This is a genomic window from Mucilaginibacter lappiensis (assembly GCF_900155965.1).
Lineage (GTDB): Bacteria > Bacteroidota > Bacteroidia > Sphingobacteriales > Sphingobacteriaceae > Mucilaginibacter > Mucilaginibacter lappiensis.
The window spans coordinates 173014-230684 of the sequence record NZ_FTMG01000010.1; the positions used below are offsets into that span (position 1 = coordinate 173014).

Consider the following 57671-nt stretch of genomic DNA (forward strand, 5'->3'; position numbering starts at 1 on the left):
GCAACCGATAGCTGCTGGATGTTTAAGGCGATATCAGGAAATATAAATGCTTACACTGCTTTTAGTGAAGACGGACTCGGACTTACTCCTCCGCCGTTAATGGCTATTCAGAAGGGTGATGGCCCTATCATCAAACTAACCGCCAGCAATTTAAAACCCATGGTAGAGCAGGACGCAGGAGCCTTGAAAAACATCCAAAAGAAAAACTACTACAGGGCTATTGAAAAATACAATCATGATGCAGAAAAGTCTGCAAAAAAATAGATTCCCCAAAACAGGGGCTCGGCCTTTCTCTTTGTCATGCTGAACATAGTGAAGCATCTTCTTCAGCAGGCATGTCGAAGAAGATCCTTCGTTCCTCAGGATGGCAAATGGATTTTTCCAGTCAGACTTAGTTTTCAAAACTTTGTAAGTCTCCAGCGCGATAAGTTAATGTTTGCATCGTGTCAAGAAAAATCCCCGTTTCCGGGGATCTATTTTTTATAATTTGTTAATGGCGTCTTGCTCTTTAAGCGCCTGGATGTTGTTCTTGTCGCTGAAAGTATCTGTTTGTTTAGCAAAATCTTCCAGAATGCTGGCGATATTGTCCAGATTGTCGGCTACGCGCTGGTGCATATCCGGAAGGTCTTTTTCCAATCTTTTGTCGCCCAGTTCTATATTATCTACTTCAATTTTAGCCAGCTTGGTAATAATAGCCTGTTGACTATTCTTCAGGTCTTCCAATTCATGGACAATTTTCTCCATCAGTCCAAACTTCTTTAACTTATCCATACAGTTGTGTTTTTTTAATTTAAGGTATACCTCATTAACTCTAAAAAATAAAAATTGTTTAGAATTTGGATTATTGATCAATAACTAATACTTTAGTTTAAAACTAAAACATTAGTTATATGAAAAGTCTTGCACTATCAGTTTTGCTTGTTTTTTATTTGTCGGTATCGGTAAAGGCACAGCAACAACCGGCTGTAAATGACTCTTTGCTGCTTGATTATTACCAGAATCAGCGCTTTGCCGAGGCCGCTGATTATCTCAAAAAAACATACCCCGAACCGGTAAGCAATATCCGTGTGCTGGGCAAATTGGCGTATACCTCACAAATGGCTGGTCGGCTGCCTGACGCAGAAGGGTACTATCAGCGTATATACAATGCCGACTCTACCAATACTGTGGCCTTGTTTAGCTTGGGCGCTATTAACCTGCGCAGGGGTAATAATGTAAAAGCCGAAACTTATTACGAAATGATAGCTCAAAAGGATAGCACCAATTTCCTGGTGTACAAGCAGCTGGGTAAAATTGCCAGCGATAAAGCCGATTTTGGCAGTATGATCTACTATTTACAGAAAGCCAATAAACTGAATCCGGCCGAACCCGATGTGGCCTCCGATTTGAGCGATCAGTATGTAAACCTGAAGCAATACCCCGTGGCCGAAAGGGTGCTGAACGGTGCCATTGCTAAGGATCCCGAAAATATGATCTTACTGCAAAGTTTGCTCAAGCTGGTTTCATCTCAGGATAAATTCGAAGAAACTAAAAACACCTGTTTAAAACTAATAGACCTGGGTAACCGTTCGGGGTATGTGTTAACCAAGCTGGGGGTGGCTTATTATAATCTTAAAAACTATGCTTGCAGCGTGGAAACCTTTGCCGATCTCAGCATGATGGAACAGACAGAAACCAGTTTTTATGTAGCTGCACTGGCTTACAAAGCGCTTAAAGATCAGCCTAAGGCTATACAGAGTTTGGATAATGCCATTAAAGAGGGGATATCCTCCAATGTTGGGGATTATTATGCGGAAATGGCCGATAGCTACGAGGTGCGCAAGAAATATCAGAAGGCGGTTTGGGCCTATCAAAAAGCCATTCAGTTTTCTGAAAAACCAATACTGTATTATATGCTGGCATCAGTTTATGATACCGACCTGAAAAACAAGCAACTTGCTTTAAAGTACTATAAGAAATATACCAACAGCAAACCGCCCGAAAAGCAACAGAAATATGTAGTCTATTCCAAATCGAGATTAGACGAACTGGCCCGTTAACACTGCATCAACCGGGCTACGTATTTACCAATGATATCAAACTCCAGGTTCACTATCGAGCCTTCACGGACGTTATGCAGGTTGGTATGCTCAAAGGTGTAGGGAATAATAGCTACCGAAAAGCTGTTGGCTTTGGAATTAACCACAGTTAAACTGATGCCGTTAACACAGATAGATCCTTTTTCGACAGTGACATTGCCGATGGAAGCATCATATTCAAAAGTATACTCCCAGCTGCCGTCGAGCTCCTTAAAGGCCATGCAAACGGCGGTTTGGTCAACATGCCCCTGAACGATATGGCCATCGAGGCGGGCGTTCATTTGCATGCAGCGTTCCAGATTTACAGGTTCGCCCACTTTCAGATGACTTAGACTGCTTTTGTTTAGCGTTTCTTCAATGGCGGTAACCACATGCAGGCCATCGGCCAGCGCTACCACTGTTAAACAAACCCCGTTATGCGCTACCGACTGATCGATCTTTAATTCATGCGAAATAGCCGATTCAATAGTGATATGTAAATTACCCTGCTCTTGCTGCAGATCGGTCACTTTACCCAAAGTTTCTATAATTCCTGTAAACATATGGCCTCCAATCCCCGCCAGCAGGCGTAGGAGTTTTTTTGATGAACGTCAAAGCTAAAGAATATTATAGATGTTTTTTGTCAGAGAAAAATGAAAAAACGATAAGCCTCTTAGTTTATCATTCTGAGGAACGAAGGACCTATTAATAGACTACGCATATTGAATAATAGATGCTTCACTCCGTTCAGCATGACAAATTAAAAAGAAATAATCCTGTCAATCCTCTTAATTAAGGTTCATACAAATTATTTAAAACTGGTAGATACATCCACCCTTTTATTCCGAAGATCTTTCCCACCCTCAATTACCGATTTTAGGTTGGTGAGGTAAAAAGTCCAGCCAAGCTGGCATTGCACATATAGGTTTTTTGCCGGATCATCCTCCATGGGGATGTTTTCCTGGGTAAGCTCAATAAGGGTGAGGCCATATTTGTTCTGGATATCGATGGTGACAATACTGCCGCCGGTAAAGGTGAATTTGAGCAGGTCGGAGCCGTTGTTTTCCAATACCTGGCCATTCTCAACAGCATTGTCGTCAAAGCCATGCCAGTACCAGGAGTAGGTATCTTCCTTGCTGATGAATTCGTCTTTTTCGCGCTGGCGGCCAACTATGGTAAAAAAATCAGCCTGGCGTAAAAACCAGCTTTCGAGCCCGGCAGGAGTGGCCCATGCCTCATAAATATTACGAACGTTGGTATTAAAATCGGCGGTCAGTTTAAAGTTTGTCCAGCGGTTATCAGTCATATATATAATAACATTGTTTGATATAAAAATAATCATAATACCTTACCCTTTTATTAACTTGCTTTTAAATATTAACCATGGCTAAACAAAGCGCCGGAATACTATTATATCGAAAAACTGAAGGTAAATTACAGGTTTTCCTGGTGCATCCAGGTGGCCCGTTCTTTAAAAATAAAGATGAGGGCAACTGGTCGATCCCTAAAGGTGAATTTTTAGATGAGGAGGATCCGCTGGAAGCTGCAAAACGCGAATTTAAGGAAGAAACCGGGCAGGCCATCGCGGGTAAATTCATCCTTTTAAACCCGATCACGCAAAAGAGCGGTAAAAAAGTACATGCCTGGGCTGTAGAAGGTGATATGGATCATTTGAGCATCAAAAGTAATCAGTTTGAAATGGAATGGCCGCCACGTTCGGGCAAACAGCAATCATTCCCTGAAGTGGATAGGGCAGAATGGTTCGATATGGACATAGCGAAAGTAAAGATCAACCCGGCGCAGGCAGGATTTATTGAGGAGTTGGTTGAGACTATAGGACTATAGGATGATAGGACTTTGGGACTATGTGATTCTTGGATGAAGAACTGTTGATGATCGGGCTTGTCTCAAAGTCCCACAATCTCAAAGTCCCCAAGTTCCATCATCTCAAAATCCCTTTGTAAAACTAATTTCACCTTTTGCCGTTCTGCTTTTACCTTTATGGGCAATTATATAACTTAGTAAAATGAAGTTTTTTAAATATCTACCTATAGCTTTTTTATTGATCGCGATTGCATCGTGCAAACCCAAACCTAAATCTGTCAGTATTCCTGTGGTGGGTTTTGTAGATGCTTTTGAGGATGCAACCATATCTCAGGCGCGCACCGGTTTTACCGATGCTTTGAAAAAAGAGGGCTTTAGCGAAGCTAAAAAAACAGTGCAGATAGAATACAGCAACGCACAAGGCAATATTCCTACACTAACCCAGATCGTTAATCATTTTGTTTCCGAAAATGTTGATCTGCTGGCTACCTGTACAACCTTATCTACCGTTACCGCCATACAAAAAACTAAAACCATACCTATTTTTGCCATGGTATCGCCTGTGCCAGAGCGAATGCATGTGCTTGATGCCAGCGGTAAAGCCCCGGCTAATCTTTTTGGTGCATTAGAAGATCTGAACTATATTGATACTTCATTTGCCATTATCCCTAAATTGCTGAAACCCAAAGGTGCAAAGCTGGTGATCGGGATGATCTATAATCAATCAGAGCCACAATCTACAGACGCGCTAAACCGCATCAAATCACTGGCCGAAAAGCAAAATATAACCATTGTGGCTTTACCGCTAAATTCTTCGGCCGATGCGCAACTGGTTACCCAATCGCTGCTGAATAAAAATATCGACGCCTTTTTTGCTAACCCGGATAATACCGTTTTTGCATCATTTGAGACCATTTTGAAAAGCTGCAACCAAAAAAATGTACCCATATTTACCAGCGAGGCTGGCCTGGTACAACGCGGTGCCGTAGCTGCTTTTGGCGCCGATATTTACCAATGGGGTTACCAGGCGGGTGAGCAGGCCGCTTACTTCCTGAAAAACCATAAAACCGATGGCCTGGCGCCTCAGATGGTGAAGATCAGGAAACGGGTGTATAACCCAGCCGCTGCCAAAAAATATAACATTACGGTGCCTTCAAATTTTGAGGCTGTTAAATAAATGGATTTTTATCTTACTACGGTAACATTGGGGCTTTGCTATTCGGCTTTGGCGCTGGGTATTTATATCTCCATGAAGATCTTTAATATCCCGGATATCACCACCGATGGCAGTTATACGCTGGGTGGCGCGGTTACGGCAATGATGCTGACGCACCATCAGTCGCCCTATATTATTTTACCTGCGGTGATTGTAGCCGGTGGTATAGCTGGCGCCTTAACCGGGTTGATCCATACCAAGCTTAAAATAAACGCTTTACTGGCTGGTATCCTGGTCATGACGGCCCTGTTTTCGGTAAACCTCACCATCATGGGGCGTTCCAATATACCGCTGAGTAATCTGCCATCGTTGTTCTCGTTGGTACAGGTGGTGGCCGACCCTAACCAGAATACGTTTTGGATATTATTGGTATTTGTTATCCTGATCACTTTTTTGATCGGGTACCTGCTCAAAACAGATTTTGGGATAGCCATGCGGGCAACAGGCAACAGCGAATCTATGATTAGGGCGCTAGGGGTTAATACCGATAGAATGAAGATCAGCGGTTTGGCATTGGCCAATGCCTTGACAGCTTTGAGCGGCTACTTTTTTGTACAATCGCAGGATTTTGCCGATATTAACATGGGCATAGGCATCGTAATTGTAGGTCTGGGTTCGGTGATTATTGCCGAGTCACTGATCAACTGGCTGCGTATCACCAGCGTTTGGCTCAGTTTGGTTCTGGTGCTGGGTGGAGCTATAGTATTTCAACTGGTATTGGCGGTTACGCTGGCTATAGGTGTAGACCCGAATATGCTTAAAATAGTTACCGCCGTTTTTGTATTGCTGATCGTTAGTTTACCCCGTTTATCATTACTCCGGTCATCATGATAGCTATAAACGACATACACAAGACCTTTAACAAGGGTAAGGCTAATCAGGTTAATGCGGTTAATGGCATCAGCCTGCATATTGCGGAAGAGGAGTTCCTGGTGATTGTGGGTTCCAATGGGTCGGGTAAAACCACTTTGCTTAACCTGGTAGCCGGAAGTGTGTTCCCAGATACGGGTAGTATCAGCATAGACGAAAATAACGTGAGTAAACTGCCCGATTACCACCGCAGCCAATGGATAGCCCGGGTGTTTCAAAACCCGGTGAGCGGTACAGCATCTGACCTGAGTATTCTGGATAACTTCAGACTGGCAGCTATCCGCACTAAGGCCAAAGGCTTATCCATCGGTATCAATGATAAATTCAAACAGCAGGTTAAGGAAAAAATAGCCACGCTGGGCATGGGCTTGGAAAACAAGGTAGAGCAATCTATGGGGACGCTCTCGGGCGGACAGCGTCAGGCTTTAACGCTGCTGATGAGTGTGATGGATAGCTGTAAAGTATTGTTGCTGGATGAACCTACCGCAGCGCTCGATCCGCGCTCGGCAGAGGTAGTAATGCGTACGGCTGATAAACTGATCACTGATTTTAAGTTGACTGCCATCCTGATCACCCATAACCTCAAGGATGCCTATAATTATGGTACACGGATTATGCAAATGAGTGAAGGGCTGGTATTGCGCGATCTGAACAACAAACAAAAGTCAGATTTAAAGCAAAATGATCTTTTTGATTGGTTTGGTTAAAAAATGGCAAAGTAATTGTATAGTGTTGTGCACTATGAAGATTAATAATTTTGAACCCATACTCGATGCTTACCAGTTGGTAAGAGGAGCCAAGATAAAAGGAAAAAAACAAGACGAAATATTTGAGCTAGGCATATACGATGCGTTGAAAAGAGGGTACACCCTGTATCCTTTAGAGCATGGCGTAAAATATGATGATTTCAGCGTGATCATATCGGAAAAAGAATTAAAGAATAACTTTTTGATCGAAGGTGCTAAAGCTGCAATAGCTGCTTAAGATGTTTGAATTTGGGGGAGACACATGTGATGTGTCTCTACGTTTTTATTTTTTTCATGTAGAGACGCATCGCATGCGTCTAATATATCGCATTTACCTCCTATTTTGCAATTTCAATCAATAAGTGTAATTTTGTAAAAAAATAAATGATGCTGTTTAATAATTCATTCTGCTTAAAAAATATGATGTGGCCCATGGTGGCCCGGCAGAAGGGTTGTGCATCAATGATACTCTTCTCCAGTCCGTTTTAGAAAATACTATTGCCACGGACAGAATTTATTACATCATTATTTATTCAATTTATGCTTGCTGCAAGTAAGCTTTTGCAATTTTAAATTTATGAACACTTATTATACTATCGAAGAGAAGTATCTACAGGCCATCGATAAAATATCATACGGGAAAACACCCAAAGCGCTTAAATTACTGAACGAAATCATCAGCAACGATCCATTATATGCACGTGCCCATCACCAGTTGGGGATGATATACTATTACGAGATTAAGGATTACCAAACCGCGGGTTACCATTTCAAAACCTGTATGGAGCTGGAGCCAGCCTTCCCGGATAACTATAGCCATTATCTTGATCTGCTTGTTTTTTTGAACATGGAGAAACTGGTGCATGCCATATCAACCAAAGCTTTAAACACACAAGGTGTTGACGCTGCTGGTATATATGATCTGCTCGGGCTGTTCTATGAAAAGAGCAAGCAGTGGACAAAAGCCCTGGAAGCTTATCAGAAAGCCTTCATGGAGGTAACCGAAAATAACGAAAAGGTGGATATTGAACTGAGTCTGAAACGGGTAAAGTCAAAGATGAAGCAAACTTTGGCTTATACTTACCAGATAACGGAATAAAAGCCATCCCGACCAAATCCACGCGTCATTGCGAGGTACGAAGCAATCCCTAACTATACAGAGCCGATCTGCAAATCGGGGATTACTTTGTACCTCGCAATGACGCGTTTTATTAAAACAACAAAAGCGGGGTATAACCGCTTTTGTTGTTTTAGTGTTTAGCTCTTTTTATTAGTCGCTCTTACGGCTTTTACCTGGGCCGCTGTAATGGCCGTGGCTTTGTTACCGAAACTGTTACGTACAAAGGTGAGCACATCGGCAATTTCCTGGTCTTTCAAAAAATCGTGTGAAGCCATACTATTAGAGTAGGTTTCGCCATTAATTTCCACGTCTTCGTTAAAACCGTTCAGTAAAATTTTGATGAGCTTGGTTTTATCGCCTAAAACATAGGTTGTTTTAACCAACGGTGGATTCATGTGTGGTACACCCAAAGCATCGGCCTGGTGGCATGATACACAATATTGCGTAAATACCTTCTGACCGGCTGCGATGGAGGCTTTTAAGCCTACGGGAGTATGTTTTACAGGAGTTTTGGCCCTATGTTTTGTTTGAGCCTGAAGGCCGGTTACTGTAAATAATACAGATACAAATATGATGAGCGGGGCTTTTTTAAAGTCCATTATTTTTTATAGGTTATTTTGTAAATAGTTCCCTGGTTATCGTCGGTTATATAAAGTGAGCCATCCGGACCTTGTGCTAATCCGCATGGGCGGTGCTCTGCACGACCTGATGCTGTTTGTGCCGCGGTACCTGCAAAACCATCGGCAAATACTTCCCATTCGCCGCTTGGCTTGCCATCTTTAAATGGTTGAAACACCACGAAATAGCCAGCCTGTGGTTCAGGGGCACGGTTCCAGGAACCATGGAATGCAATAAAAGCGCCGTTCTTGTATTTTTCGGGGAATTGATTACCAGTATAAAACAACAGGCCATTAGGGGCAAGGTGACCTGGGAAAGCAACAACTGGGTCGATAGCACCTTGGCCGCCTTCTTTTTTGCCATCTCCGCCATATTCGGGCATTAATATTTTTTTGTGCTGTTCCTGGTCGTAGTACATATAAGGCCAACCGGCGTTATCCCCTTTTTTAATGGCATACATACATTCGGCCGGCAAAATGGCCGATTGTTTGGTGGTATACATATCAGGGAAAAGATCATGTAACTGATCGCGGCCATGTTGCATCACATATAGCTGGTTGTTTTGTTGGTTCCAATCGAAGCCAACCACGTTGCGAAGCCCTGTAGCATAACGAACACCATCGCCATAGTGTTGGTTCAGCTTGTCGGCTTTGAATTGCCAGATACCGCCCGCAGAATCTAAAATAGGGCAGCCTTTTTGACCTGGTGAACCTTTTTTGCGGTCCTGTTCCTGGCATGAGTTGGAGTAAGCGCCAATGTTTACGTACAGGTTGCCATCGTTATCCAGGGTAATGGCCTTAGCTTCATGCTCGCGACGACTTAGCAAACCGGTAACAATTTTTTCAGGTTGATCTGGATTGATCACTTCGTTTTGAGCGTTCAGTTTATAACGGAAAACTTCCTCGTCAGATGAAGCATACAGATAACCGTTTTTAACGTATACACCTGTACCGCCAAAGGTTCCAAAACCTGTTTTTACCGTAGCTTGATCACCCTCCTGGTGCAGGAACAAAATGCCCTTGCCATTTTTGGCGCGATTCAATTTAACATAGATATCGCCTTGTGGGGTTACCGCTATTTCACGGGTACCACCTAATTTATCGGCAATAACTGCGGCGTTAAACCCTGCTGGTAGCTTTAGCCCGGCTCCGCCATCAGTAGTTGGAGTGATTGTAGCAGCGACTGAATCTTTATCGTTATTGGTTGATTCGCCGCTTTTACAGGCATTAAATAATATGAACCCGGCTATTGCAGCAACAGGCAGCAATGCTGAAAATAATTTTCTGTTCTTCATGGCAATTGATTAATGGTTATCAAATTAAATAAATATACGGGGAATACCAAAATCTGTTTTGTTTAATGCTATGACAGAAGCTGCTTTATTTCAGCAATATCCGCTATCAAGCGTGCTATATTTTACCTGCTGTTATGGGTATGCTTGTGTTTCTGAAATTAAATTCCGTCAAATATTTATAAATAAAAATTAAATTCTGATTTATAGCTGTTTGATTATGGGTATGAAATATCGGTTAAACCATTGTCATTGGTTATCGTCCTAACTACATAAAATTTAACAACCATGAAGAAGTTAATCATATTATCAGCCATAGCAGCAAGCGGGTTATTTTATACCAAAACCGCCAATGCACAAATATCTATCCACCTGGGTTTTAATATACCAGTACGCCAGCCAGAACCAGTTGTTGTGCAAGAGACACCGGTTTATGATGATGATAATGTACCAGCCGACTACAACGATGATTACTACTATCTACCCGAAGTTGAGGCTTACTATTGTGTGCCAAGGCATTGCTATTATTATAACGACGGTAGCTCATGGGTAAGCGCAGCTTATTTGCCAGGCGCGTATCGTAACTATAACTGGCGTACTGCTGTAAGATATGAAGTACGTGCTCCAAGACCATATATGCGTAATGATTTTTACAGGTCAAGGTGGGGTGGTTATGCTGGTGACCGGGCCAACTGGGGCCATCGTTTTGACAACAGGTATACTGGTGGTTACGCCTACTCCAACCGTGATAACCACGGATGGGGCAGAGGTGATTATGGTCGCGGTAACTGGGGCGGCAGATCAAATCAGTACGATAACCGTGGATGGAACAGAGATAACCATGATCGCGGTAACTGGGGCGGTAATCAAAACCAGAATGACAACCGTGGATGGAACAGGGATAACCACGATCGTGGCAACTGGGGCGGTAATCAAAACCAGAATGACAACCGTGGATGGAACAGGGATAACCACGATCGTGGCAACTGGGGTGGTCAACGTTCAGATAACCGTAACAATGATAACCGTGGAGGTAACAATGGCCAACGCTTTGCCGAAAACAGAGGTTATGCCACACGTCAATAAAATGATAGGCTTACAAATATGAATATTTAATTCTCAATATATTTTAAATAAAAGAATCGCCTGTAAGGGGCGATTCTTTTTGTTTTAGACCTGACCGGATAAAAGAACTACCTAAAATAACTCGATTTAGCATTTATTTATGCCTATAGCTAACTTATCATACTAAAGGCTCTTTTGTGTTATTATTTATGTTATATATTTGGATAAACAACACTAAAAAACTTGAAGAAGAAATTATCTATCGTTGATATTGCCAACAGCCTGAACATATCTAAAACCACTGTATCCTTTATTCTGAATGGACGGGCGCGCGAAAAACGGATAAGTGAAGAGTTGGTTGAACGTGTTTTAAAATATGTAAAAGAAGTTGGCTATAAGCCAAACTCACTGGCAAAAAGCCTGCGCACAGGTAAATCAAACATTATAGGTTTATTGGTGCAGGATATCTCCAATAACTTTTTTGCTACCATAGCCCGTCAAATTGAGGATAGAGCATACAAAAACGGTTATAAAATTATTTATAGCAGTACCGATAACGATACCCAAAAAACCCAGGAGCTGATAGCCATGTTTCGCGACAGGCATGTTGACGGATATATCATCGTTCCGCCGGAAGGAATTGAGGAAGACATCAGCAGCCTGATCAAAGATGGATTACCCGTGGTATTGTTTGACAGGTATTTACCGGGAGTAGAGACCGATTACGTGGTGGTTGATAATTTGTTCAGTACTTATAATGCAACCCGGTACCTTATTGATAAGGGTTATAAAAATATTGCCTTCATCAGTTTTAATAACCAGCAAACACAGATGGCCGATAGGCTTAGCGGCTATAATAAAGCCATGACCCAGAGTAAACTTACAACCAGTATTAAGGAGGTTGATTTTTACCAGGATGAAAAACTGATGACCGAGCCGATTATGGCTTTTCTGAATGAACATCCCGAAACAGATGCAATCTTGTTTGGTAATAATCATTTAGGAACCTGCGGACTTAAAGTGCTTAAAAAACTGGATAAAAAAGTACCGGAAGATATTGCCCTGATCTGTTTTGATGATTACGAGGTTTTTGAACTCTGCAACCCACCACTAACAGCAATAGCACAACCTATTGACGCCATTGCAGATAAGGTGATCACCCTATTGCTTAACAGGCTCAATACTTCTGTAGAGAATGGTGTAAAGCAGCAAGTGATATTAACCACCGATCTGCGAATCAGAAAATCAACCAAATAAAACACTGCATCAATGATATAGGGGTAAGGTGTTATTTAATTATCGATGATGAAAAAGATCTTACTGCTTTTATTATTTGTTAGTACTGGTTTTGGCACCTGGGCACAAGGCGTTACCTTACAGGTTGGCAACCCGGCATCAGAAAAGTTTTCTGTTGAAAGATTACAGCGAATTGATCATCTGATAGAATCTAATATCGATTCAGGATACATCAACGGAGCGGTTGGCTTCATAGCCAGGAATGGTAAAATTGTGTACCACAAATCATTCGGCATTGCCGATGTGGAGCAAAAAAAGCTGATGGATAATGATAACATATTCCGCATAGCTTCACAAACTAAGGCTATTACCAGCGTTGCGGTTATGATGTTATTTGAGGAAGGGAAATTTTTACTGGACGAGCCTATTTCTAAATATATTCCAGCATTTGCCCACCCTAAAGTGATTGATCTGTATAATGAAAAAGATACCACTTACACTACGGTGCCCGCCAAACGCGAAATAACCATCCGTGACCTGCTTACTCATACCTCCGGTATCGAGTATGCGCAGATCGGTTCGCCCAGGATGAATGCCATTTATGCCAAATCGAAAATACCCGGCGGCTTTGTGGCCGACAAGATACGTTTGGCCGATGCGATGGACAGATTGGGTAAATTACCCTTAACCCATCAACCCGGTGAAAAATGGACCTATGGTTTAAACATAGATGTGCTGGGCTACCTGGTTGAAAAAGTATCGGGGAAAACGTTAGATCAGTTTTTTAAAGAGCGCATCTTTGATCCGCTGGGGATGAAAGATACTTATTTTTATATACCGGCCGCTAAGCAGAACAGGTTGGTAGCGGTATATACCCCCGATAAACAAGGCCACCTGGTAAAATGGAGTGCATCCACACTTCCCGGAATAGATTTTGATTACCCGAAAGCTACAGGCACTTATTTTTCTGGAGGAGCAGGTTTAAGCTCTACCATTAAGGATTACGCCACCTTTTTGCAAATGATGCTGAACGGAGGAATCTACAACGGACAACGACTATTGGCCCGGCACACGGTTGAAATGATGACCGAAAACCAGATAGGCGATCTGTATATTAACGCTGATAAGGATAAATTTGGTTTGGGCTTTGGCATCACTACTCCGGCAAGCTCAGCTAAATTGGGTATAAGTCCCGGTTCATTTGCCTGGGGCGGCTTTTATGGAACCTTGTATTGGGTTGATCCCAAAGAACACTTGGTTTGCTTGCTTTTTATACAGAACTGGCCTTTGCCGCATTATGCTATACAGGATAAGTTCCGTGCACTGGTTTACCAGGCTTTGGCAGATTAATCAGCTTATAGAACGCCTTTTAAAACACCCCAAACATTATTGGCCACTATTTTGGCTCCTTGTGCTGTAGGATGAATGCCATCTGCTTGATTTAGTGCAGGTATGCCGCCTACACCCTGTAAAAGGAAAGGTACCAGTTGCGTATGATTTTTGGCTGCCAGGTCAGGAAAAATAGCTTTGAATTTATTGACATAGTCGGCACCCATATTGGGTGGAACCTGCATGCCCAACAGTACAATTTTTACCTCCGGATATTTAGCCTTTACCTTGTCAATAATGCTCTGTAGGTTTTTGTTGGTTTCATTCACCGGGATACCACGTAAACCGTCATTAGCGCCAAGCTCCAGTATAAAAACATCAACCTTTTGTTTCAGCAACCAGTCTAGGCGCGCATTACCGCCGGCAGTAGTCTCGCCGCTTAAACCCGCGTTAATCACTTTGTAAGGCAATTTCAGAGAATCTATCTTATCCTTAATCACACCCGGGAAAGCCTCGGACGGGTCATCCAGACCATAACCCGCGGTCAAACTATCGCCAAAAAACAAAACGGTTTTTGATGATGTACTGTCCGGTTGTGCTGCTATGATGCTTTTAGCCTCTTCATCAGTTGCTGGCTTTTTATTTTGATTACATGCTGCGAAAATAAGCGTGGCGAGTAACAGGAACGTTAATTTGAATTTGTACATGGCATTAAGCGTTATTACGTAATATTTCAAGCGGCGGTTTATTTAAAACGCCCCGGCTATTTAACAAACCAATAATAACGGTTAGTATGGATATAATGAAAAATAATATCAGCGCTGGCAGGTAATTAACGGTATATGGTATCTCAAAACTGTATTTGGCGAGTAGCCAGCTACCACCGAAAGCAATTACGATACCGGTGAGGGCCGATAAAGAGCCCAGGAACCAGTATTCCAACGCGGTAATGGCAAAAATCTGTTTGCGGCTGGCTCCTAACGTGCGCAGTAGCACACTTTCCTGTATGCGCTGGTATTTGCTGATGCGTACCGAGGCCACCAATACCACTACGCCTGTTATGATACTGAACGCGCTCATAAAACGGATCACATAACTTATTTTGCTCAATAGTTCATCCAATACGCTTAAAACCAAGCCCAGATCGATAATAGATATATTAGGGAAACTATGTACAATGGCCCGCTGAAAAGTGGCCGACACTTTATCCGACGGCACGTGGGTAAGCAATACCTGGAACTGTGGTGCATCTTCCAGAACACCTGCCGGGAAAACCACCTGGAAATTGGTTTGTACCTTGCCCCAGTTTACCTTACGCACGCTGGCTACGTATGCGGGCATTTCTACACCCTGAACATTAAAAACTATTTTGTCGCCAATTTTAAGGTTGGCACGATGGGCCAGGTTTTCTTCCACGGAAACAGGAATATCTTTACCAGGTGTTGCTTTGCCTATCCAGGTTCCATCTGTCAGTTTTTCTGATCCCGAAAGGGAGTCGCGGAAAGTAACCCGGTACTCATAAGCAAATACACCGTGCGGAATTTTGATGGTTGAATCTTTTTGCAGATCGGCAGCGGTTTTGCCATTGATCTGTTCTATCCGCAGGGTAACAATGGGAACCTGCTGTAATACCGGTAAACCTTGCTGGCGGGTTAAACGGGCAACAGAATCTTTCTGACTGTTTTGTATATCAAACAAGATCATATTGGACTGGTTGCCGCTGCTCGACAGGTTTACCTGACCAATGAGCAAGTTCTGAATCAGGAACAATATGCAAATAAACATCGTACTTAAACCTATGGATACCATAAGGATAAGTGTTTGATTATTGGGCCGGTATAAATTAGCAAAGCCTTGTCGCCACAAATAACTCCATGAACCGTTGATCAGCAATTTGGTTAAACGCATCAACAACCACGCTACCGCTGATAGTATCATAAAGGCAGCCAATATGCCCAGCGTAAAGAATAAGCTCCCTAACCAGCTATCTAACTGTAAATAAGTGAAAGTGATGATAAACAGTATAATTAACAGGTACACCAGCCAACGCAAGGGATCACGGGACAATACCGCATCATCAAAAGATAATCTGAGCGTGTTTAATGGCGATACATTACGAACTGATATCAGCGGCAGTAAAGCAAAAAGCAGCGAAATGATCACCCCTAATAAAATACCCTGTCCAATAGCCATCCAGGAGATCTGGACGGATATGGTGAACGGTATAAAATCTTTAAATATCACTGGTAGCAAATGTTGTATCGCCGTACCCAAAGCAGCTCCAACAACAGAGCCAATGAGCCCGATACCCACAATCTGAATCAGGTATATCAAGAAAGCTTCCGAAGCCTTTACTCCCAGACAGCGCATAATAGCAATAGATGCAATTTTTTCACGCACATATATATGAACCGCGCTGGCTACACCAACACAACCCAATAGCAAGGCAACAAAACCCACTAAGGATAAAAAGCGACTCAGATCGCCAAAATTACGACCTGTGTTTTCTTTCCGGCTTTCAATGGTTTCGTACCGCATACCTGCTTTATCCAGCATAGGGTCGAGCTTTTTGGTAAGCTTATCGAGGTTTATGGGTTTGGTGAATTTATAGTAAAAGCTGTAGTTTACCCGGCTGCCTATTTTTACCAGCCCGGTTTGCTCCAGGTATTGCATGGGGATATAAACCACTGGTGCTATTCCCGCTACAGCTCCCGCCTGCCCGGGAGCACGGTTCAAAATACCCGTAATTAAAAACTGGCTGTTCCCGATCTTGATGGAATCGCCCACGTGCGCGTTAAATTGCAGCATCAGGGTTTTATCAACCACCGCCATCTGGCCTTTTCTAAAGGATGTTCCTGCTTGTTCGGGTGTGGTTTCAATGGCGCCGTAGTAGGGGAAATTACCCTGTAACGCCCGTACCTGTACCAACCGTGTACCCTGGCTTTTTGGGAAATAAGCCATCGAAGCAAAGCTGCGCTCCTGTGAGCGATCATCACCCAATGAATCCAATAAGTTTTTCAGATGTACATCTGCCGGTTTATTACCCGATACAGCAAGATCGGCACCGATGAGGGTGGCTGCCTGTCCATTGATGTCATTTTGAACATTGTATTTGAATGCGTAGATAGCTACCAGCGCGGCAATACCAAATACAATGGCCGATATGAACAGGAATAACCTTGATCGGTTTTTGCGACTATCGCGCCAGGCCATATTAAACAGCCAGGGGATATTCATTTTTCGTTGATAATTAACGGGATTGGTTTCCATAAAGCCTACCCTTTAATTGTTTTTTCATCAGCTATCAGCTGTCCTCCTTTTATCCGGATAATGCGCTGCGTTTTGGCGGCCAGTTCCAGATCGTGGGTTACCAGGATAAGTGTAGTGCCGGCCTCTTTATTCAGATCAAAAAGAAGCTTAACCACTTTTTCGCTGGTTTCGGCATCCAGGTTGCCGGTGGGTTCATCGGCAAATAATATCTTAGGTGAGTTGGAAAAGGCGCGGGCCAGCGAAACACGTTGCTGCTCACCCCCTGATAATTGAGAAGGGTAGTGGTGACCGCGATCGGCCAAACCTACTTTCTCCAGCAGGTCTAATGCCCTTGCACGTATATTTTTTTCGTTACGAAGCTCTAAAGGAACCATTACATTCTCCAGGGCAGTCAGCGTAGGCAGTAATTGGAAATTTTGAAATATAAAACCTACATATTGGTTACGTACCTGGGCCCGTTGATCTTCGGTTAAATTACCCAGATTAATGCCGTTTAGTTCCACTGCGCCTGCACTGGAACGATCAAGCCCAGCGCATAAGCCCAATAAAGTAGTTTTACCGCTGCCCGAAGGGCCCACAATGGCATTAGTAGAGCCTGCAGAAATGCTGAAATTAATATGTTGAAGCACGGTGAGTGTACGCCCCGCACTTTGGTAGGTTTTGCCCAGATCTGAAATGTTGAGTATAGTTTCCAAACGGTGTCTTTTTTATGATATAGATGCACCCGGTTATCATTTGTTACCTGGTCAATTCGCATAAATACCCATGAATTATGCCGTTTGTGGTTTAAACGCTGTTGGGTTTTTATTAAATGACTTTAAAAATACAATTACAGCTTAGCTATCAGCTTTTCTTTAACCTCCTGTTGCCATTCATGTTGTAAAATGCTCAGGAGAATAGAATCGCGCCGGCTTCCATCAGGAAGGAGCAGGTGACTACGGATAATACCCTCTACCGTACAACCTATACTTTTCATGGCGGCAATACTGCGCTCATTCCGGGCATCGGCACGGAAACCAACCCGTTTCATATCCAATTCTTCAAAAGCCAGTTGCAGTAATAGAAATTTACAATGTTTGTTAAGCCCGGTTCCCCTGAATTTTTCGCCATACCAGGTATAGCCTATTTCCAGCGCCTGGTTAACCGGTTGTATATCATAAAAACGGGTACTGCCAGCATATTCCCCAGTTTTTTTATCGTATATAATAAAAGGATATTCCTTGCCCTCGAGTTTGGCTTTAAGAGCTATATCCATATAATTGCGCAAGCCATCGGCACCCTGGGCACCTACAGGTGAGTATTTCCAGGTATTGGGTTCATATAGGGCAAAAGGCAACAGGTTCTTATAATCGTCGGTAGTTAAGGGTCTGATCAGTACCCAATCGTCTTCTAAAATATAATCAGCTTCAGGCGAAAATTTTGAATTCATAGCAATTTTTGTTGAACCTAAAGTATCAAATATACAGAAGATAAGAGTTTGGAGCTCTATTGTTCCATAACCCGCTCGTACATCTGGGGGAATGGTTTGTTTTTTAATTCAACAGCTAAAGATAAGTTACGTTGTGCACAATGTTCAAGCATCTCGTTGCAATCAACTAAAATCTCATCACTTAGGTCTTTAAACATCATTTCTACCGCTTTGGTGGATATTTTATAGTACTCATGAAGTATAACTGTGCCTTTTTCGGTTATTTTGATCAGTTTGGCGCGCTTATCGTCCGGAGAGGTGCGTTCTGTTATCTTTTTCTCCCGGATGAGCTTGTTAATGATCTCCATACCGGTGGTAGTTTCGGCAAACATATCATTAATCAAATCACTTTTTTTTACTTCACCTAACTGACTCAGACTGTGCAGATAGTAAAACCCTTCGGAGGGTGGCATATCATTATAGTGAACAGCCGACCGGAAGTAGACGGAGTAGGCTTTCAAAATGCGACCAATGGTTTTAAGCAGGGTAACACCATTCATAATATGTTCATTTGTATGTTTGGGTTTGGGGCGTTGTTTTTGAAGGTAATACCGGCAAAAAGCTTCCACAGAATGTTCGCTATTGGCATCCTCAAAAGCGGTCCATTCTTCTATTAATTGCACAACTGGTTTCATATTGGTCCTATTTAGTTGTAAAATTAAAAAAATATTTCTAAAATGTTTTAATTATTCCATAATAGGAATATATTTGCATTGATGCTCCTGTATTGTAGTATTATGAAGGGGCGTAAATTATTTGCAGCATTACAAAATGTTTTACTTTCATAATCGTCATCATTTATAATGGCGTACTTTTACTAAGCCTTAAACTTTAAAACATCTTTTAATAGATGGATATCTGAAGAAAATGAAAACCGATACTCAAAAACCTGATAAAAAACCACCTGGTGTTTTTAGCTTGCTGAAACCTTACATGGGGATGGTTTCTTTGCTTTTGTTATTTGCATTGCTCAGCAATGGTGTGAATCTTTGGTTGCCCAAGATCATAGCCAGTGGGATAGATGATTATGCTAAGCAACATTTTGTGTTTATTGACATCATTAAAAAATTCTCGTTAGCGGTACTGTTCATTTTTGTATTCAGTTATCTGCAAACCATTATTCAAACCTATGCTTCGGAGCGTGTAGCGCGCGATCTGCGGCAAAAGCTGGCCGACAAGATATCGAGGCAAAGTCATGCTTTTATTGAAAAAGCCAACCCGTCCAAACTGCTTACCAATTTGACTGCTGATGTTGATTCTATTAAGCTGTTTGTTTCGCAGGCCTTGGTATCTATCGTATCGTCATTGTTCATTATTATTGGCGCAAGCATACTGCTATTTACAATCAATTGGAAACTCGCTCTCGCGGTGATCACCATTATTCCGATCATAGGAGGTACGTTTTTCTACGTGTTAAAAAACGTACGTGCGCTGTTTATAAAAAGCAGGGGAGTGATTGACCAACTGAATAAGGTAATTAACGAAAGCATTTTGGGTGCAGCCCTTATTCGTGTTATCAATTCGCAACAGTTAGAATATAATAAGTTTTTGGAAGCCAATACCGAAGCTAAACAATACGGCTTAAAAATATTAGGCTTTTTTGCCGGATTGATACCTATTGTAACTTTTACCGCCAACATGGCAGCCTTAACCATACTGATGATGGGCGGTCATTTTGTAATCAAAGGCAGTATGACCCTGGGAAGCTTTGCCGCCTTTAACAGTTACTTATCATTGCTTATATTCCCGATATTTATATTAGGTTTTATGAGCAACCTGATTGCGCAGGCCTCTGCTTCATTTACCCGTATTAGTGTGGTGCTTGATGCGCCGGATATGGTTGATGGTGGAACTTTAAAGGAAACACTGCGTGGTGATGTGGAATTTGGTGATGTAACATTAGTTTATGGCCAAAAACCAGCCCTTAAAAATGTATCATTCTTAGTAACAGCGGGGTCAAAGATTGCTATCATCGGGCCTACAGCTGCCGGTAAAACACAGTTGCTTTATTTGCTCACCAATCTCATCAACCCAACATCCGGATATGTGCATTATGATGGGCGCAGTATTAACGACTATAACAGCGAATCGTTTCATAGCCAGGTGGGGTTTGTTTTTCAGGATAGCATCATTTTTAATATGAGCATTCGCGAAAACATCGCTTTTAGCGATACGGTTACCGATGAATCATTGGAGAAAGCGATTGAAACAGCGGAATTGAGAGATTTTATCGCCAGCCTGCCTGATAAGTTGAATACTATTGTTTCCGAACGCGGATCAAGTCTGTCTGGCGGACAAAAGCAAAGGATCATGCTGGCCAGGGCTTTAGCGGTTAATCCCAAGGTTTTGTTACTGGATGATTTTACAGCCCGGGTTGATACCAATACCGAGAAAAAGATATTGGGAAATATCCAGAAAAACTATCCCGGTTTAACGCTGATATCGGTTACCCAGAAAATAGCATCGGTTGAGCATTATGATCAGATCCTGCTGCTTACCCAAGGCGAAATTGTTGCCCGTGGGGTGCATGATGAACTGATGCTAACCAGTCCCGACTACGTACAGATATTTAACTCGCAGCAAAGTACCAGTAATTACGAACATGGTATTGCGCATTGAAAATAGATGTGCGGATTTCAGATTTGCGGATGTGCAAATGAAGTTTTATGGACACGCACACACAGAAAGAAATCACTAATTCAATAATTCACTAATTCAATAATTGTTCCCGGATGAATTACGATCTGAATAAGCTTAGCCAGGCGCAGCAAAAGACCTCGACCCTTGCAGGACTTAAAAAGCTGCTACAGCTAATTGCGCACGAAAAAAAGATACTTTTACTGGCCCTGTTGGCCATATTAACCAACTCCTCGCTCAACTTGTTGGGTCCCCTTGTTATCGGGCACACCATTGATAAGTATGTGCAACATAAGGATTATAGCGGGGTTATTCATAACGCCATTATATTGTTATGCATGTATTTGCTGGCTTTGTTTACCAGCTTTAGTCAAACCAAGTTGATGGGTAGTGTAAGCCAGCGTATGTTGTTTACGCTGCGTAACTCCATATTCAATAAGTTACAGCAACTGCCCGTTGGCTTTTTTAACCAGAATAAGGCAGGCGATTTGATATCGAGGGTAAACAATGATACCGACAAGCTGAACCAGTTTTTTTCGCAATCATTGATGCAATTTATCGGGAACATCTCTATCATGGTAGGCGCGGGTGTATTTTTGTTATTGATCAAGTTTGAGTTGGGTGCGGCTACATTGGCACCGGCTGTGCTTATTTTGATATTGACTTTGGCTTTGTCGCCCTGGATAAAACGGAAAAATGCCCTGAACCTGAAAAGTGTAGGAGGGATGAGCTCGGAGATACAGGAAAGCTTGCATAATTTTAAGGTGATCATCGCTTTTAACCGCCGTGATTATTTCAGGAAACGTTTTGAAACTGCCAATCGCGCTAATTACAAAACTGCTATCAGTTCAGGATTGGCAAACAACGTTTTTATACCTGTTTACGGTTTGTTTGCCAGTATTGCGCAATTGATCGTGCTTGCCTTTGGTATTTATTTGATCACTATAGGGCAATTTAGCATTGGTTTGCTGGTAAGTTATTTATCATACTCTACCAACTTTTATAATCCTTTGAGGCAATTGGCCGCGTTATGGACAAACTTTCAACTGGCAATGGCAGGTTGGGACAGGATATCACAAATATTATCCCTTGAAACAGATTTGCCTGTTATGGAAAATGGAATAACTGAACCAAATGCCGCATTGTTGGAATTCAGGAATGTGCACTTTGGTTATACCGACGATCAGGAAATATTACACAATATCAGCTTTAAGCTGGAGCAGGGTAAAACCTACGCGTTGGTTGGCCCAACTGGCGGCGGCAAAACCACTACCGCATCATTAATTGCCCGGCTATATGATCCTTCGAAAGGATTGGTGATGTTAGACGGGCGTGACATCAGAACCTACAGCCTGGAAGAGCGTACCCAAAAAATAGGGTTTATATTACAGGAGCCATTTTTATTTACCGGTACGGTTAAAGACAATATTTTATATGGTAACGATCTGTATAAGGATCACACCAATGAGCAGCTGGAAAAAGTGATCATTGATGCCAACCTGGGTAGCCTGCTGGCTATTTTTGAAAGTGGATTAGAAACTCAGGTGCTGTCTTCTGGTGATAGTATCAGTCTTGGTCAAAAACAACTGATCGCTTTTATGCGGGCAGTATTGCGAAACCCTCAGATACTGATACTGGATGAAGCGACAGCTAATATTGATACCATAACCGAACAGTTATTAAGCGATATATTGAACAAATTACCGGATACCACCACCAGGGTGATCATAGCGCACCGCCTGAATACCATTGAAAATGCCGATGAGATATTTTTTGTTAACTCAGGCGAAGTATCGCGTGCGGGCTCGTTGAATGATGCTATGGACATGTTGCTGCAGGGTAAGCGGGTTAGTTAAGAAAACGAGGCAAAAGACCCTACCTCCCCGTCCCGATAGCTATTGGGACGGGAGGGCTTTTAAGAAGCTTAAAGCTAAAGTCTTTTGTCCACTCAGGGTCTCTCGCAGATTTAAGTTAACCCATAAAATCTAAATGTGAACTAAACAGCACTCGGAAAGCAAGTTCACGATTAGGAGACTCCGCAGGAGTCCGGTATTTCTTTAGATTTTATCTATAAACAGGTGGCCTCTCTGAGGCCGAATGGTATTCCAGGTATGCTGGTTATAGTATAAAGCATTGCCGGCCCCAGCGGGGCCACCTGTTTATAGCTCTAAAAAAGCACGTTCTTTGGCTCCGTAGGTGCCTCCCGTTGAAATTTCAAGTTGATCAATTTTATGGGTTAACTTAAACTCGCAGAGGACCCTGAGTTATAAAGATTGGCCTTATGTAATCTCCGGGGCCCTTTCAGGAGGAATGCCCTATGATTATTAGACATTTGCCAAGAAAGGGTGTCATGCTGAGCTCCGTCGAAGCATGGTGGGCAGGCCTCTGCGCTCTACCCTTCGACGGAGCTTAGGGTGACACCCCCTCTTTTGTGATATTATTAACGTACAATGTCTAATTGTGGGCAATTACTCTTTCAGGTGACCCCATGGGGACGAGAAGTTTTAATTCCTAACAATAAGGGATCATCTTAAAAATAAAAAATGTCGCCTCGAATGAAATAGTTGTTGTATCAACACTAAATATTTGCATAATTATTTTTACACTTGCAAATAAACTTTAACCAAATTATGCAGAAGTATACCGGCGAGACACGCATTTTAGCGGCGACAGATTGTATCATTTTTGGATTCGACGGATTTAACATCAAATTATTGCTTGTACAGCGCGGTCTTGAACCCGAAAAAAATAAATGGAGCCTGATGGGAGGCTTCATACAGCCTTCGGAATCGCCTGATGATGCCGCCAATCGCATATTAGAATTACGTACCGGACTTAAAAATGTATACATGGAGCAGTTTCATGTATTTGGTCATCCCGATCGCGACCCTGTGGAAAGAACCTTGTCTATAGCTTATTTCGCCCTTATTGATATTCATCAGTATGAAAAACAGCTGAGTGAAGAGTATCACCCGGAATGGTTTTTACTGAATGAAATGCCTGAGCTGATATTTGACCATACAGAAATGGTAAGGCTTGCCCTGCGCCAGCTGCGCTATAAAGCCGCGCTGCACCCGATCTTATTTCAATTACTACCCGAAAAATTCACTATACCGCAATTACAAGCCCTTTATGAAGGTGTTTATCAAACCAAGTTTGACGATCGTAACTTTAGCCGTAAATTATTATCTACGGGCCTACTGGTAAAACTGCCCGAAAAGGATAAGCTATCATCAAAAAAGGGAGCTTTTTACTATAGGCTTGATCAATCTCATTACGAACAGAATTTTGAATCGTTCCTGAACCTGGTACCTAATCCCGAGAAATTCTTTTAGTTAAAGTAGGGTATGCCCCTAAGCTATTTAGGGTAAATTCATTATAGTATAGTCGCTTCCGAATCCCTTTCAGGCAACCCATAAAGTGGGTTTACACATAAACCCGTTTTATGATCGATAAATTAATGTAATTAATTGATTTTCAATTATATAATTCAATGTTAACCATGAAAAGTGTAAACCATGTAAACCCACTTTTTAACAAAATCGTCCCCTGTTTAGGATTTGTTAAGCTAAGTTTTTAGGGATAGATATCTTAAATGTGGCGCCCTTATTGGGTGAGGAGATCACTTCGATACTACCCCTGTGTTTTTCAATAATGCCAAACACAATCGAAAGCCCCAGGCCGGTACCTTCACCAATGCCTTTAGTGGTAAAAAAGGGTTCAAAAATTCGTTGTTTGGTTTCTTCGCTCATGCCTATGCCGGTATCCGTAATTTCGATAGAAATGTGGTCGGCGTGATCTTTGGTAATGATCATGATGCATTCAGCGCTATGATGATCTTTACTTTTAATGGCATATATACTATTATTGATCAGGTTAATGATCAACTGGTTAATTTTGCCAGGATAGCAGTTTAAAGGCTCCAGTTTGTCAAAAACGGGTTTGATCTCCATATAATACGGGATAGTACTTCTTAAAATAAGGAGATTGTTCAGGATTGATTTATTGATATCTGCTGTTTTTAATACCTGCTCATCGGTACTGCTAAAAGTGCGCAGGCTGTTCACTATTTCTGCCGTTCTGTTTGCGCCATCCTCTATTCCATTTAATAAAACAGATATCTCATCCCGTATAAAATTGAGGTTGATCTGTTGTTTGTAATCATCAAGAGCATTTAAAAAAAGAATCTGCTCGGGGTTGTTCAGTGCATCATCATACTTATCCAATAAGACTAAAAGTTCATCAAAATCAAGTCGTAAAGAGGCGATATTTGAACTTACAAAGTTAATGGGGTTATTAATTTCATGAGCCACACCGGCTGTCAATTGCCCCAATGAAGCCATTTTTTCATTATCTATAAGTTGCTTTTGAGTAGCGGTAAGATTATCGATCGATAATGAAAGACTCCTATTGATCATAATTAATTCTTCTGTTCGTTCTTTTACTTTATTTTCCAATAAAATATTTTGCTGCGTTATTAATCGCTCATTTTCCCGGGCAACGTTAAGGGCAAAACTCTGCGATTCGTTTTTTTGGTAACGGTAAAAGTTAATTTTCTCTGCCAAAGCCGCCGAAAACAAGATCAGTTCTAAAACTGAACTGTAAATCACAATATTAGCAGTTATATTGTTGTATGGAATAAGTCCTTTATTACGTGCTACAGATACCAGTAAGCTGATTAAAAACAATCCCCATCCCAACAAGAAGAATTTGGCCGGTTTAAAATTACTTTTAAGGTACAGATGAGCTCCTATAATAAGCAGACTAACGGCGGTAATAGTTGTACTGATGGTAATTAAATTATAAGCGATACCAATCATGCCTGCTACAATTGCAATAAGAGCTGTGAAGTACAATAAATAGAGTAGCAGATAGTATTTATACCATTGTTTTAAGTTTTGTTTGAGTTGTAAAAATTGGCTCATAAAAAGCAAAATAGAAAACCCAAACAATACCCTGATTACCGGGATCACGTAATTATTTAAAGTAGTAATGTCAGTTGTAAATAAACTGGTGGCATAGCCGCGTTTAAGTAATTGAGACAGGCCCAAAAAAACGATATAATTTACATAGTACAGGTAACTGTAATCGTCGACAATAAAAAAGAGTAATAAATTATACAGGGCCATCACGATAAAAACACCGACAATAACGCCAGTGGTTATATTCTCCATGCTACGGCTTTCTAAAAACGCCAAACTGCTGTAAATTTTTACCGGAATAACAGTTGAAGCATTACTTCTTACGCGCAAATACACGGTACTTGATGTTCCGGGCGATAGCGGACAATCAATAAAAGTTAGATTTTGGGTATGATCAGGACTTAGGTGGCGTAGGGCCTTAGTGGTATTTGGGGTATAATAAAGGTCAAACTGGTCAATAACACTTGCATTTATACCAATAGTGATTAGGGGCCCCTTGCTGTTGTTTTTTAAATTGAACTTTAACCAGGTGGTAGATTTTGAAAACCTTAAAGCAGGGAGTGTTTGTTTGATGCGGTGAAATTGAGTGTTATTTATAACCTGGGCGATGGTTAAATTATTATCAGGAGCTTCAAGCTCATTAAAGTATCTGTTGGTTAATAGGTATGATTGATTATTATTAATAACCAATGTATCAGCCGGGTATGCAAAAGCTACCATTCCCAATATCAACAGATACACGGTTAATAATATTTTTTTCATGATATAATTGTTACATCTGTACAGAACAATAATTATAATAAAAATGTGCAGTAAATTAAACTTTGTATAAATTTACTTTTGTAAGCTGATATTATCCGTTCACTAAAGTGTTTTGCTATGGCCGTAGGAGTGTTGTATGTTGATGATGAAATAAATAACCTGAATAGTTTTAAAGCTGCCTTCAGACGTGATTTTAACATATACACGGCCAGCTCTGCCGTCGAAGGACGCAGGATACTGGATGGGAACGAGATAGGGGTGATCATAACAGATCAGCGTATGCCGGTTACCACGGGTATTGAATTTCTGGAATCGGTTTTGCAAACCAACCCCGACACGATAAGGATATTACTAACCGGCTTTTCAGATATTAACGCGGTTATTGATGCTATTAACCGCGGACAGGTTTATAAATATCTGGTAAAACCATGGCAAAATGATGAACTTCGGATACACATTCAAAACGCTATTGAAATTTATAACCTGCGAAAAGAAAATAAAGAGCTCACCTATAAATTACAGATAGCAAACATGGAACTGGAAACCCTGTCGAAAGCTTTCCGGTAGCACTTACTCCTCAGTCCGACATTCTGGACAATGTTATTTATAAAGATTATATTAGTTTATTGCTTGTATTTGGGGCTTTTGGGTCCTAAAATAAAGTTGAATTAAGCCGGCTGTAAACGTTAACTGATGAAAAGGATCTTATTCATAGCCTTTAATTTTGTTCTTTTTATTCAGTGTGTCATAGCGCAACAACGTCCCCAGTACACTCAGTATATTTTTAACAGCTACCTTTTAAATCCTGCATTATCTGGCATTGAAAACTATACCGACGTAAAAACAGGCTATCGCAGTCAGTGGACAGGCCTGGATGGTGCACCGGTAACAGCCTATCTGTCTGTAAATATGCCCCTTGGACAAAATTTTATACAGGGTGATGCTACTGCTTTTCCGGCAAGCGGAGGTCTTAATCCGGCTAGTAGGCTATATACTCAACAATACCAGGCAGCAGAGCCACATCATGGTGTTGGGTTAACTGTGGTGTCGGATAAAGCCGGGCCTTTTACACAAACAAATATTGATGCAACTTATGCTTACCACCTGGGGCTAAGCAGCAAGCTGAATTTGGCGGTTGGCGTATCCGCTGGTTTTAGTCATAATGTGCTAAACTTATCAGAGCTTACTACCGCTGACCCTTCAGATCCTATATTCAATAGCCTCAATAATAACCAATGGAAACCCGATTTGGGAATAGGCGTTTGGGCTTATGCTTCTGATTATTTTATAGGTCTTTCGGCCCAGCAAATATTACCACAGAATGTTTATATAACCAGTAAAGCAAACACGTATCAAAATAAAACCGTACCGCAATATTTTTTAACAGGGGGATTTAAATTTTTTTTATCAGATGAGGTTACGCTTATCCCATCGGTTATGCTGAAGTATATCCAACCTATACCCACAACTTATGATATCAACATGAAATTATCTTTTGCCGATAAATTTTGGATAGGCGGTTCATACCGCCATGACGACTCTTATGCAGGCTTGGTAGGGCTCAACCTCAGTTCATTTGTAAATATTGGATACTCCTATGATGTTACCACCTCAGCTCTCAATACGGTAAGCAACGGAACGCATGAAATTGTGATTGGTATATTACTCAATAACCGTTATAAAGTAAGCAGTGCTCAACATACGTTTTAGCCCCGGTTTGATGTGCGGGTGTGCAGATGTGCGGATTTCAGATGTGCAGATGTGAAAAAAGCGCGGCTTTTATTTACTTTTTCATTTGAAATTTTTACATCTGAAATCCGCACATCTGCATATTTGCACATCTACAACTCCCTTCTTAACCTTGCAACCGGGATGTTCATTTGTTCGCGGTATTTGGCAACGGTTCGGCGGGCAATATTGTAGCCGGCATCTTTCAGAATATCGGTTAATTTTTCATCAGCCAGAGGGTGGCGTTTGTCTTCCTGGCCTATGTGCTCCTCCAGAATCTTTTTTACTTCTTTGTTTGATACTTCTTCGCCACTTTCTGTCTGGATAGCTTCGGAGAAGAACGATTTGAGCAGGAAGGTGCCAAATTCTGTTTGTACATATTTGGAGTTGGCTACGCGTGATACTGTCGAGATATCCATGTTTATCCTGTCTGCAATATCCTTCAGGATCATGGGTTTAAGATTTTTGTCGTCGCCGGTTAAAAAGAACTCATATTGATACTGCATAATGGCGTTCATGGTTTTCAGCAAAGTTTGCTGACGTTGTTTGATGGCATCAATAAACCATTTGGCCGAATCGAGCTTTTGTTTTACAAACTGTACCGCTTCTTTGAGTTTTTTATCTTTTTGTGCAGCTTTATCGTAATGTTGAAACATTTCCTGGTAGGAGCGGCTCACTCTTAGCTCCGGCGCGTTTTTGGAGTTGAGCGTTAGTATCAGCGTACCATCATTATTGGTGATATGAAAATCGGGGATCACCTGCATTTGCTTGGTGTTGATCTCGTTAGAATCGCCAGGTTTTGGATTAAGCTTTAGTATTTCGTTCACTACACCGCGTAATTCGTCGGAGTTCATGTTTAACGACTTCTCCAGCTTATCGTAATGTTTACGGGTAAATTCGTCCAGATATTGTTCAACAACAATGATGGCTTTTCCGATGATCGGATCGTTTGGATCTTTTTTACGTAATTGTATCAGCAGGCATTCCTGCAAGCTTCGTGCTCCAACACCAGCCGGGTCAAACCTTTGTATCACCTTGAGTACATCCTCTACCTCTTCATCTTCGGCCATTACATTTTGTGAAAATGCCAAATCGTCTGTAAGTGACATGATGGGACGGCGCAAATAACCATCATCATCCAGGCTACCGATAATTTGCTGCCCGATCTTAAAGTCTTTATCGCTTAATGGTAGCAGGTCAAGCTGTAATTGCAAGCTTTCAAAAAAGGAATTCTGTACTGCTATCGGGATTTCTTTACGCTCATCTTCATCATCACCATTTTGATCATAGCGTGATCCGTAGTCATTTACACTATCATCCTGCAGGTAATCATCAATATTAAACTCATCCATTTCGCCCTTTTCCTCATCACCATTGTAAGTGTCTTCGTCTGGATCACGGTCGGGATATTGTTCTTCGGGTTCGTTTAAATTAGTTAAGCTAAGATCTTCAAGCGCGGGATTCTCTTCCAGTTCTTCTTTTATCCTGGTATCTAATGAAACTGTTGGAACCTGCAGCAATTTTATAAATTGTATTTGCTGCGGTGAAAGCTTTTGTAAGAGTTTTTGTTGAAGATTCTGTTTAAGCATAATTAAGATGAGCCCAAAAATACATCAATTACCATTAACTTTAAAATATCTTATGGCATATGGATGCTGGTATTAAATATTAAAAAATATAATTTGTTTGAACACCATTAAAATTTATTCGCTACTTTAGTTAAAACTAAAACCTATTTATACCATTACCTGAACTAAATTATTAACTAAAATCTATCATTATGGCAATAATCAAAGAGTTTAAGGAGTTCGCCATGCGCGGCAACGTTGTTGACCTTGCAGTGGGCGTTATCATCGGTGCCGCTTTTGGTAAAATAGTTACCTCATTGGTAAATGATGTAATTATGCCGCCAATTGGCTATGTTACTGGGGGCATTGATTTTAAAAACTTAAAAATCCTTCTTAAGGCGGGCGATCCGGCGAAAAAGATAGCCGATGTATCTATCAATTATGGTAGCTTCATCAACACGGTTATCGAGTTTGTGATTGTTGCTTTTTGTATCTTTATGGTAGTAAAAGCTATAAACTCACTTAAAAAACCAGAGGAGGTAGCACCAGTTGCAGATCCTGTACCAACAAAAGAAGAAACTTTACTTACTGAAATACGCGATCTGTTAGCTAAAAAAGCATAATCAGATCAAAGACAAGGAAATATATCAAAGGATCATGGATGAAGATGCTTTTTGTCTTTAATCCTTGATCCTTTTGTCTTTAATCTTCTCTTATTCTCTTGGTAATTTTGTATCTGTTAAAATAACATAATCTGCCAGGGTTTTAAATTTTGCCCAATCCGGGTTATCTAAATTTTCCCCGCTATAAGAAGCTATGGTTAACACCTTTGTTTTGGGGGTGTATTTTTTGAGTTGGGCAACCGCGCCCAGCTTTTCTTCGCTGTGGAAGCCTCCGTTAAGCTGCAATACTTTAAACCCGCTGTGGATTTTAAGAAACTGTGCTATTGACCAGGCCATAGTGGCGTCCCACAGGTTTTGTGATTGATAGATCTGCATACCGGCCATCGCTTCATGCCCGCCCATGATTTTAACAAACTTATCGTAGTAAGCCCCGGTAGCCGTATCAATAGGGAGGGGTGCCAGGTAGCTTTTGGCCTGAACGCTCAGTTGTTGCAGGCTTCCAAGACCATTACGGGTAACCATATTAGTATAACGTGAGGGCGCATTGGCGGCCACAACCGGTAAGTGTTGGAGCTTAGCCAGCTCAACCAACGGCCGGTAATCTTTATAATTTGGCCAGGCGCGGGCATCGGTTAACAGATTTTTTTCGCGGATAAGATCATTAAGATATTCGTTTAAAACCAGCTGGCAGTCGGTTTGAAACATTTCCATAGAAAGTGCTGTCCGGTTTGGATATTTTTCTGCTAAGCCCCTAAATAAAGCAAATTCCAGGTTGTGGGCAGTTGAATCGTTGTGTTCTTCGCCAAAAAATAGTACATCAATTTTGTTGGTTTGGTCAATAATATCCTTAATTGCAACCATTTTTTGATCGGCTGTGCTATATATTTTGTAATGAGAAGGGGCTGTATCCTGTCCCAAAACAACTGACGGTAAACCTATTAAGAGCAGGATAAGTAATGATTTCATATTGCGGTTTTAAAGTGCTTAATTTACAGCAAGAAACATAGAGCAACAAATAAGAAAAATAGTATTTGAAATGTTTTGAAAAATTACTACATTTGCGCTCTTGTTTTTAAAAAGATCGAAATAGAATAAAAATATACAGTCATGAAAAGAACTTTCCAGCCTTCTCAAAGAAAAAGAAGAAACAAACACGGTTTCCGTGAGCGCATGTCAACTGCTAACGGTAGAAGAATATTAGCAGCCAGAAGAGCTAAAGGCAGAAAAAGATTATCAGTTTCTGACGAGGGTCGTCATAAAGCATAATCCTGGTTGCTTGGTCCTTTCATAGGGACATGGACCGTTTATATGCTTAATGTCTCCGGTTCAAATAATGGCAACTATGTATACTTTTAAAAAAGAAGAACGATTATGTAACAAAAGGCTTATTGATAAGCTTTTTCATAACGGTTCTTCTTTTTTGTGTTATCCCTTCAAAGCTTCGTGGTTATTTAATTCAGAACCACAACTATTCCCAACCCAGATTTTATTTTCGGTTTCAAAAAAGCGTTACAAGCATGCTGTTGACCGTAATTTACTAAAAAGGTGTATGCGCGAGTCGTACAGGCTGCACAAGCAGCAATACCTGTATAATTTACTCGTAACAGCCGATAAAAAAATTTTACTATCGGTAGGGTATATTGGTAAAGAAATTGTTCCTTATAGCGTTATCGAAAAAAAGATGCTGAAGATGCTTGGCCAGCTTGCGGAGCAATTAACAGCTGCAAATAGTATCCCAGCGAAGTGATATGAAGGCGTTGGTTAACATATTGAAGGCAATTGTAGGCGGTATTTTTATACTGCTGATTAAGATATATCAATATTTTATCTCTCCACTTACAGGCGCTTCCTGCCGATATACGCCAACCTGTTCACAATATGGGGTAGAAGCTATCAAAAAGCATGGAGCCTTTAAGGGTGGATGGTTAACTTTGAAACGCATTGCCAGCTGTCACCCCTGGGGTGGGCACGGCCATGACCCGGTACCTTGAAATTAAGTTCTAAGTCTTGAGTTCTGAGTAGTAGGTCATAAGCCTTAGATTCAGAGCTTATAACTCAAGACTTAAGACTCGAGACTTAAGATTAAAAAAGATGAGTGTTATTTTACAAATTGAAACCGCAACCACTTCTTGTTCAGTAGCCCTGGCTGTTGACGGTAAGGTTGTAGCATTTAAGCAGATAAACGAGCGTAACATACATGCAGAGGTGATTACTTTGTTTATTGATGAGTTGGTGGCCTCGGCAAATTTAACTTATGATAACCTTGATGCTATTTCCGTGAGTAGCGGCCCGGGTTCTTATACCGGTCTCCGGATTGGGGTTTCAACAGCTAAAGGCTTGTGTTTTGCCCTGGATAAGCCGCTCATAGCCATTGAAACACTAGAGGCTATGGCTTATGGTATTATTCATGGTGATGATTTTACAGTTGACGAGGATGTACTATTATGCCCTATGATTGACGCCCGCCGTATGGAGGTTTATTGTGCCTTGTTTGATGTTCATGGCCAAAAAGTAAGGTCAACCTCTGCCGATATTATAGATGAACACAGCTTTGCTGAAGAACTCAACAAACACCGGATTATATTTTTTGGCGATGGTGCCGATAAGTGCGAGGCTACACTAGGCGCTAACCCTAATGCTCAATTTTTACCGGGCTTTGTTAATTCGGCAACTTTCCTGACTCATAAAGCTGCTGAAAAGTTCGACAAAAAAGAATTTGTGGATGTGGCTTATTTTGAACCCTACTATCTCAAAGATTTTATCGCCGGAAAGAAAGCTTTATAAATAGAATGGCTTCCTGATTATCTAGACGCCTTTATTGGTGCTGGTTTTAAACAAACGACCAAACAGGCGACCAAAAAAACCTTTTTCGCCCATTGGGATAATGCTGGCATTCATGGGATGTTCAATCACACGTCCAAATTTCAGGGTAAATCCTAAATAGAAATCGCCTCCCGAATAATTACCCACCTGATTTATTTGCGAATTGTTATGTAAAGCTGCAGCTGCCAATTTACTGGTATTGGTCAATCTTTCTGTACCTATGTAAAATTCGGTATTGGGCGATTTGATCATGAGCTGTGTACCGATATTAAAAAAATGCATATCGTCATAACTTGTAGTAAGGGTAGCTGTAAAAAGACCACGGTAATTAAAATGATTAACCAAAGCTCCTTTAAAATCCGGGTAGAACAATGCTTTTGAAGCTATAAGCGTAGGCGAGTACTTCCACGTATTACCATAACCTATCCAGTAACTTTTGGTCGCGCTCAGCTCGGCAAGACCGTTTGTGGCAGTTGTGAGCGGTTTAACCGTTTTGTTATTATTATCCTGCATGATGGTACGCACGCGATTATAAAGTGTATCCGCAAAGTGCTGTGAACCCAAATTATTGATCATGCCACTGTTATTAAAATCATAAGTAGCCGACCGGTTGCTCCAGTGAATAAAGCCCAGATCTTTAATATTACCTTGTATAGTTACACGGTCGTCTGTAATGTACGAAAGTCCGAAACTAATAGCGGCACCGGGGTTACGCAGATTGGGCAGGTAGTCACGCGCATCTCGCTGACCGGGTATGTAATTGGCATAATATCGGCCGGTTAAGCCTAGTAACGCGCTTGGATTATTGGGGTTAGTACGGTCGAAAGTAACTTGTGAGTGGTTGATGTTAAACTCCTGATATTCGATACCCAGCAACGCGCTTATTTTAAAACCTACTGCTATCTTTTTGTTAACCCGTTCGCGGTATGAAAAGCTTATCTGGTGATAAGCCTGATACCGGTAGTTGTCATTAAATATGTTGGTATAATTATCATTAGGGAAGTTCCTGGTGCCGTTTAGCAGGGCAAATGATTCATCTGAAAAAAGCCCCCGTGCCTCTGCTTTGGTTTGTGCCGAAAAACCGATTTCCACATCGCCATTAAAACTCGAGAATAGCTTAAACATAATGGCATAGGCATTAATGTTGGCATTAAAGTGATTGTATTTGCCCTGGCCTATTTGTAAGTTATCGGTATAGTATTGCGAATTACTGCCAAATAATTTGCTTTTAAAGGTACGTTGTGCGTTGCCGGTTAAGTACGTATTAACATTAAAGTTTGGGATAAGAAAGTTAAAGGCATATTGTCGGCTGGAGTCGGGAATAAACGATCGTTGTGAGGGGTTTTCGAAAGAATCATACAGGGTGCCTGTATTGTATTGCGAAAATTGTTGAGCAGAAGCTGATAAAGAGAAAAATAATATACCAAAGACAATTAATAGCTTATTTTTATTCATACGATAATTTGCCAACTTTCTGTTTAGTAATGGTTTATTTTAAACCAGTGGGAAATATTTCCATAAACTGCAGGGAAATATTGCAAACACAACAGCCCCTTTTAACGGGAATTGTTAGCGTATGGTTGTGTGTTTTTTTATTTAATTGGAGTAGCGGTACTGTCGGTATTATTCAGGCGCATACATAGGTTGGTGTAGAAGTTTTTATCAGAAGCGCTAAACTGATATGATGCGGCGTAAAAACTTTTCCAGCCGGGATCTGAGTTTTCGAAAGCATCATAAAAAGCATCTTTCAGGTCTCTTTTGAGAATAGATTGTGAGTTTTTAAAGTTGATAAAAAAAGCAACGTTGCTTCTTTCGGCCTGTAGGTTGTCAAACTGGTTATATTGATCTGTTTTGCTAATAAACTTTCGGTTGTAGTAAGTGTCTGAGTAGCTCGTGAGCTCAGAAGATGTAGCTGCCAATACCAGGTAATTATCGATGATCATAAAGTAAGGCTTTCTGAAAATGCTGAAAGCATCGCCTAAGAGATAAAACGGAACTTTGTCATAATTAAACTGCCCGATATTGTCACTGATCATGGTGCTGATGTTCATCATAATGGGTCTCAGCTTTGAACCATCCTTAACAGAAACAATAGCGTATTTTTCCTGGTAACGGGTAGTAACTACAGCAAACTCATTGCTAAGTAAGTGTTCAAATTCGGGCTTTAAAAATATCCCGGTTTCTGCCTTTATTTTACTAAAAAGCTGGTCTTTCTCGTTACTGATTCCCGCTTTAATGTGCCACTGTGAAAGGCCGGCAGAAAACTTTGCTGGGTCAGATACCGCAAAGTTGATAGTATAAGCTGTAGTGGATGGAAAAATATCCTTTAAGTGATTCACCACCGGTTGCTGATCGGCAAATAAATTTAAATAGCTGGCTGTATGGTTGTGTTGTATGCTGGTAAAACCGCTGAACATCAAAGCATCGTTCTTAAAGTTTAATGTGAGGGCCGCTAATGCGGGTAATAGCTTAAAACTCTTAAAAATATCGGTGTTCTTGTTTTTAAATATCTGATCAAACAGGGGAGTAAGTTGGTTGTAGTTAATATAGAGGTTAGCCAGGGAGTTGGCATTTTGCTGTTCGGGCAGTGGAATAAAAATGTTCCTGTTTTTATCATCCTTGTATAAAAGGCTTTGGTCTATCAGCTCTTTTGAAAAGCTTCCGGCAAAAATATTATTCTCTTTTTGGGTGATGTAAAAGTGCTTATTGATGGCCTTAACCAACACATCATAAGTTGTCCCAACCGTGTTATGTATCGGAGTTACAGATAAGCCGCTATTGGGCTGTGTATTTAAGTTAGTAAATGCATCTGTTTTAAAATCGTTGGTGGTGGGTATGGTGATAAGCAGATTAATGTCGTTGCCGTTGGATGGATGTGCCGAGATAAATACATTTTGCCCATCAAAAAAACGCTCCAGTTGTGGTGAGGTAATTAATAACTTACGCAGTGTATCCAGATCGGCTAGTTTATCTTTACCAATAACCGCGCTGAGTAGCTGGTTGCCCTTAAAAATGTCGTAAAACCCCTTTTCGCTGTTAAATTCAAATACTGCGGTGGCGTTGTCTGGTATGGTATGCATCACCTGGCCGGTACGTACCCCCGGCGGACTTAAGTTTTTAAAGTAAACAACTGTTATAGCGATAGCAGCGGCAAGCAAAATTAAGGTGATAACTATCAGACGTTTCATAGCGGATTGCTTTACAAAGATAGAATTTTACCCTGCGCCATTAAAGTAATACTTTCAATTGGTTAACTTAGCTTTTTATATCTGCATGAACAAACAAATAATTATCACGGCTTCGGTTTTTGGTATGCTGGCCGTTATTACCGGGGCCTTTGGTGCGCATGGATTAAAAGGTCGTTTATCTGCCGCCGATCTGGAGGTATGGCATACCGCTGTACAGTATAACTTTTACCATGTATTCGCTTTGCTTTTCCTTTCAACTTTTGCGCGGTTTAAAAATAACCAGATAGCCTTGGCTTATTACTTTTTTAGCTTTGGTATCCTGTTTTTTTCTGGCTCATTATACCTGTTATCATGCCGTAGCCTGTTGGGTTGGGATTGGCTGATGGCGCTTGGCCCAATCACGCCGCTGGGTGGTCTACTGTTCATTTTAGGTTGGCTGATGTTGGCTATTGCTGCTTTTCGGAATAAGTGATTTTTGGGACAAAGGATTATTGGAGCAAGGATTTTTGGATAAAAAATCAAGAGTAGGGAATTAGAGTTTAGGATTTAGAAATTAGAGTTTAGGATTTAGAATATACATGTTAGAATTTGCTGAAATTGAACATACCGATCGTAAAACGCTTTTTGCCGAAGTGATTTTACCGCTGGCAATTTCAAAGAATTATACCTACCGGGTACCGTATGAGCAAAATGACGCCATCGCTATAGGTAAAAGGGTGGTGGTACAGTTTGGTAAAAGCAAGCTATATACCGCCATCGTTAAAGAGATTAGTACGCTTGCGCCTGAAAAGTACGAGGCGAAATACATTATTGAGATTCTGGATGACCAGCCGGTTGTAACACCTCATCAGCTACATTTTTGGCAATGGCTGGCCGATTATTATATGTGCAATATTGGTGAGGTGATGAACGCTGCGCTGCCCGCTGCCCTGAAACTGGCCAGCGAAACCCGTATTGTGCTCAATAAAGATTACGATATTGACCGCTCAACCCTGCATGATAAAGAATTTCTGATTGTAGAGGCCCTGGATATCCAGCCAGAACTTACTGTAAGTGATATTGCCAAATTACTTGGCCAAAAAACGGTAATGCCTATCCTGAAGCTGATGTTTGAGAAAAACATCATCCATATATCCGAAGAAGTAAGCGAACGTTACAAACCCCGTAAGCGTACTTTTATTACGCTGAACCCGGTTTATAATCATCCCGATAATTTGCGGGAACTTTTTCCGATATTGGAAAAACGTGCCCCTAAACAAGCCGATGCGCTGCTGGCGTATATTAAACTGGCAAGGCATCAGAAAGCCATCACCAAGAACGAGCTGATAGAAGAAAGCGGCGCCGGCGAATCGAGTATTAAATCGCTTATAGAAAAGGAAATTCTTATAGCCGAGGAAAAAAATGTGAGTCGCCTGCATTTTGAGGAGGAAGAAGAACTGAACAGTAACTTTGAGCTGAGCGAACAGCAAACCGAAGTGCTGGAAAGTGTGCGTAAGCAATATCAGGAAAAGGATGTGGTGCTATTGCATGGCGTAACCTCATCGGGCAAAACGCAGCTCTATATCAGGCTGATAGAAGAAATGATGCGCAGCGACCGGCAGGTACTTTATCTGTTACCCGAAATTGCGTTGACCACACATATTATTGAACGGCTGCGACTATATTTTGGCGCCGATATCGGTGTTTATCACTCCCGGTTTAACGATAACGAAAGAGTGGAGGTTTGGCAAAAGGTGTTGAACAATGATTACAAGGTGATCCTTGGTGCCCGTTCATCAGTGTTTTTGCCTTTTAATGATCTCGGACTTATTGTGGTTGACGAAGAGCATGAAACGTCCTATAAGCAGTTTGATCCTGCCCCGCGTTACAACGCCCGTGATGCAGCCATTTTTCTGGCCCACACACATCGGGGAAAGGTGTTGCTGGGTTCGGCCACACCATCTTTTGAAAGTTATTTTAATGCCCGCACCCATAAGTATGGTTTTGCTGAGCTTACCGAGCGCTACGGTGGTGTACAATTGCCAGATGTGCAGGTAGTAAGCATCAGTCACGAGACTAAACAAAAAACCATCCAGTCGCATTTTACCAGCGTATTGATGGAGGGGATCAACCAGGCGTTGATCAATAAGGAGCAGGTGATCCTGTTTCAAAACCGCCGTGGTTACGCGCCGGTGCTCATGTGTAAAATATGCGCCTACACGCCGAAATGTATCAATTGCGATGTGAGTCTTACTTATCATAAAAGCAGTGGCAAACTGCATTGCCACTACTGTGGCTATAAGGAGGATTCGCCATCTGTTTGTCCGGCTTGTGGCTCAACGCACCTGGAATATAAAGGTTTTGGTACCGAGAAAATAGAAGATGAACTAAGTCTGTTATTACCCGATGCGCGTATTGCCCGAATGGATCTGGATACTACCCGCGCCCGTAACTCGCTGCAAACCATCCTGAACAATCTCGAAGAGAAAAAAATAGACATACTGGTGGGTACCCAAATGGTAGCCAAAGGACTTGACTTTGCCGATGTCACCCTTATCGGTATCATTAATGCAGATAGCATGCTCAAATTCCCGGATTACCGGGCCAACGAACGCAGTTTCCAGATGCTGGCGCAGGTGAGCGGTCGTGCTGGGCGAAGAGGCAAGCAGGGTAAGGTAGTCATTCAAACTTATGATCCTAATCACCGCGTTATTAAACAGGTGATTGCCAATGATTATAACGATCTGTATTTTACAGAAATGGAGGAGCGCAAAAGCTTTAAATATCCCCCGTTCTACCGCATCATCAACCTGGATATTAAACACAAAGATCCTGATGTATTATATAACCAGGCTAATTATCTCGGTAATGAACTGCGCAGGCATTTTGGCGAACGGGTAATAGGTCCCGAGTCGCCATTAATCAGTCGTATCCGTAATTATTATATCAAATCCATCATGCTCAAATTTGAGCGGGATGGTATATCTATTGTTAAGGCTAAAGCCATATTGCGGGATGTGATCACCCAGTTTCAAACCACTAAATTAAGCAAGGGAAGTATTATTCAGCCCGATGTTGATCCGTATTGACACGATTAAGGGATTGGGAAGGATTTACAGGATTTTTTTGACTCTTCTATATTAGGGTTTAGCTATTGGATGATTCTGTGGTGTGACCAATTTTTTGTTGTATACGCGTTTAAAATCCAGGCTTATTCCTCCAAAATTTATCAGTAAGCCATCAGCCAAGTTATATGCTTCTAAATAGTTTATGGCTTGATTCTTATGAAGATCAATAATGGTTTCAACGGCTTTTAATTCTAACATCACACATTCTTCAATAAAGAAATCTACTCTTCTATTGCCTATTAGTTCATCCCGATAAAATATAGACATTTCTTTTTCCCTTTCAAAAGATAACCCTGCTATCTTCATTTCAATCGCCAGTGCTCTTTGATAAATAGCTTCCTGGAAGCCGCAACCCAAAGTTTTATGAATTTGCATAGCACAACCAATAATTTTGTGCGTTACATTATTGATTTCTTCTTTTGATTTAAACGTCATAAATTATGTAGTGATATCGGTATGGGTTAAGTATATAAATTTAGATATAAATCTCGCTGATATCATTTCTGAGGTCTAAATTGTTTAAAAATTGTTAAGGTTTGTTAATGAAGCGTTTACTGGCACCTCGTCCTGTAATCCTTTCTAATCCTTAAATCGTGTAAAAATTCCTGCTAACTTTGCCGTATAAATGGCTTATAAGTATATTGATAATTACCGCGAAAAAGGCGCCCGGAAACGATTGGTTGACATCCTGCGAAAAAAAGGTATCCAGGATGAAGAGGTGTTGCTGGCCATAAGCAAAGTACCACGCCACTATTTTTTTGATGAAACTTTCTGGAAACAGGCCTACAGCGATATTGCTTTTCCAATAGGCGAGGGGCAAACCATATCGCAGCCATATACTGTTGCTTACCAAACCGAATTGCTGCACATTCGCAAAGGGGATAAAGTATTGGAAATTGGCACAGGTTCGGGTTATCAAACCTGTATATTAATGGAGCTTGGCGCTAAAGTTTATACTATTGAGCGCCAGGAAAAACTGTATGAACGTACCCGGTTTATCCTGCCCGAAAAAATGGGCTACAAGCCCCACTTCTTTTGTGGCGATGGTTCCATCGGTAAGGCAGAACACGCTCCATATGATAAAATTATTGTCACGGCCGGTGCACCTACCGTGCCCGATGTATTGTTGAAACAACTGAAAATAGGAGGCATACTGGTAATCCCGGTAGGCGACGAAGAAACCCAAAAAATGGTAACCGTACTCAAAGTTGCCGAACACGATTACGAAAAGATTGTACTGGATACTTTCAGATTTGTACCATTGGTGGGGGATAAGGCGTGGTAGATAGATGTGCAGATGTGCGGATTTCAGATGTGCAGATGAGGTACCAAATGATAAATGAATTAGAAGTGATCATTGAATCATAAAAGGAAAAGCCCGACTTAATCAAAGTGGGGCTTCATTATTTCATAAAAAAACATCTGCACATCTGAAATCCGCACATCTGCACATCCAAAAGGGGTTATCTTTTCATCGCCCTATCCATCTCAACTTTGGTGTCGCGTTCTTTTAGGGTTTCGCGTTTGTCAAATGTCTTTTTACCCTGGGCCAAGCCAATTTCCAGCTTGGCAAAACCACGCTCGCTGATGAATAAGGCCAACGGTACAATGGTCAGTCCTTTTTCTTCGCCGCGGGTCAGGAGTTTTTTGAGTTCTTTTTTGGTGAGCAGCAGCACACGATCGCGTTTGGCCTCATGGTTGTAAAACGACCCGTATGAATATTCGGATATATGCAGGTTACGTACAAACAGCTGGTTATTAATAAAGGTGCAAAAAGCATCATTAATATTGGCTTTGCCCTCCCGTATCGACTTAATTTCGGTGCCCAATAATTGAATACCGGCTACATATTTATCCAATATGTGGTATTCAAAATAAGCCTTCTTGTTTTTTATATATACTTTATCCTGAGTAGTCATGTTTTCCTTTCGGTGAGGTGCAAATTTACGTAAAATTTCCGCCCCCTCTAAATGGTGCAACCCTCATGAACGCTAAAAACGAATAATAATGTGAATAATCTCCCCCGGTTGGGGAGACTTTATTTTCAAAGCCCTCCCTTCCGGGGAGGATTGGGTGGGGCAGGATTACCTACTTGGCTTTACCACCAGCACCGGTACATTTACCATATGCCTTACCGAGTTTACGGTTGTGCCAAAAATGAGGTCTTTAAGCGCTTTATGACCGTGCGACCCCATCACTATAAAGTCAACATTTTCTTCATTTACTATTTTGGCTATAGCACTTGCAGGGTTACCATAACCAATTTGTGCCTGTGCCTTATAGCCCAGGTTTTGCAACGTGGTAACATACTTATCCAGGTTGTCAGCATCACTTTGAGTTTCACTGTCCATCACCTGTTTACCGTAGTAGCGTGCGCCGGCAGTTTCTACTACGTGGATCAGGGTATAAGTGGCCTTTTTCCCACCTTGCATGATGGCGTGGCGTAAACAGTCGTTGTCATTTTTTGAAAAGTCGATAGTGATAGCTATATGTTTATAGGTAATAGCATCAAGTTCGGTAATAGCACTGGCAATGCCATGTGGTGCGTAAACCGGCTGATCTTTATGCTTATACAGCATCGGTCTGAAAAATACATATATCAGTAATACAGCTACAGCAAGTACAATGGGAAAAACCAGGACATAGATCCAGATAGCCGAGGATGGATATTCTTTTATCCAGTCAAATAATTGTTCGTATACCAGTTTGGCGTTCAACGCAACAATAAGGACGGCGCAAATCCAGGCCAGTACTTTTACTTTAAAAGTGATAGCAAATTTACCCATTCGTTTTTTGTCAGATGTAAAGTGGATTAGCGGGATAACCGCGAAGCCCAATTGTAAACTCAATACCACTTGGCTTAATATGATCAGGCTACCTAATCCATTTTCTCCAAAATAAATGATCGTGAAAACGGCCGGAACAATAGCCAGTACGCGGGTAAGCAAACGGCGCAGCCAGGGTTCAATACGCAGGTTAATATGGCCCTCCATAATAATTTGCCCGGCAAGGGTACCTGTAATGGTTGAACTTTGACCCGAGGCAATCAAGGCGATGGCAAAAAGAACAGGTGCGACCCGACCAAAAATATGTTCCAGTAATTTATAGGCATCCTGTATCTCAGCAACCTTAAAATAGCCATTCTTATAAAACGCGGTGGCTGCCAGTATCAGTATAGCCGCGTTCACCAAAAAGGCAAGGTTAAGCGCTATAACGGTATCAAATAAATTAAATTTAATAGCCGATTTAATGCCCGCGTCTGTTCGGGTGATCTGCCGGGTTTGCACCAGCGAAGAGTGCAGGTACAGGTTATGCGGCATCACTGTAGCGCCAATAATACCAATAGCAATATATAACGATTCACCGCTTAAATTACCCGGGGCAAAGCCTTTGGCAATTTCAACTACGCTGGGGTTCACAATAAACATTTCTATTAAAAAGGATAGCCCAACAATAAATATCATGGATATGATAAAGCCTTCCAGTTTGCGCATGCCCTTGTTCATTAAATAAAGCATGAGGATGGTGTCAGTAATGGTAAGCGATACACCCCATATCAGCGGTAGATTAAACAACAGTTTTAAGCCGATGGCCATACCGATGATCTCGGCTAGGTCGCAGGCTATAATGGCTATTTGCGCCAGTATGTACAGCCAGAAATTCACAAAACGCGGATAGGCATTTTTAGATGCCTGTGCCAGGTCGAGCCCGCGAACGATGCCCAGGCGGGCGCTGAGCGATTGTAAAAGGAGCGCTATCAGGTTGGAGGCAAACAATACCCATATCAGTTTATAACCGAATGCGCTGCCGCCGGCAATATCGGTAGCCCAGTTGCCCGGATCCATATAACCTACACTTACCAGATAGGCCGGCCCCAGGAAGGCCATTATTTTGCGCCAGCCTGTTTTGTTTTCGGTGTTAACCGAACTGTGTACATCTCCTAATGATTGATTGTGGTTATCGGTCATAAAGCTATCAGTAAATTATTGGCCGCCTCGCGGCTGATATGTATTTCTTTTTTGTTTTCCATTTGTATGATCATAGAATGATCAAATTCTACAATTTCCATGATGGATATTTTTTTTCCGAGCGTAAGCTGCTGTTTTTCGAGGTATTGTAAAAACGATGAGCTGTGGTCGCGCACGCCGGATATGGTACCGCTGTCATGTACACTTAACGTTGATATGGGCTTCAGCTCCGAGGCTTTAAACCGGCCATTACAATCGGGTATGGGTTCGCCGTGCGGGTCGTGCTGTGGGTAATCCATAAACTCATCCAACCGGTCAATCAGTTCGGCTGATGATATATGCTCCATTTCTTCGGCCATATCATGTACCTGGTCCCATTTAAACTTGAGCTTTTCTACCAGGAAGTACTCCCAGAGCCGGTGTTTGCGGATGATATTTACCGCTATCTTCTCACCGGAGGAGGTAAGGCTAACACCCTGGTATTTGGTATAGTTAATCAGCGCCTTGTCAGCCAGCTTTTTAAGCATATCCGTTACCGACGAAGCCTTGGTGTTTAATGACGCGGCAATTTGATTGGTGCTCACGTTTTCGGCATTAATAGACAGATGATAGATGGATTTTAAATAGTTTTCCTCGGCTAACGTATTCATTTATACAAATCTAATAAAAAATTTAGACTTATCTAAATTATGAAAAACGCGGGAAATATATTTTTGCTGAATTACTTTTAAGAGAAATATAATTTTGTGAACAGAGGAAAACTGTATATTTGCGTACATTATTGTAACCTGATGGCTGCGGAATTAGATAAAATAGATCTTCAAATACTTAAGATATTACAGGAAAACGGAAGAATAACCAACCTTCAACTTTCAAATGAGATAGGGCTTTCACCGGCACCAACCTTAGAGCGTGTACGTAAGCTGGAAAACGCCGCATACATCAAGAGCTATCATGCCCTGGTGGATGAGGAAAAATTGGGCCTGGGTATCAAAACCTTTATACAGATATCGCTTGATTTTCATCAGAAAAATACCATTCAAACATTTCTGGATGAGATCAAACACATTAAAGAAGTAACGGAGTGCCACCACGTAACCGGCCAGTGCGACTTTTTACTGAAAGTTTATGTGCGCGACATCAAATCATACGAACAATTGATCATGGAAAAGATAAGCCGTATCACGGTAGTAAAAACTTTCCAGACCATGATGATCATGTCAACCAGCAAAAAGGAGCCGATTGTGCCGCTGGAATATTAGTTCTTTTAGAGGCAAGAAATTAGAGTCAAGAATCAAGATAAATATCGTGATTCTTGACTTTTTTAGTTTTATAACTTATTTACAAAAACTCTTGATTCTTGACTCTAGTTTCTTGATTCTCTTCTCAACTTATCTGCCAGTTGATCTCTGCTTTTCCTTCTCTTCTTAATATCTCATTGGTTTTTGAAAACGGTTTGCTGCCAAAAAAACCACGGTCGGCGGAGAAGGGGGAGGGGTGCGGTGATTTCAGGATAAAATGTTTTTTCTCATTAATCAATGTCGCTTTTGATTGGGCAAACGCTCCCCAGAGTATAAATACAATGCCTGCTTTTTTGTCGGATATGGTTTTGATCACCTCGTCGGTAAACTCTTCCCAACCCTGTTTTTGATGCGAACCCGGACTGCTGGCCCTTACCGTTAAAGTAGCATTTAAAAGTAATACACCCTGTTTGGCCCAGTCTTCCAGATTGCCGTGGGCTGGTATTTTAAATCCTGGGATATCGGTTTGCAGTTCTTTATAAATATTGATGAGCGAACGGGGAGTAGCGATGCCTTTTTGTACCGAAAAGGAAAGCCCATGGGCCTGATGAGCGCCGTGGTACGGATCCTGGCCTAGTATTACCACTTTTACATCATCAAAGTGAGTGGTGTTAAACGCGTTAAAAATTTCACTGTTTTTGGGGTAAACCACTTGTCCTGCTGCCTTTTCTTTTTGTAAAAAATCCTTTAATTTTATCATATAGTCTTTCCCAAACTCGTCTTTCAAAACATCCATCCAGGAGGGGTCTAATGCATTTGCCATAAATATTGATATAATGTTGATTAAGCGTACAAATTAACGGATATTTGTACTCAATATATAGTATCATAAATTATGTCAAATATTGTTAGGCTAATTATAGCCTGTGTACTGTTCGGTGCGGCTGTTGCGCTTTGTGCCTTCGGATTTTGGGGCTGGGGGATTTTAGTTTTGTTTTTGGGCGGTATTGTGCTGTTGAGCTTCTTTTTTAACGAGAATATGCTCATATCGCAGTTTTACCTGCGTAAAGAAAATTCAGAAAAAGCCGAGGCCTGGTTAATGAAGATCACTGATTACGAAAAACAGCTGCATAAAAACCAGCATGGTTATTATAACTTACTGATAGGTTTGATCGAATCGCGCAAGGCGCCAATGAAATCTGAAAAATACTTTAAAAAAGCGCTTCAGTTGGGTATGAAAATGTCGCATAATACGGCTTTGGCTAAATTAAGCCTGGCGGGTATCTCTATGGCTAAACGTAATAAACGCGAGGCGCAGATGTATCTTTCAGAAGCTACAAAAGATGATAAGAATAAATTACTCGCCGAGCAGATCAAGATGATGAAAGGACAACTGGCTCAGATGGACAAGCAACAGGTAGTAAGGGGCGGATATCGCCAGTTTTAATCAGGAAAGAAAATAATAAGGAATAAAATAAAAAAAGGGACGCGAAAGCATCCCTTTTTTATTTCTCGTCAATAGCGCTGAAATAATCGGCAGTAGCAGAATGGTTCTGGTAAGGCGATACAACGCGGTCGCTATAAGAATAGTCGCTTTCTTCGGTCGGATTGGCCACTTCGACCATCTTTAATAAACTCCTGATGAACGACAAGTTGAAGTTACTTCTGTTCAGTTTGATCAGGTATTCGTTCTCGGTGATCTCCAAAATTGAATTGGTCATGACTTTTTTTGATAGTTGTTTATTGCAAGTATAATCAACATAATTAAACACAAAGTACCGTTTGCTTTAAGCTTTTATTAATAAATTGTTATTAAATTGCTGATGCAGAGTTGCGTATCGAAATAGGCAGGATAGAAGCCCATTTGTAGGGCTTCGGAGAGCAAAAGTAGCATAAAAAGATGTACGTATAAGCGCCTATCTGTTTTTATTTTTTCATACAGAACCATTGTAATTTCGATATTTATATCTTTAACTTCAATAGCTTATCCGCATTGTCATGAGAAATTTTTGCTACCTGCTCATCAGGAAGTTCAATTGCATTTAAAAACTCCATACCCATTTCGTTGGTGCTAAATGGGTAATCAATAGAAAACATAATATTATCAATGCCAAAAGTATCTAAAGCAATTTTGAGCGGCGGCTGAGTAAAAAAACCACTGGTGGTGATATGAACCTGCTGGTGGAAGGTATCGGTAAGCGTACGCTGATTTGCACCCCCGTTTCCGGGTTTAAGTGCTCTTTCTGATCTGGCCATCATCATCGGTAACATTTCGCCCATATGACCAATAATCAGTTTCAGTTTGGGATACTTATCAAAAATTCCGGAATAGAGCAGGCGTAAAACATGCAGGGCGGTTTCCGAGTGCCATCCCCAGCCGTAACAGGCTAAAGCCTCTGCCATGCCCGAATGGGTAGGTAAGCCACTATAGTAAATGTCAGCTATACCTTTTGGAGGCAGGCCAGGGTGCAGGTAAATGGGTACGTCCAGCTTTTCGGCCCGTTCAAATATCGGCGCAAATTCAGGCTGGTCTAAAAATTGGTCCTGAGTCACACCCCTGATCATGGCGCCGCGAAAATGATATTCGGTTACAGCGCGTTCCAACTCGTCGGCCGCAGCCGCTGGGGCTGTCATGGGCAGGTGGGCAAAAGCCGTAAACCTATGCTCAAAACCCGCGATCCTTTGGGCAATCAAATCATTATATTGCCTTGCAAAAGCCGGACCTTTTTCCGGGCTTAACAGGTTAGCCCCCGAACTATCTACAGAGAGTACCTGCATGGTAATGCCATTGGCATCCATTGATTGCAGGCGCTCTCCGGTAATGTCGGCAAGTTTGGGTATAAGCTGCTGCATCCTTTCTGATTGGCCAAAACCACCCAGGGCATCTTTAGGTATTTGAGCTGCTATTTCCGGGAAGGAGATATGTTCTTCCAATGTTACTATTCGCATATTAAATTGATATATAGGTTAAAGAAGATCATTACATGAATTACCAGGCTACTTCACCCTCATCCCTGAAAAATTTTCCTGTGATATCCGGATGAGCCTGTGTGGCTAGTTTTACGATAGGTACCGCGCCCTGTTCTACAGTTTTTGTACCCTGAAATTGGTTGAGGTCGGTAGCTGTATGCCCTGGTGTAACGCTGTTAACCATAACGCCTGTATCACGGAGTTCATTGGCCAGCATTATGGTAAAAGCGTTTAACGCCGTTTTAGAAGAACCATAAGCATGAAATTTATCCCGGCCTACATTCCTGTTTGGGCTGCTATGCCCGGCGAGAGAACCAACTTCGCTGGAAACATTGATGATAGATGGTTGGCTGGATTTTCTGAGCAGAGGCAGAAACTCCTGTGTGGTTTGTATGGTTCCAAAAAAATTGACATCGAATATCGCCCGCAGGTTTTCCAGTTTACATGCAGAAAAATTTTGGGGCTGATCGCCGGCAATCGCCGCATTATTGATCAAAATATCTAAAGAGTCAATTTTGCGCTCCAGTTGCTGCCTTGCCTGGCGTACAGAGTTAATATCAGCTATATCAATTACTATAGTTTCCACATTGGTTATACCCAGGTCATTCAATTTCCGTATCGCTTCTAATCCGAGTTTTTTATCCCTGCTGCCTAAATATACAAAGTAGTTGAATTGTGCCAGTTGCTTTGCCGTTTCAAAACCGATTCCTTTGTTGGCCCCGGTGATTAATACTGTTTTCATTATGATAGTTTTTGATTGATGTATCCTTAGATTAAAGCTTTTTAAGCTGAAAACGAGCCCGTTATTATTAATAAACAGTGCTCAAATACATCAACGCAAAGAAACATACTCCTGTTTTAAGCAGCAATGTACCAATGTTGGTAGTTATAGGACTATTTGTGGGTATACTCTTTTTGTTTGGTCAGTTCGGTTAGGCTCTGTCCGAATAGCTTTTTGAAAGCAAGTGAAAAGTGTGATAAGGTTTCGAAGTCCAGTTCAAGATAAATTTCGGATGCAGGCGCTTGTGGCACTAGCGGGATTTTGAATAAGCCATTATTTAATCATAAAAAGAGTTTATCATTCATCAGGATGTTTCTAATTTTGCAAAATGACCGATCAGGAAATAATAGACTATTTTGAAACAGCACAGCTGCCCCAAACCCTCAGGATCGACAGGGCGATTACACAATTCGACGTTAAGGATGCCGTGGAAAGGAATTTAGCCACACTTAAAACAGAGGATAAAGGAGGGCATGCCAAGCACAGGCTTATTCAAATCATAAATGCCCTCGAAAACCCTTATGCAGGTCCTGAAATACCTCGCTATTAAAAAAGGCTGTCTCATAAGTATGGGAACAGCCTCTTTTTCCTTGATTTCTTCGGATAGGTGGTGGAGAACGTTTTCGTATATGCGATTCTCAGAGCCTCGATTTTGCTTATGAGACAACCTCTTTTAATAGCGAAGTATCCGCAAGCGTCCTGCTTGTGAAATTTATAAGCTCATCGGCAACCTCGAGGTCCCTTTCAGGAGACCCTGAGGGAACGAAAGGATATTTTAATAAAAACACACGCGGCACGCGTGCGCCAGCGAAGGGTGATATAACAGTTGCTCGGCATGGTAACCACAAGCGGGACTTGCGGTAGTGGGGGGATATAAAAATTACTCGATATGATAAGCTTTAGTCAACCTTACCGAACTACTAGCTGGTTTTTTTATTAGATTTGATAAAACCTTACACAAATGTTCATCTCTCAGTTCTTCGCTTCTAATTATCGTAGTCTCAAAGAAATTGTCGTACGTTTTGCCAACGGCAAAAATGTTATTGTCGGTAAGAATAATTGTGGTAAATCCAATATTATACGGGGAATTGAAATCTTAGTCGGTGAAAAATTTCCAACTTATCAGCTAATTGGAGATAACGACTTTTATACTTACGAAGATATTATTAAAGATACAGGAGAAATTGTAGAGATTCCAGCAGATCATTTATTTCTTGAGGTAACTCTTGAAGGTAGAGATATTGATCAGGATATGATCATGACGATCAAAAAGCAGACCGCTTTCTCCCGCATTCATAATAGCAAGGACCTTTATTTTAAAGATGAAAAGACAGGTGATATCATTGTAAATTATGATCTTTTTGAAAGCCTTGATGAGTTAGAGAACAGGTCAGAAGTAGAGGTGCTTGAGCAATATGGGAACGGTAAGGCAAAGAAAACGAAATGGATGCCAGCCGCCAATCTGCATGCTTTCCTTGTAACGGCTCGGAGCCTTAAAGTTTTTTTCTGTAAATCTCGCTTGGATGAAGAAAAAATGGGTTTCGGTTTAATCGTTCGTTGTGCGGAAGGTCATTATTGGGTAACTCATTTCCTTTCCAAAAAGCTAAGAGACTCTTTGTTGACCACTACTGTAATCAGCGCTACACGGAGCCATAAAACTGAATTACGATTGGTCCATTATTCTTGGTTCGGGAAACTAGTCGCAGGAATATGGAATAAAAACAAAATATTGTTGGAAGAATCCTCTGGCAAGACTTACGAGGAACTTATAAGACTCAGTGCGGAAGAGATAAAGAGCAGGGTAGATACTGTATTTGCTTCTAATATTCAGATGGTGAAAACACTGTTAGAAGGTGCTATCGCTCATAAGGCTATTTCTTTTAAATTTTTGGATAATGCCAAGGACGAGCTGTATAAAAATGTGCAACTTTTCGTTAACGATGGTATCGACCGACCTATACACGAAAAAGGAACAGGTATTCAAAGTGCTGTAATTATTGCACTATTCTCGCTTTATTGTAATGATTATCATAATAATAGTTCCTTGCTGATTGCAGAAGAGCCCGAACTATTTCTACATCCACAAGCGCGTCGGGTAATATCAGCAGAACTTAATAAATTCCTAAGTGGGTCAGAAAAACAAGAGCGGCAATTAATTATAAGCACGCACTCTACTGAATATCTGAAACATGTTGATCTGTTCAATAATACTAGGGTTTACAAAGACACAGGAGGTAACTTTACGATTGCCAAACAGTTGGATCAAAATACTTCTACTTTGCTTACCCTAGAACTCAAACGCTTTCTATGGTCGAATAATAGTGAGATTTTTTTTGCAGACAAGGTAGTTTTGGTCGAAGGGGGGAGGTATTCTTGATCCCTGCCATTGTAGATAAGATAACGGGTATTAAGCAAAAGCTGGATTACGAAAATATCTCAGTAGCTCGTGTTAATGGTAAGGGAAGTTTTCTCATTTATGCGAGGATGTTGAAATGTTTTGAAATCGAATATCTGATCGTGGGGGATCTTGATTGTTATAAGGATGAGGTGCGAAAACTGGGCGAGCATTTTAAGTTAGTTGACATTATAGAGCAAATTATGAAGGTAAAGACCGCTATTGGACAAATGGAAGTTGATTACCAGCGAATTAATGAGCGGATCAAAAATGTCGATAAAAATTTTGATGCACAGGTATTTCAGCAACTTTTAGAGCAGATTATCGCTGGCACATTGGAGGCTGATAATGCAGATCTTAAAGAGATAGTTAGTTTTATGCAGAGCCGTTACACGAAAGGCAGCCGAGAGCAGATCATCATTGAGACGATGACCCTTGAGGGATTTACAGCTATGCAGAAACGACTACGGGAAAACCGCATCTTTATCTGGTCGAAAGGTGAACTAGAGAATTATTATCAGCCTTCTGTTCAGCAATTGACTGGTAGCAAAGATATAAAGGCCTTGCGTTTAGCCTATACCCTTCACGAAGAGAATGAACAACTCGATAAATACATGACCCATATTCCGGAAATCGAAGAACTATGCGGATATATCTTAAAAAAATAGCCTTGCGACATATCCGTTTATGGCAGGTGAGAATGCACCAACAAAAAAAGAGACGCACATAATGCGTCTCTTTAAAAAGATATTGATCCTAGAATCCTTTAATCAAAGTTCAGAACTATTCAAACCAGGCCATCACCACTTCTTTGGTAGGCATGGTAATATCCAGTTTTAGTTTTTTGCGCATACCGCCCAGGTCGTTGAAAACCTTGTTGGGGTTGCCGGCTTTGAGTTCTTCCACAGTATTGAAGCCCATTTTATTTAATACAGGCACCCATTCGGCGGGTACGCCTATGTTTACAAAATCATCGGCGGTGGCCACTTTTGCCTTTTTCTCGGGGCGCATCTGCGGAAAGAACAATACTTCCTGTATAGTGCTCTGGTTGGTCATCAGCATTACCAAACGGTCGATACCGATACCCAGGCCCGATGTTGGCGGCATACCATATTCCAAGGCGCGTAAAAAATCGTCGTCCATAGCCATCGCTTCGTCATCGCCACGGCCTGCCAGTATTAACTGCTCCTCTAAACGCTCACGCTGATCAATGGGATCATTTAACTCCGAATAGGCGTTGGCTATCTCCTTGCCGTTCACAAATAGCTCAAAGCGCTCCACAAGGCCTTCCTTGCTGCGGTGTTTTTTGGCCAGCGGGGTCATTTCGATGGGGTAGTCGGTTATATAGGTTGGCTGTATCAGGTTGGCTTCTACTTTGGCGCTAAAAATCTCATCGATCAGTTTACCTTTACCCATGGTTGGGTTAACTTCAATTTTAAGTTCGGCACAAGTTTGGCGCAAAGCAGCTTCGTCCATGGCCGATACATCGATACCGGTATATTTCAGGATAGAATCATACATCGACAGTTTTTCGTACGGACCTGCAAAGTTGATCTCGTTATTGCCTACCTGTACTACCGGGATGCCATGTACGGCACGGGCCACAGTTTCCAGGCATTCTTCAACCATTTTCATCATCCATATATAGTCTTTATAAGCTACATAGATCTCCATCGCGGTAAACTCCGGGTTGTGGGTACGGTCCATGCCTTCGTTACGGAACATTTTACCAAACTCATACACACCGTCGAAACCGGCCACAATAAGGCGTTTTAAGTACAGCTCATTGGCGATACGTAAAAACAGAGGCATATCCAGCGTGTTATGGTGCGTAGCAAACGGACGTGCCGCAGCGCCGCCATGTACAGGCTGCAGTATAGGAGTTTCCACTTCCATCCAGCCCTGCTCGTTGAAATAACCGCGCATAGCGCTGATCACTTTGGAACGACTGATGAATATATTTTTATATTCGGGGTTGACCGTTAAATCCACATAACGCTGACGGTAACGGAGCTCCGGGTCGGTAAAACCATCATGTATGGTACCATCATCCTCGCGTTTTACAACGGGCAGGGGTTTAAGCGATTTGGAAAGCACGATCAGCTCACGAACGTGAACAGAGATTTCGCCGGTTTGGGTTAAAAATACATAACCTTTGATGCCGACGTAATCGCCAATGTCCAGCAGTTTCTTAAATACGGTATTGTATAAAGTTTTATCCTCATCCGGGCAAATATCATCGCGTTTCAGATAAATTTGCACGCGACCGGTTGAATCCTGGATCTCGGCAAATGACGCGCTACCCATGATACGACGGGTCATGATACGACCGGCAATTACTACATTTTGGTAGGCCTCGGGTTTGTCCTTAAAGTTATCGGTAATATCCTGTGCCCAGGCGTTAACATCAAAAGCTTCGGCAGGGTATGGGTTAATGCCCAATGCCCTTAATTGTTGTAAAGATTCGCGGCGTATAATTTCCTGTTCGGATAGTGCAATACTCATGCTATAAACGGTATTTTAAATAATTTGCAAAAATAGCGTTTTTAATGAGTTTGGGGCTGAGTTTTTTTAGAAGGAGTGAAAGGGCGTAGAAATCGACTCACCAGATCTGCGCTTCGCTGGATCATCCTCTCTTCGCCTACGGCGGAAAGAGGGTTGGGGAACCACGATTTTTGGAGCAAGGAACAAGGACTTTTTATTCACTTTATCTTTGTTCATTATTCCCCAAATCCTTAGTCTTTTCGTCCCCTCTTTCCGCCGTAGGCGAAGAGAGGATCGGCGAGCAAAGCGATGCCGGGGTGAGTCTATGAGATTGCTATTCTCCCAACATTTTCGTATCTTTATACAACTAAACAGCCCGGTTCTTTTTTAAGAGAATCGGGCTGTTTGGTTAAGAGAAAATAAGGCCAAAAACCGACCGTTTTATATTTAGTGTTCTGCAAATCAAGTATTTAATACTTTTTAAAGTTTTTAAAACCGCTCAAAACTGTGTCAAAATTTGTTAAAAAGTGTTAAAATGAAGTTTTTTTGAACGTTTTTCTCCTGTTTTTATGCTGTTTTTGATCAGAAAAGTGTTAAAATTAAAGGTTTAAAAAGTTTTTGAACCACACATTTTAACACTTGAAAAACCTATTATAATGATGATGAAAAAATTAGCTCCTGTATTCTTTTTTTTAGTTGCCTTATCGGGCAGTGCGTTTAGTCAGGATGCTCCGGGTTTGTACGATGCCGGTACTAAACCACAACTGGTATCCAAGCAATTTTCCTTTACCGAAGGACCTGCTGTGGATAAACAGGGCAATATATTCTTTACCGATCAGCCCAATAACAAGATCTGGAAGTATGATACCGATGGCAAGCTGTCGGTTTTTCTGGATAGCGCAGGCCGTTCCAACGGGATGTATTTTGATAAAAAAGGCAATCTCATTAGCTGTGCTGATGCTAAAGATGAACTATGGTCCATCAGCCCCAAAGGTAAAGTTACCGTGCTGCTGAAAGATTATGAAGGACACCTGTTTAATGGTCCTAATGATGTTTGGATACATCCTAACGGTGGTATTTATATCACCGATCCCTACTATCAACGCGATTACTGGACCCGAAAAAAGCCAGATCTGGATGGGCAAAAGCTGTATTACCTGGCCAAAGGCAAACATAAAGCGGTTATTGTTGACGATAGATTTGTACGCCCCAACGGTATTGTAGGTACACCCGATGGTAAAATACTATATGTAGCTGATATCGGCGACAGCAAGATTTATAAGTATGATATCAACCAGGATGGTTCCTTGAGTAACCGTACACTGTTCATCGCCCAGGGATCCGACGGGATGGCTATTGATGAGCGCGGGAATATTTATTTATGCGGTAAAGGTGTGACCATTGTAAATCCTCAGGGCGAAAAAATAGGGCATATAGATATTGATGAGCCATGGTCGGCCAATGTATGTTTCGGTGGCAAAAACAAGGATATCCTGTTCATTACCGCTTCAAAGGCAGTGTATATTATGCAGATGAAAGTAAAGGGGTTTGATTAAAACTCTTGCTTTTCTATAAAATGGGCTACTTGTTGCTGTTCATCAGAGCTGAGCAAGTCGCCGGTATATTTCCATCGTTGGCGTATTGGTTCAGTAGTAATGCTGCCCAGGTAATCCGGATTGACTTCGTCTGGCAGGGCTGGTTTATCTTCATCTATCTCTAAAGCTTCGGTAAACAAGGCCGATTCATTATCTATAGCGGTTTTATAAATCTTATAAGTGCCTGTGTCGGTAAGATCGGGCCATAACATGGGTTCAACAATAATATTCCTTGAAGTACCGTCGGGGTGTTTTAAAACAAGAGTAGCCGGATTTTTCATAGGTTATTATTTTAGAATAATACAGCAGGTTTTAAACTTTGTTTGCCTTAGTTGTTTTATAAATGTATAGAAACAAGAAGCGCCCCTGATGGGCAGGGGCGCGTTCTAACCAATTATAAACCTAAATTATGAGAAGAGTTGCAAGGGAGGAGTCGAACCATCATTTGCTGCCTGCCAGCTCCTTACAATAACTATGGTACAAATATAGTAAACATGTTTTGTATTGCAATAGTTTCAATGATAATATTTGAGTGTTAACAATTTGTTAATCATATAACGCTTGGGATATGATATTAATAATACAATCAAGCTCGATTTTTACAGCTAAGTATTGAATATCAATTAGATTTATCATGTAGCGTATGTTAATAATCACTCCTAAAGCGATGAAAATTTGTAAGCTAAGTGTGATTTTACTGCCAGGGTTGTAAAATAAATGGCTTTTCGCTGACAAAATTAGGTCCCACTGGAGACTTGAAATACCTCTTTAGAGGATATTTTAAACAGGTTGCGGGACATTTTTTCAAGAGATAATAAAAAAAGCTGCCCCAAACAGGAACAGCTTTCCGAATTTTTATTTGATCGTATTAAATTATTGCTTTGGAGCAGCGTTAGCAGCATCATCAGCTTTTTTCTGATCATGTTTTGCTTTTTTGTCAGCTTTCAGATCGGCAAAAGCCTTTTTCTGGTTAGCGGTTAAAACAGCATTTAATTTTTGATCAGTTTGAGCCTGGATAACTTTGCGGGTGGCCTTGTTGGTTTTTTTATCAGCTTTGTGTGCTTTTAAACTATCCATACGTGTAGCCTCGGTGAAAAATATGGCGTTTACCTGCTTGGTTTGACTGGTGGTAAGCATCAGCCTCTTTTGCAGGTTTTGTGTTTTATGCGCAGCCTTTTGAGCCGGTGTTTTAGCAGGTTGTTGCTGGGCATTGGCCAATACATTTAGTCCGGTTACCAACGCTATGATTAAAATTAATTTTTTCATTTTCTATTTTATTGATGATTTGTTTGGTATGACAAACAGACGCCCATTTGGTTTAATAAATATAAAAAGATTGTAAGTAACAGAAAGTTAACACAAAAAACTCATATTTATAGTTAAACCAAAATGTCATATTAAAGTCGAAACATTTATAAATTCATGATCCTGCGCAAATGATCATCTATGAAAAGGACCATAAAGAGCCTCTGTTGCATCTCGTTGCTGATTTTGGGAACGGTATCGCTTTCGTCATTTTTTATTGCATATAGCCATAACTCGCCATTCAGATGGAAATTTCCGTATCAGCAACAAGGCTTAACGGAAAGACAGGCGGCAGCGCATTTATTAAGCCGGTTTACCTACGGCGCCACTCCCGGCGAAATTGATGAAGTGGTAAAGTCCGGATTGGAAAACTGGTTTAAGCAGCAAATGGACGCCGATCTTCCGGATGATTCCCTTAACCGCTTATTAGCTCCGTATGATGCCATCAAGCTGACTAACACCCAAGTGGTTACTGAATTTCCAAAAAACGCGCAGGTGCTGCGTATGGCTATAAGCGCGGGCGTGGTCAACAAAGATTCTGTGAAAACTGACCGAAAATCGTACCGGGATGTGCTGCAAAACTATATGCAGCAAAATGGAATGAAACCCGAGCAAGAACTTTTCAGGCAGTTTATCAATCAAAAGATATTGCGTGCAGCTTATACCAATAACCAGTTGCAGGAGGTAATGACCAGCTTTTGGTTCAATCATTTTAATGTATCTATCACCAAAAACGATTGCGCTCAGTTTATACCCGCCTATGAGCGCGATGTGATCCGCCCTAATGCTTTAGGTAAATTCAATGATATTTTGCTGGCTACAGCCAAATCGCCAGCCATGCTGTACTACCTGGATAATTTTACCAGCTCGGCTGCTAACGGTAATGTGCCAGCAGCAAAAAAACTGATTCGTGCGGCGCAGCTACAAAATATGCCTAGCCAGATGGTGGATAGCGGTAGGCGTGCCGCCTTGGTAAACAAATTACAAAAAGCAAAAAATACACAAGGATTAAATGAGAATTATGCCCGTGAGGTAATGGAACTGCATACCCTGGGTGTTGACGGAGGATACACGCAGCAGGATGTAACCCAAGCCGCCAAAGTATTAACCGGCTGGACAATATATCCGATAGGTCAGTATGGTAAGCTGGGAAAAAACATCATGGATAAAATAGGAGCCGATCGTTTGGAGAATCGAAGATTTGTTCGCGATAGCGATTTCTTATTCAATGCCAACCGTCACGATAAGACAGAGAAGGTGGTTTTGGGTAAACATTTTGGTCCGGATGAAGGATACCAGGAAGGGGTACAGCTATTATCCATGCTGGCACATAGCCCGGCTACAGCAAAATTCATCAGTCGTAAAATAGCGGTACGTTTTGTGAGCGATAACCCTCCGCAGAGTTTGATCAATAAAATGGCTAAAACATTCCTGGATAAGGATGGTGATATTAAACAGGTGCTG

General features: G+C 41.4%; 57 protein-coding genes (2 of these 57 only partly in view). 31 read left to right on the plus strand and 26 right to left on the minus strand.

From position 1 onward, the window contains the following. Nucleotides 1-264, plus strand: the 3' portion of a protein-coding gene (locus tag BW976_RS18690; protein ID WP_139332341.1) for a hypothetical protein. 444 nt of this gene lie to the left of the window's left edge; 264 of the gene's 708 nt are visible here — the last part of the coding sequence; its start codon lies off the left edge, out of view; it ends in the stop codon at nt 262-264. Nucleotides 265-480: 216 nt separating this feature from the next. On the opposite strand, the gene BW976_RS18695 is transcribed toward BW976_RS18690, so the two are convergent. Further along, nucleotides 481-771, minus strand: coding sequence for a hypothetical protein (locus BW976_RS18695; protein ID WP_076375385.1), 291 nt, complete (start codon nt 769-771; stop codon nt 481-483). A gap of 119 nt (nt 772-890) precedes the next feature. On the opposite strand from BW976_RS18695, the gene BW976_RS18700 reads away from it, so the two are divergent. After that, on the plus strand, nt 891-2039 hold the full coding sequence (locus tag BW976_RS18700; RefSeq protein ID WP_076375236.1) for a tetratricopeptide repeat protein: 1149 nt from the start codon (nt 891-893) through the stop codon (nt 2037-2039). Here the strand turns inward: BW976_RS18700 and BW976_RS18705 are convergent. Further along, nucleotides 2036-2620, minus strand: a complete 585-nt coding sequence (locus BW976_RS18705; protein WP_076375238.1) for a riboflavin synthase — start codon at nt 2618-2620, stop codon at nt 2036-2038. The genes BW976_RS18700 and BW976_RS18705 overlap by 4 nt on opposite strands. A 245-nt stretch (nt 2621-2865) precedes the next feature. After that, on the minus strand, nt 2866-3363 hold the full coding sequence (locus tag BW976_RS18710; RefSeq protein ID WP_175614137.1) for an SRPBCC family protein: 498 nt from the start codon (nt 3361-3363) through the stop codon (nt 2866-2868). Nucleotides 3364-3440: 77 nt separating this feature from the next. Between BW976_RS18710 and BW976_RS18715 the strand changes: the two genes are divergently transcribed. The 6 genes from BW976_RS18715 (at nt 3441) to BW976_RS18740 (ending at nt 7812) form a co-directional block, all read left to right on the plus strand. Then, entirely contained in the window at nt 3441-3902 is a 462-nt protein-coding gene (locus BW976_RS18715; RefSeq protein ID WP_076375242.1) for an NUDIX hydrolase, read from the plus strand. A gap of 181 nt (nt 3903-4083) precedes the next feature. Then, nucleotides 4084-5058, plus strand: coding sequence for an ABC transporter substrate-binding protein (locus BW976_RS18720; RefSeq protein WP_076375244.1), 975 nt, complete (start codon nt 4084-4086; stop codon nt 5056-5058). Continuing rightward, the gene (locus BW976_RS18725; protein WP_076375246.1) at nt 5059-5928 is read left to right on the plus strand and encodes an ABC transporter permease; all 870 of its coding nucleotides are present in this window, start codon (nt 5059-5061) and stop codon (nt 5926-5928) included. It abuts the gene before it with no gap. Further along, entirely contained in the window at nt 5925-6674 is a 750-nt protein-coding gene (locus BW976_RS18730) for an ABC transporter ATP-binding protein (RefSeq protein WP_076375248.1), read from the plus strand. Before BW976_RS18725 ends, BW976_RS18730 begins: the two co-directional genes overlap by 4 nt. A 34-nt stretch (nt 6675-6708) precedes the next feature. Beyond that, complete coding sequence (locus BW976_RS18735) at nt 6709-6951, plus strand: hypothetical protein (protein WP_139332342.1); 243 nt, start codon at nt 6709-6711, stop codon at nt 6949-6951. A 339-nt stretch (nt 6952-7290) separates the two neighbouring features. After that, nucleotides 7291-7812: a tetratricopeptide repeat protein gene (locus BW976_RS18740; protein WP_076375252.1), complete on the plus strand. Its 522-nt coding sequence runs from the start codon at nt 7291-7293 to the stop codon at nt 7810-7812. Between the two features lie 158 nt (nt 7813-7970). Here BW976_RS18740 and BW976_RS18745 read toward each other — a convergent pair whose 3' ends face one another. Both BW976_RS18745 and BW976_RS18750 read right to left on the minus strand, forming a co-directional pair. Next, nucleotides 7971-8432, minus strand: coding sequence for a c-type cytochrome (locus tag BW976_RS18745; protein ID WP_076375254.1), 462 nt, complete (start codon nt 8430-8432; stop codon nt 7971-7973). Further along, on the minus strand, nt 8432-9745 hold the full coding sequence (locus BW976_RS18750; protein ID WP_076375256.1) for a PQQ-dependent sugar dehydrogenase: 1314 nt from the start codon (nt 9743-9745) through the stop codon (nt 8432-8434). The genes BW976_RS18745 and BW976_RS18750 overlap by 1 nt, the downstream gene beginning before the upstream one ends. Nucleotides 9746-10030: 285 nt before the next feature. Between BW976_RS18750 and BW976_RS18755 the strand changes: the two genes are divergently transcribed. The 3 genes from BW976_RS18755 (at nt 10031) to BW976_RS18765 (ending at nt 13393) form a co-directional block, all read left to right on the plus strand. Then, nucleotides 10031-10828, plus strand: a complete 798-nt coding sequence (locus tag BW976_RS18755) for a hypothetical protein (RefSeq protein ID WP_076375258.1) — start codon at nt 10031-10033, stop codon at nt 10826-10828. Between the two features lie 222 nt (nt 10829-11050). Further along, nucleotides 11051-12064, plus strand: coding sequence for a LacI family DNA-binding transcriptional regulator (locus BW976_RS18760; protein ID WP_076375260.1), 1014 nt, complete (start codon nt 11051-11053; stop codon nt 12062-12064). A gap of 45 nt (nt 12065-12109) precedes the next feature. Next, nucleotides 12110-13393 (plus strand): serine hydrolase domain-containing protein, encoded by a 1284-nt coding sequence (locus BW976_RS18765; protein ID WP_217696279.1) that lies wholly within the window; start codon nt 12110-12112, stop codon nt 13391-13393. Between the two features lie 5 nt (nt 13394-13398). Here BW976_RS18765 and BW976_RS18770 read toward each other — a convergent pair whose 3' ends face one another. From BW976_RS18770 to BW976_RS18790, 5 genes are all read right to left on the minus strand, one after another. Next, nucleotides 13399-14109, minus strand: coding sequence for an arylesterase (locus BW976_RS18770; protein ID WP_245834738.1), 711 nt, complete (start codon nt 14107-14109; stop codon nt 13399-13401). Next, on the minus strand, nt 14084-16642 hold the full coding sequence (locus BW976_RS18775) for an ABC transporter permease (RefSeq protein ID WP_076375264.1): 2559 nt from the start codon (nt 16640-16642) through the stop codon (nt 14084-14086). Before BW976_RS18775 ends, BW976_RS18770 begins: the two co-directional genes overlap by 26 nt. Nucleotides 16643-16647: 5 nt before the next feature. Then, nucleotides 16648-17337 (minus strand): ABC transporter ATP-binding protein, encoded by a 690-nt coding sequence (locus tag BW976_RS18780; RefSeq protein ID WP_076375266.1) that lies wholly within the window; start codon nt 17335-17337, stop codon nt 16648-16650. 134 nt (nt 17338-17471) lie between these two features. Further along, entirely contained in the window at nt 17472-18071 is a 600-nt protein-coding gene (locus BW976_RS18785; RefSeq protein WP_076375268.1) for a GNAT family N-acetyltransferase, read from the minus strand. Between the two features lie 56 nt (nt 18072-18127). After that, a complete protein-coding gene (locus tag BW976_RS18790) occupies nt 18128-18745 on the minus strand; it encodes a MarR family winged helix-turn-helix transcriptional regulator (RefSeq protein ID WP_076375270.1) in 618 nt (205 codons plus the stop codon). 232 nt (nt 18746-18977) lie between these two features. Here BW976_RS18790 and BW976_RS18795 point away from each other — a divergent pair, with 232 nt between their 5' ends. The 3 genes from BW976_RS18795 to BW976_RS18805 all read left to right on the plus strand — a co-directional run bounded on the left by BW976_RS18795 (nt 18978) and on the right by BW976_RS18805 (nt 24082). After that, nucleotides 18978-20729: an ABC transporter ATP-binding protein gene (locus BW976_RS18795; RefSeq protein WP_076375272.1), complete on the plus strand. Its 1752-nt coding sequence runs from the start codon at nt 18978-18980 to the stop codon at nt 20727-20729. Nucleotides 20730-20842: 113 nt separating this feature from the next. After that, nucleotides 20843-22603: an ABC transporter ATP-binding protein gene (locus tag BW976_RS18800; RefSeq protein ID WP_076375274.1), complete on the plus strand. Its 1761-nt coding sequence runs from the start codon at nt 20843-20845 to the stop codon at nt 22601-22603. Nucleotides 22604-23377: 774 nt separating this feature from the next. Next, on the plus strand, nt 23378-24082 hold the full coding sequence (locus tag BW976_RS18805; protein WP_076375276.1) for an NUDIX hydrolase: 705 nt from the start codon (nt 23378-23380) through the stop codon (nt 24080-24082). A 228-nt stretch (nt 24083-24310) separates the two neighbouring features. On the opposite strand, the gene BW976_RS18810 is transcribed toward BW976_RS18805, so the two are convergent. Then, nucleotides 24311-26431, minus strand: coding sequence for a sensor histidine kinase (locus BW976_RS18810; RefSeq protein ID WP_076375278.1), 2121 nt, complete (start codon nt 26429-26431; stop codon nt 24311-24313). A 117-nt stretch (nt 26432-26548) separates the two neighbouring features. On the opposite strand from BW976_RS18810, the gene BW976_RS18815 reads away from it, so the two are divergent. Further along, the gene (locus BW976_RS18815) at nt 26549-26998 is read left to right on the plus strand and encodes a response regulator (RefSeq protein WP_076375280.1); all 450 of its coding nucleotides are present in this window, start codon (nt 26549-26551) and stop codon (nt 26996-26998) included. Nucleotides 26999-27124: 126 nt separating this feature from the next. After that, a complete protein-coding gene (locus BW976_RS18820; protein ID WP_076375282.1) occupies nt 27125-28141 on the plus strand; it encodes a PorP/SprF family type IX secretion system membrane protein in 1017 nt (338 codons plus the stop codon). Between the two features lie 131 nt (nt 28142-28272). Here the strand turns inward: BW976_RS18820 and rpoN are convergent, their stop codons facing one another. Further along, nucleotides 28273-29748 carry an RNA polymerase factor sigma-54 gene (gene rpoN / locus BW976_RS18825; RefSeq protein WP_076375284.1) on the minus strand — a complete coding sequence of 492 codons (1476 nt, stop codon included), beginning with the start codon at nt 29746-29748 and terminating at the stop codon, nt 28273-28275. Nucleotides 29749-29939: 191 nt separating this feature from the next. Between rpoN and mscL the strand changes: the two genes are divergently transcribed. Beyond that, nucleotides 29940-30350, plus strand: a complete 411-nt coding sequence (mscL, locus tag BW976_RS18830) for a large-conductance mechanosensitive channel protein MscL (RefSeq protein ID WP_076375286.1) — start codon at nt 29940-29942, stop codon at nt 30348-30350. Nucleotides 30351-30440: 90 nt separating this feature from the next. Here mscL and BW976_RS18835 read toward each other — a convergent pair whose 3' ends face one another. Next, on the minus strand, nt 30441-31316 hold the full coding sequence (locus BW976_RS18835) for a ChaN family lipoprotein (RefSeq protein WP_076375288.1): 876 nt from the start codon (nt 31314-31316) through the stop codon (nt 30441-30443). 141 nt (nt 31317-31457) lie between these two features. Between BW976_RS18835 and rpmH the strand changes: the two genes are divergently transcribed. The 4 genes from rpmH to tsaB all read left to right on the plus strand — a co-directional run bounded on the left by rpmH (nt 31458) and on the right by tsaB (nt 33134). Further along, on the plus strand, nt 31458-31616 hold the full coding sequence (gene rpmH / locus BW976_RS18840) for a 50S ribosomal protein L34 (RefSeq protein WP_076375290.1): 159 nt from the start codon (nt 31458-31460) through the stop codon (nt 31614-31616). 67 nt (nt 31617-31683) lie between these two features. After that, nucleotides 31684-32097 carry a ribonuclease P protein component gene (locus tag BW976_RS18845; RefSeq protein ID WP_245834739.1) on the plus strand — a complete coding sequence of 138 codons (414 nt, stop codon included), beginning with the start codon at nt 31684-31686 and terminating at the stop codon, nt 32095-32097. 1 nt (nt 32098) lies between these two features. Continuing rightward, complete coding sequence (gene yidD, locus BW976_RS18850; protein WP_076375292.1) at nt 32099-32341, plus strand: membrane protein insertion efficiency factor YidD; 243 nt, start codon at nt 32099-32101, stop codon at nt 32339-32341. A 100-nt stretch (nt 32342-32441) separates the two neighbouring features. Then, complete coding sequence (tsaB, locus tag BW976_RS18855; RefSeq protein WP_076375294.1) at nt 32442-33134, plus strand: tRNA (adenosine(37)-N6)-threonylcarbamoyltransferase complex dimerization subunit type 1 TsaB; 693 nt, start codon at nt 32442-32444, stop codon at nt 33132-33134. Between the two features lie 21 nt (nt 33135-33155). Here tsaB and BW976_RS18860 read toward each other — a convergent pair whose 3' ends face one another. Together BW976_RS18860 and BW976_RS18865 are read right to left on the minus strand one after the other, a co-directional pair. Next, entirely contained in the window at nt 33156-34628 is a 1473-nt protein-coding gene (locus tag BW976_RS18860) for a DUF5723 family protein (protein WP_076375297.1), read from the minus strand. 137 nt (nt 34629-34765) lie between these two features. Further along, nucleotides 34766-36361: a hypothetical protein gene (locus BW976_RS18865; RefSeq protein ID WP_076375299.1), complete on the minus strand. Its 1596-nt coding sequence runs from the start codon at nt 36359-36361 to the stop codon at nt 34766-34768. Between the two features lie 85 nt (nt 36362-36446). On the opposite strand from BW976_RS18865, the gene BW976_RS18870 reads away from it, so the two are divergent. Next, on the plus strand, nt 36447-36833 hold the full coding sequence (locus BW976_RS18870; protein ID WP_076375301.1) for a DUF423 domain-containing protein: 387 nt from the start codon (nt 36447-36449) through the stop codon (nt 36831-36833). A 106-nt stretch (nt 36834-36939) separates the two neighbouring features. Then, nucleotides 36940-39429, plus strand: coding sequence for a replication restart helicase PriA (gene priA / locus BW976_RS18875; RefSeq protein ID WP_076375303.1), 2490 nt, complete (start codon nt 36940-36942; stop codon nt 39427-39429). Nucleotides 39430-39480: 51 nt separating this feature from the next. Here priA and BW976_RS18880 read toward each other — a convergent pair whose 3' ends face one another. Then, nucleotides 39481-39903: a GxxExxY protein gene (locus tag BW976_RS18880; protein WP_076375305.1), complete on the minus strand. Its 423-nt coding sequence runs from the start codon at nt 39901-39903 to the stop codon at nt 39481-39483. Between the two features lie 190 nt (nt 39904-40093). Here BW976_RS18880 and BW976_RS18885 point away from each other — a divergent pair, with 190 nt between their 5' ends. Next, entirely contained in the window at nt 40094-40753 is a 660-nt protein-coding gene (locus tag BW976_RS18885) for a protein-L-isoaspartate(D-aspartate) O-methyltransferase (RefSeq protein WP_076375307.1), read from the plus strand. Nucleotides 40754-40931: 178 nt separating this feature from the next. Here BW976_RS18885 and smpB read toward each other — a convergent pair whose 3' ends face one another. The 3 genes from smpB to BW976_RS18900 form a co-directional block, all read right to left on the minus strand. After that, the gene (smpB, locus tag BW976_RS18890; protein ID WP_076375309.1) at nt 40932-41387 is read right to left on the minus strand and encodes an SsrA-binding protein SmpB; all 456 of its coding nucleotides are present in this window, start codon (nt 41385-41387) and stop codon (nt 40932-40934) included. Between the two features lie 165 nt (nt 41388-41552). Further along, on the minus strand, nt 41553-43436 hold the full coding sequence (locus BW976_RS18895; protein WP_076375311.1) for an Nramp family divalent metal transporter: 1884 nt from the start codon (nt 43434-43436) through the stop codon (nt 41553-41555). Further along, on the minus strand, nt 43433-44086 hold the full coding sequence (locus tag BW976_RS18900) for a metal-dependent transcriptional regulator (protein WP_076375313.1): 654 nt from the start codon (nt 44084-44086) through the stop codon (nt 43433-43435). The genes BW976_RS18895 and BW976_RS18900 overlap by 4 nt, the downstream gene beginning before the upstream one ends. Nucleotides 44087-44227: 141 nt before the next feature. Here BW976_RS18900 and BW976_RS18905 point away from each other — a divergent pair, with 141 nt between their 5' ends. After that, complete coding sequence (locus tag BW976_RS18905) at nt 44228-44698, plus strand: Lrp/AsnC family transcriptional regulator (RefSeq protein WP_076375315.1); 471 nt, start codon at nt 44228-44230, stop codon at nt 44696-44698. 124 nt (nt 44699-44822) lie between these two features. Here BW976_RS18905 and ung read toward each other — a convergent pair whose 3' ends face one another. After that, complete coding sequence (ung, locus tag BW976_RS18910) at nt 44823-45500, minus strand: uracil-DNA glycosylase (RefSeq protein ID WP_076375317.1); 678 nt, start codon at nt 45498-45500, stop codon at nt 44823-44825. A gap of 72 nt (nt 45501-45572) precedes the next feature. On the opposite strand from ung, the gene BW976_RS18915 reads away from it, so the two are divergent. Beyond that, nucleotides 45573-46124 carry a hypothetical protein gene (locus BW976_RS18915; RefSeq protein ID WP_076375319.1) on the plus strand — a complete coding sequence of 184 codons (552 nt, stop codon included), beginning with the start codon at nt 45573-45575 and terminating at the stop codon, nt 46122-46124. A gap of 58 nt (nt 46125-46182) precedes the next feature. On the opposite strand, the gene BW976_RS18920 is transcribed toward BW976_RS18915, so the two are convergent. From BW976_RS18920 to BW976_RS18930, 3 genes are all read right to left on the minus strand, one after another. Beyond that, nucleotides 46183-46398: a hypothetical protein gene (locus BW976_RS18920; protein WP_076375321.1), complete on the minus strand. Its 216-nt coding sequence runs from the start codon at nt 46396-46398 to the stop codon at nt 46183-46185. Between the two features lie 241 nt (nt 46399-46639). Next, entirely contained in the window at nt 46640-47626 is a 987-nt protein-coding gene (locus BW976_RS18925) for an amidohydrolase family protein (protein WP_076375323.1), read from the minus strand. A 40-nt stretch (nt 47627-47666) separates the two neighbouring features. After that, nucleotides 47667-48389: an SDR family oxidoreductase gene (locus BW976_RS18930; RefSeq protein ID WP_076375325.1), complete on the minus strand. Its 723-nt coding sequence runs from the start codon at nt 48387-48389 to the stop codon at nt 47667-47669. A 367-nt stretch (nt 48390-48756) separates the two neighbouring features. Between BW976_RS18930 and BW976_RS18935 the strand changes: the two genes are divergently transcribed. The 3 genes from BW976_RS18935 to BW976_RS18945 all read left to right on the plus strand — a co-directional run bounded on the left by BW976_RS18935 (nt 48757) and on the right by BW976_RS18945 (nt 51491). Then, nucleotides 48757-48978, plus strand: a complete 222-nt coding sequence (locus BW976_RS18935) for a DUF6965 family protein (RefSeq protein ID WP_076375327.1) — start codon at nt 48757-48759, stop codon at nt 48976-48978. A gap of 411 nt (nt 48979-49389) precedes the next feature. Further along, nucleotides 49390-50805, plus strand: coding sequence for an AAA family ATPase (locus BW976_RS18940; protein WP_076375329.1), 1416 nt, complete (start codon nt 49390-49392; stop codon nt 50803-50805). Continuing rightward, nucleotides 50802-51491 carry a TOPRIM nucleotidyl transferase/hydrolase domain-containing protein gene (locus BW976_RS18945; protein ID WP_076375331.1) on the plus strand — a complete coding sequence of 230 codons (690 nt, stop codon included), beginning with the start codon at nt 50802-50804 and terminating at the stop codon, nt 51489-51491. The genes BW976_RS18940 and BW976_RS18945 overlap by 4 nt, the downstream gene beginning before the upstream one ends. A gap of 115 nt (nt 51492-51606) precedes the next feature. Here the strand turns inward: BW976_RS18945 and lysS are convergent, their stop codons facing one another. Next, the gene (gene lysS, locus BW976_RS18950; RefSeq protein WP_076375333.1) at nt 51607-53328 is read right to left on the minus strand and encodes a lysine--tRNA ligase; all 1722 of its coding nucleotides are present in this window, start codon (nt 53326-53328) and stop codon (nt 51607-51609) included. 635 nt (nt 53329-53963) lie between these two features. Here lysS and BW976_RS18955 point away from each other — a divergent pair. Continuing rightward, nucleotides 53964-54863, plus strand: a complete 900-nt coding sequence (locus tag BW976_RS18955) for an SMP-30/gluconolactonase/LRE family protein (protein WP_076375335.1) — start codon at nt 53964-53966, stop codon at nt 54861-54863. Here the strand turns inward: BW976_RS18955 and BW976_RS18960 are convergent. Next, nucleotides 54860-55183, minus strand: coding sequence for a hypothetical protein (locus BW976_RS18960; protein WP_076375337.1), 324 nt, complete (start codon nt 55181-55183; stop codon nt 54860-54862). The genes BW976_RS18955 and BW976_RS18960 overlap by 4 nt on opposite strands. Nucleotides 55184-55775: 592 nt before the next feature. Continuing rightward, nucleotides 55776-56168 (minus strand): hypothetical protein, encoded by a 393-nt coding sequence (locus BW976_RS18965; protein ID WP_076375339.1) that lies wholly within the window; start codon nt 56166-56168, stop codon nt 55776-55778. 180 nt (nt 56169-56348) lie between these two features. On the opposite strand from BW976_RS18965, the gene BW976_RS18970 reads away from it, so the two are divergent. Then, nucleotides 56349-57671, plus strand: the 5' portion of a protein-coding gene (locus BW976_RS18970; RefSeq protein ID WP_076375341.1) for a DUF1800 domain-containing protein. The gene runs 657 nt beyond the window's last position; 1323 of the gene's 1980 nt are visible here — the first part of the coding sequence; its start codon is at nt 56349-56351; its stop codon lies off the right edge, out of view.

Bases quoted from the DNA above. Each gene is read 5' to 3' on its own strand.
- BW976_RS18930 (WP_076375325.1), bottom strand. From the start codon at position 48,389: ATGAAAACAGTATTAATCACCGGGGCCAACAAAGGAATCGGTTTTGAA.
- rpmH (WP_076375290.1), top strand. From the start codon at position 31,458: ATGAAAAGAACTTTCCAGCCTTCTCAAAGAAAAAGAAGAAACAAACAC.
- BW976_RS18755 (WP_076375258.1), top strand. From the start codon at position 10,031: ATGAAGAAGTTAATCATATTATCAGCCATAGCAGCAAGCGGGTTATTT.
- BW976_RS18750 (WP_076375256.1), bottom strand. From the start codon at position 9,745: ATGAAGAACAGAAAATTATTTTCAGCATTGCTGCCTGTTGCTGCAATA.
- BW976_RS18765 (WP_217696279.1), top strand. From the start codon at position 12,110: ATGATGAAAAAGATCTTACTGCTTTTATTATTTGTTAGTACTGGTTTT.
- BW976_RS18845 (WP_245834739.1), top strand. From the start codon at position 31,684: ATGGCAACTATGTATACTTTTAAAAAAGAAGAACGATTATGTAACAAA.
- BW976_RS18920 (WP_076375321.1), bottom strand. From the start codon at position 46,398: ATGACCAATTCAATTTTGGAGATCACCGAGAACGAATACCTGATCAAA.
- BW976_RS18820 (WP_076375282.1), top strand. From the start codon at position 27,125: ATGAAAAGGATCTTATTCATAGCCTTTAATTTTGTTCTTTTTATTCAG.
- BW976_RS18730 (WP_076375248.1), top strand. From the start codon at position 5,925: ATGATAGCTATAAACGACATACACAAGACCTTTAACAAGGGTAAGGCT.
- smpB (WP_076375309.1), bottom strand. From the start codon at position 41,387: ATGACTACTCAGGATAAAGTATATATAAAAAACAAGAAGGCTTATTTT.
- BW976_RS18905 (WP_076375315.1), top strand. From the start codon at position 44,228: ATGGCTGCGGAATTAGATAAAATAGATCTTCAAATACTTAAGATATTA.
- BW976_RS18775 (WP_076375264.1), bottom strand. From the start codon at position 16,642: ATGGAAACCAATCCCGTTAATTATCAACGAAAAATGAATATCCCCTGG.
- BW976_RS18865 (WP_076375299.1), bottom strand. From the start codon at position 36,361: ATGAAACGTCTGATAGTTATCACCTTAATTTTGCTTGCCGCTGCTATC.
- BW976_RS18735 (WP_139332342.1), top strand. From the start codon at position 6,709: ATGAAGATTAATAATTTTGAACCCATACTCGATGCTTACCAGTTGGTA.
- BW976_RS18805 (WP_076375276.1), top strand. From the start codon at position 23,378: ATGCAGAAGTATACCGGCGAGACACGCATTTTAGCGGCGACAGATTGT.
- BW976_RS18885 (WP_076375307.1), top strand. From the start codon at position 40,094: ATGGCTTATAAGTATATTGATAATTACCGCGAAAAAGGCGCCCGGAAA.
- BW976_RS18925 (WP_076375323.1), bottom strand. From the start codon at position 47,626: ATGCGAATAGTAACATTGGAAGAACATATCTCCTTCCCGGAAATAGCA.
- BW976_RS18705 (WP_076375238.1), bottom strand. From the start codon at position 2,620: ATGTTTACAGGAATTATAGAAACTTTGGGTAAAGTGACCGATCTGCAG.
- BW976_RS18870 (WP_076375301.1), top strand. From the start codon at position 36,447: ATGAACAAACAAATAATTATCACGGCTTCGGTTTTTGGTATGCTGGCC.
- BW976_RS18815 (WP_076375280.1), top strand. From the start codon at position 26,549: ATGGCCGTAGGAGTGTTGTATGTTGATGATGAAATAAATAACCTGAAT.
- BW976_RS18895 (WP_076375311.1), bottom strand. From the start codon at position 43,436: ATGACCGATAACCACAATCAATCATTAGGAGATGTACACAGTTCGGTT.
- BW976_RS18900 (WP_076375313.1), bottom strand. From the start codon at position 44,086: ATGAATACGTTAGCCGAGGAAAACTATTTAAAATCCATCTATCATCTG.
- BW976_RS18725 (WP_076375246.1), top strand. From the start codon at position 5,059: ATGGATTTTTATCTTACTACGGTAACATTGGGGCTTTGCTATTCGGCT.
- priA (WP_076375303.1), top strand. From the start codon at position 36,940: ATGTTAGAATTTGCTGAAATTGAACATACCGATCGTAAAACGCTTTTT.
- BW976_RS18960 (WP_076375337.1), bottom strand. From the start codon at position 55,183: ATGAAAAATCCGGCTACTCTTGTTTTAAAACACCCCGACGGTACTTCA.
- BW976_RS18935 (WP_076375327.1), top strand. From the start codon at position 48,757: ATGACCGATCAGGAAATAATAGACTATTTTGAAACAGCACAGCTGCCC.
- BW976_RS18745 (WP_076375254.1), bottom strand. From the start codon at position 8,432: ATGGACTTTAAAAAAGCCCCGCTCATCATATTTGTATCTGTATTATTT.
- yidD (WP_076375292.1), top strand. From the start codon at position 32,099: ATGAAGGCGTTGGTTAACATATTGAAGGCAATTGTAGGCGGTATTTTT.
- BW976_RS18835 (WP_076375288.1), bottom strand. From the start codon at position 31,316: ATGAAATCATTACTTATCCTGCTCTTAATAGGTTTACCGTCAGTTGTT.
- BW976_RS18785 (WP_076375268.1), bottom strand. From the start codon at position 18,071: ATGAATTCAAAATTTTCGCCTGAAGCTGATTATATTTTAGAAGACGAT.
- BW976_RS18720 (WP_076375244.1), top strand. From the start codon at position 4,084: ATGAAGTTTTTTAAATATCTACCTATAGCTTTTTTATTGATCGCGATT.
- BW976_RS18955 (WP_076375335.1), top strand. From the start codon at position 53,964: ATGATGATGAAAAAATTAGCTCCTGTATTCTTTTTTTTAGTTGCCTTA.
- tsaB (WP_076375294.1), top strand. From the start codon at position 32,442: ATGAGTGTTATTTTACAAATTGAAACCGCAACCACTTCTTGTTCAGTA.
- BW976_RS18940 (WP_076375329.1), top strand. From the start codon at position 49,390: ATGTTCATCTCTCAGTTCTTCGCTTCTAATTATCGTAGTCTCAAAGAA.
- BW976_RS18795 (WP_076375272.1), top strand. From the start codon at position 18,978: ATGAAAACCGATACTCAAAAACCTGATAAAAAACCACCTGGTGTTTTT.
- ung (WP_076375317.1), bottom strand. From the start codon at position 45,500: ATGGCAAATGCATTAGACCCCTCCTGGATGGATGTTTTGAAAGACGAG.
- BW976_RS18915 (WP_076375319.1), top strand. From the start codon at position 45,573: ATGTCAAATATTGTTAGGCTAATTATAGCCTGTGTACTGTTCGGTGCG.
- BW976_RS18800 (WP_076375274.1), top strand. From the start codon at position 20,843: ATGAATTACGATCTGAATAAGCTTAGCCAGGCGCAGCAAAAGACCTCG.
- BW976_RS18715 (WP_076375242.1), top strand. From the start codon at position 3,441: ATGGCTAAACAAAGCGCCGGAATACTATTATATCGAAAAACTGAAGGT.
- BW976_RS18965 (WP_076375339.1), bottom strand. From the start codon at position 56,168: ATGAAAAAATTAATTTTAATCATAGCGTTGGTAACCGGACTAAATGTA.
- BW976_RS18790 (WP_076375270.1), bottom strand. From the start codon at position 18,745: ATGAAACCAGTTGTGCAATTAATAGAAGAATGGACCGCTTTTGAGGAT.
- BW976_RS18695 (WP_076375385.1), bottom strand. From the start codon at position 771: ATGGATAAGTTAAAGAAGTTTGGACTGATGGAGAAAATTGTCCATGAA.
- BW976_RS18880 (WP_076375305.1), bottom strand. From the start codon at position 39,903: ATGACGTTTAAATCAAAAGAAGAAATCAATAATGTAACGCACAAAATT.
- rpoN (WP_076375284.1), bottom strand. From the start codon at position 29,748: ATGCTTAAACAGAATCTTCAACAAAAACTCTTACAAAAGCTTTCACCG.
- BW976_RS18810 (WP_076375278.1), bottom strand. From the start codon at position 26,431: ATGAAAAAAATATTATTAACCGTGTATCTGTTGATATTGGGAATGGTA.
- BW976_RS18710 (WP_175614137.1), bottom strand. From the start codon at position 3,363: ATGACTGATAACCGCTGGACAAACTTTAAACTGACCGCCGATTTTAAT.
- BW976_RS18740 (WP_076375252.1), top strand. From the start codon at position 7,291: ATGAACACTTATTATACTATCGAAGAGAAGTATCTACAGGCCATCGAT.
- mscL (WP_076375286.1), top strand. From the start codon at position 29,940: ATGGCAATAATCAAAGAGTTTAAGGAGTTCGCCATGCGCGGCAACGTT.
- BW976_RS18860 (WP_076375297.1), bottom strand. From the start codon at position 34,628: ATGAATAAAAATAAGCTATTAATTGTCTTTGGTATATTATTTTTCTCT.
- BW976_RS18700 (WP_076375236.1), top strand. From the start codon at position 891: ATGAAAAGTCTTGCACTATCAGTTTTGCTTGTTTTTTATTTGTCGGTA.
- lysS (WP_076375333.1), bottom strand. From the start codon at position 53,328: ATGAGTATTGCACTATCCGAACAGGAAATTATACGCCGCGAATCTTTA.